At 71.5% G+C, this 54,952-nt stretch carries 59 protein-coding genes; 32 read left to right on the top strand and 27 right to left on the bottom strand.

The genetic code is table 11. The features are described from left to right. Nucleotides 1–79 precede the first annotated feature (79 nt). A complete protein-coding gene (locus ACFWGZ_RS05635) occupies nucleotides 80–466 on the top strand; it encodes a hypothetical protein (protein WP_382450273.1) in 387 nt (128 codons plus the stop codon). Between the two features lie 222 nt (nucleotides 467–688). On the opposite strand, the gene ACFWGZ_RS05630 is transcribed toward ACFWGZ_RS05635, so the two are convergent. From ACFWGZ_RS05630 to ACFWGZ_RS05620, 3 genes are all read right to left on the bottom strand, one after another. Further along, nucleotides 689–1,546, bottom strand: a complete 858-nt coding sequence (locus ACFWGZ_RS05630; protein WP_382450272.1) for a glycosyltransferase family 2 protein — start codon at nucleotides 1,544–1,546, stop codon at nucleotides 689–691. Between the two features lie 16 nt (nucleotides 1,547–1,562). Further along, nucleotides 1,563–2,690, bottom strand: a complete 1,128-nt coding sequence (locus ACFWGZ_RS05625) for a glycosyltransferase family 4 protein (RefSeq protein ID WP_382450282.1) — start codon at nucleotides 2,688–2,690, stop codon at nucleotides 1,563–1,565. A 68-nt stretch (nucleotides 2,691–2,758) separates the two neighbouring features. Further along, nucleotides 2,759–3,742 carry a glycosyltransferase family 4 protein gene (locus ACFWGZ_RS05620; protein WP_382450271.1) on the bottom strand — a complete coding sequence of 328 codons (984 nt, stop codon included), beginning with the start codon at nucleotides 3,740–3,742 and terminating at the stop codon, nucleotides 2,759–2,761. A 20-nt stretch (nucleotides 3,743–3,762) separates the two neighbouring features. Here ACFWGZ_RS05620 and ACFWGZ_RS05615 point away from each other — a divergent pair, with 20 nt between their 5' ends. From ACFWGZ_RS05615 to ACFWGZ_RS05600, 4 genes are read left to right on the top strand one after another with little or no spacing between them, the layout of a single operon-like run. Next, entirely contained in the window at nucleotides 3,763–4,665 is a 903-nt protein-coding gene (locus tag ACFWGZ_RS05615) for a glycosyltransferase family 2 protein (RefSeq protein WP_382450270.1), read from the top strand. 37 nt (nucleotides 4,666–4,702) lie between these two features. Beyond that, complete coding sequence (locus ACFWGZ_RS05610; RefSeq protein WP_382450269.1) at nucleotides 4,703–5,287, top strand: hypothetical protein; 585 nt, start codon at nucleotides 4,703–4,705, stop codon at nucleotides 5,285–5,287. Between the two features lie 3 nt (nucleotides 5,288–5,290). After that, nucleotides 5,291–7,786: a glycosyltransferase gene (locus ACFWGZ_RS05605; protein ID WP_382450268.1), complete on the top strand. Its 2,496-nt coding sequence runs from the start codon at nucleotides 5,291–5,293 to the stop codon at nucleotides 7,784–7,786. Next, nucleotides 7,787–8,878 carry a glycosyltransferase family 4 protein gene (locus ACFWGZ_RS05600; protein WP_382450267.1) on the top strand — a complete coding sequence of 364 codons (1,092 nt, stop codon included), beginning with the start codon at nucleotides 7,787–7,789 and terminating at the stop codon, nucleotides 8,876–8,878. A 239-nt stretch (nucleotides 8,879–9,117) separates the two neighbouring features. Here the strand turns inward: ACFWGZ_RS05600 and rfbD are convergent, their stop codons facing one another. Next, the gene (gene rfbD / locus ACFWGZ_RS05595) at nucleotides 9,118–9,966 is read right to left on the bottom strand and encodes a dTDP-4-dehydrorhamnose reductase (protein ID WP_382450266.1); all 849 of its coding nucleotides are present in this window, start codon (nucleotides 9,964–9,966) and stop codon (nucleotides 9,118–9,120) included. 3 nt (nucleotides 9,967–9,969) lie between these two features. Then, entirely contained in the window at nucleotides 9,970–10,956 is a 987-nt protein-coding gene (gene rfbB / locus ACFWGZ_RS05590) for a dTDP-glucose 4,6-dehydratase (protein ID WP_382450265.1), read from the bottom strand. Nucleotides 10,957–11,085: 129 nt separating this feature from the next. On the opposite strand from rfbB, the gene ACFWGZ_RS05585 reads away from it, so the two are divergent. From ACFWGZ_RS05585 to ACFWGZ_RS05575, 3 genes are all read left to right on the top strand, one after another. Beyond that, nucleotides 11,086–12,630 (top strand): LCP family protein, encoded by a 1,545-nt coding sequence (locus tag ACFWGZ_RS05585; RefSeq protein ID WP_382450264.1) that lies wholly within the window; start codon nucleotides 11,086–11,088, stop codon nucleotides 12,628–12,630. A gap of 67 nt (nucleotides 12,631–12,697) precedes the next feature. Further along, a complete protein-coding gene (locus ACFWGZ_RS05580) occupies nucleotides 12,698–13,900 on the top strand; it encodes an LCP family protein (protein WP_382450263.1) in 1,203 nt (400 codons plus the stop codon). A gap of 10 nt (nucleotides 13,901–13,910) precedes the next feature. Next, nucleotides 13,911–14,612, top strand: coding sequence for a TIGR03089 family protein (locus ACFWGZ_RS05575; protein WP_382450262.1), 702 nt, complete (start codon nucleotides 13,911–13,913; stop codon nucleotides 14,610–14,612). Here the strand turns inward: ACFWGZ_RS05575 and ACFWGZ_RS05570 are convergent. Further along, the gene (locus ACFWGZ_RS05570) at nucleotides 14,593–15,009 is read right to left on the bottom strand and encodes a DoxX family protein (RefSeq protein WP_382450261.1); all 417 of its coding nucleotides are present in this window, start codon (nucleotides 15,007–15,009) and stop codon (nucleotides 14,593–14,595) included. The genes ACFWGZ_RS05575 and ACFWGZ_RS05570 overlap by 20 nt on opposite strands. Before the next feature lie 134 nt (nucleotides 15,010–15,143). After that, complete coding sequence (locus ACFWGZ_RS05565; RefSeq protein ID WP_382450260.1) at nucleotides 15,144–15,902, bottom strand: META domain-containing protein; 759 nt, start codon at nucleotides 15,900–15,902, stop codon at nucleotides 15,144–15,146. 127 nt (nucleotides 15,903–16,029) lie between these two features. Between ACFWGZ_RS05565 and ACFWGZ_RS05560 the strand changes: the two genes are divergently transcribed. Further along, the gene (locus tag ACFWGZ_RS05560; protein ID WP_382450259.1) at nucleotides 16,030–16,356 is read left to right on the top strand and encodes an ArsR/SmtB family transcription factor; all 327 of its coding nucleotides are present in this window, start codon (nucleotides 16,030–16,032) and stop codon (nucleotides 16,354–16,356) included. Next, entirely contained in the window at nucleotides 16,353–16,832 is a 480-nt protein-coding gene (locus ACFWGZ_RS05555; protein WP_382450258.1) for an SRPBCC family protein, read from the top strand. The genes ACFWGZ_RS05560 and ACFWGZ_RS05555 overlap by 4 nt, the downstream gene beginning before the upstream one ends. 138 nt (nucleotides 16,833–16,970) lie before the next feature. Here the strand turns inward: ACFWGZ_RS05555 and ACFWGZ_RS05550 are convergent, their stop codons facing one another. The 8 genes from ACFWGZ_RS05550 to ACFWGZ_RS05515 all read right to left on the bottom strand — a co-directional run bounded on the left by ACFWGZ_RS05550 (nucleotide 16,971) and on the right by ACFWGZ_RS05515 (nucleotide 24,215). Next, the gene (locus ACFWGZ_RS05550; protein WP_382450257.1) at nucleotides 16,971–17,801 is read right to left on the bottom strand and encodes a hypothetical protein; all 831 of its coding nucleotides are present in this window, start codon (nucleotides 17,799–17,801) and stop codon (nucleotides 16,971–16,973) included. A 178-nt stretch (nucleotides 17,802–17,979) separates the two neighbouring features. Continuing rightward, nucleotides 17,980–19,143, bottom strand: coding sequence for an acyl-CoA dehydrogenase (locus ACFWGZ_RS05545; RefSeq protein ID WP_382450256.1), 1,164 nt, complete (start codon nucleotides 19,141–19,143; stop codon nucleotides 17,980–17,982). Nucleotides 19,144–19,221: 78 nt separating this feature from the next. Beyond that, complete coding sequence (gene purE / locus ACFWGZ_RS05540) at nucleotides 19,222–19,710, bottom strand: 5-(carboxyamino)imidazole ribonucleotide mutase (RefSeq protein ID WP_382450255.1); 489 nt, start codon at nucleotides 19,708–19,710, stop codon at nucleotides 19,222–19,224. Continuing rightward, nucleotides 19,707–20,897 carry a 5-(carboxyamino)imidazole ribonucleotide synthase gene (locus ACFWGZ_RS05535; protein WP_382450254.1) on the bottom strand — a complete coding sequence of 397 codons (1,191 nt, stop codon included), beginning with the start codon at nucleotides 20,895–20,897 and terminating at the stop codon, nucleotides 19,707–19,709. Before ACFWGZ_RS05535 ends, purE begins: the two co-directional genes overlap by 4 nt. 81 nt (nucleotides 20,898–20,978) lie before the next feature. Continuing rightward, the gene (locus ACFWGZ_RS05530) at nucleotides 20,979–22,163 is read right to left on the bottom strand and encodes a hypothetical protein (protein WP_382450253.1); all 1,185 of its coding nucleotides are present in this window, start codon (nucleotides 22,161–22,163) and stop codon (nucleotides 20,979–20,981) included. Continuing rightward, on the bottom strand, nucleotides 22,160–22,954 hold the full coding sequence (locus ACFWGZ_RS05525) for an ATP-binding cassette domain-containing protein (protein WP_382450252.1): 795 nt from the start codon (nucleotides 22,952–22,954) through the stop codon (nucleotides 22,160–22,162). Before ACFWGZ_RS05525 ends, ACFWGZ_RS05530 begins: the two co-directional genes overlap by 4 nt. After that, nucleotides 22,951–23,331: a GntR family transcriptional regulator gene (locus ACFWGZ_RS05520; protein WP_382450251.1), complete on the bottom strand. Its 381-nt coding sequence runs from the start codon at nucleotides 23,329–23,331 to the stop codon at nucleotides 22,951–22,953. The genes ACFWGZ_RS05525 and ACFWGZ_RS05520 overlap by 4 nt, the downstream gene beginning before the upstream one ends. A 113-nt stretch (nucleotides 23,332–23,444) precedes the next feature. Further along, complete coding sequence (locus tag ACFWGZ_RS05515; RefSeq protein ID WP_382450250.1) at nucleotides 23,445–24,215, bottom strand: GGDEF domain-containing protein; 771 nt, start codon at nucleotides 24,213–24,215, stop codon at nucleotides 23,445–23,447. 195 nt (nucleotides 24,216–24,410) lie between these two features. Here ACFWGZ_RS05515 and ACFWGZ_RS05510 point away from each other — a divergent pair, with 195 nt between their 5' ends. The 3 genes from ACFWGZ_RS05510 to ACFWGZ_RS05500 all read left to right on the top strand — a co-directional run bounded on the left by ACFWGZ_RS05510 (nucleotide 24,411) and on the right by ACFWGZ_RS05500 (nucleotide 27,855). Continuing rightward, on the top strand, nucleotides 24,411–26,678 hold the full coding sequence (locus tag ACFWGZ_RS05510; protein WP_382450249.1) for a sigma-70 family RNA polymerase sigma factor: 2,268 nt from the start codon (nucleotides 24,411–24,413) through the stop codon (nucleotides 26,676–26,678). 111 nt (nucleotides 26,679–26,789) lie between these two features. Then, nucleotides 26,790–27,389, top strand: coding sequence for a GtrA family protein (locus ACFWGZ_RS05505; RefSeq protein ID WP_382450281.1), 600 nt, complete (start codon nucleotides 26,790–26,792; stop codon nucleotides 27,387–27,389). Continuing rightward, nucleotides 27,319–27,855: a GtrA family protein gene (locus ACFWGZ_RS05500; RefSeq protein ID WP_382450248.1), complete on the top strand. Its 537-nt coding sequence runs from the start codon at nucleotides 27,319–27,321 to the stop codon at nucleotides 27,853–27,855. Before ACFWGZ_RS05505 ends, ACFWGZ_RS05500 begins: the two co-directional genes overlap by 71 nt. Here the strand turns inward: ACFWGZ_RS05500 and ACFWGZ_RS05495 are convergent. Next, the gene (locus ACFWGZ_RS05495; RefSeq protein WP_382450247.1) at nucleotides 27,852–29,126 is read right to left on the bottom strand and encodes an ATP-binding protein; all 1,275 of its coding nucleotides are present in this window, start codon (nucleotides 29,124–29,126) and stop codon (nucleotides 27,852–27,854) included. The genes ACFWGZ_RS05500 and ACFWGZ_RS05495 overlap by 4 nt on opposite strands. Further along, nucleotides 29,126–29,800, bottom strand: a complete 675-nt coding sequence (locus ACFWGZ_RS05490) for a response regulator transcription factor (RefSeq protein WP_382450246.1) — start codon at nucleotides 29,798–29,800, stop codon at nucleotides 29,126–29,128. The genes ACFWGZ_RS05495 and ACFWGZ_RS05490 overlap by 1 nt, the downstream gene beginning before the upstream one ends. On the opposite strand from ACFWGZ_RS05490, the gene hisN reads away from it, so the two are divergent. Then, the gene (hisN, locus tag ACFWGZ_RS05485; protein WP_382450245.1) at nucleotides 29,763–30,611 is read left to right on the top strand and encodes a histidinol-phosphatase; all 849 of its coding nucleotides are present in this window, start codon (nucleotides 29,763–29,765) and stop codon (nucleotides 30,609–30,611) included. The genes ACFWGZ_RS05490 and hisN overlap by 38 nt on opposite strands. Here hisN and ACFWGZ_RS05480 read toward each other — a convergent pair. From ACFWGZ_RS05480 to ACFWGZ_RS05465, 4 genes are read right to left on the bottom strand one after another with little or no spacing between them, the layout of a single operon-like run. Then, on the bottom strand, nucleotides 30,592–30,846 hold the full coding sequence (locus ACFWGZ_RS05480; RefSeq protein WP_382450244.1) for a hypothetical protein: 255 nt from the start codon (nucleotides 30,844–30,846) through the stop codon (nucleotides 30,592–30,594). The two genes, hisN and ACFWGZ_RS05480, sit on opposite strands and share 20 nt — an antisense overlap. Next, nucleotides 30,843–33,461, bottom strand: coding sequence for a TNT domain-containing protein (locus ACFWGZ_RS05475; RefSeq protein WP_382450243.1), 2,619 nt, complete (start codon nucleotides 33,459–33,461; stop codon nucleotides 30,843–30,845). The genes ACFWGZ_RS05480 and ACFWGZ_RS05475 overlap by 4 nt, the downstream gene beginning before the upstream one ends. Nucleotide 33,462: 1 nt before the next feature. Continuing rightward, nucleotides 33,463–33,777, bottom strand: a complete 315-nt coding sequence (locus ACFWGZ_RS05470) for a WXG100 family type VII secretion target (RefSeq protein WP_382450242.1) — start codon at nucleotides 33,775–33,777, stop codon at nucleotides 33,463–33,465. Further along, nucleotides 33,774–34,241 (bottom strand): YbaB/EbfC family nucleoid-associated protein, encoded by a 468-nt coding sequence (locus tag ACFWGZ_RS05465; protein WP_382450241.1) that lies wholly within the window; start codon nucleotides 34,239–34,241, stop codon nucleotides 33,774–33,776. Before ACFWGZ_RS05465 ends, ACFWGZ_RS05470 begins: the two co-directional genes overlap by 4 nt. A 96-nt stretch (nucleotides 34,242–34,337) precedes the next feature. On the opposite strand from ACFWGZ_RS05465, the gene ACFWGZ_RS05460 reads away from it, so the two are divergent. Further along, nucleotides 34,338–34,805: a MaoC family dehydratase gene (locus tag ACFWGZ_RS05460; protein ID WP_382450240.1), complete on the top strand. Its 468-nt coding sequence runs from the start codon at nucleotides 34,338–34,340 to the stop codon at nucleotides 34,803–34,805. Nucleotides 34,806–34,840: 35 nt separating this feature from the next. Here the strand turns inward: ACFWGZ_RS05460 and ACFWGZ_RS05455 are convergent, their stop codons facing one another. The 3 genes from ACFWGZ_RS05455 to ACFWGZ_RS05445 are packed head-to-tail and all read right to left on the bottom strand — an operon-like array spanning nucleotide 34,841 to nucleotide 37,102. Continuing rightward, nucleotides 34,841–35,770: a hydroxymethylglutaryl-CoA lyase gene (locus ACFWGZ_RS05455; protein ID WP_382450239.1), complete on the bottom strand. Its 930-nt coding sequence runs from the start codon at nucleotides 35,768–35,770 to the stop codon at nucleotides 34,841–34,843. Further along, entirely contained in the window at nucleotides 35,770–36,282 is a 513-nt protein-coding gene (locus tag ACFWGZ_RS05450) for a PH domain-containing protein (RefSeq protein ID WP_382450238.1), read from the bottom strand. The genes ACFWGZ_RS05455 and ACFWGZ_RS05450 overlap by 1 nt, the downstream gene beginning before the upstream one ends. 13 nt (nucleotides 36,283–36,295) lie before the next feature. Then, nucleotides 36,296–37,102, bottom strand: coding sequence for a biotin--[acetyl-CoA-carboxylase] ligase (locus ACFWGZ_RS05445; RefSeq protein WP_382450237.1), 807 nt, complete (start codon nucleotides 37,100–37,102; stop codon nucleotides 36,296–36,298). A gap of 117 nt (nucleotides 37,103–37,219) precedes the next feature. Here ACFWGZ_RS05445 and ACFWGZ_RS05440 point away from each other — a divergent pair, with 117 nt between their 5' ends. Further along, nucleotides 37,220–38,869 carry an acyl-CoA carboxylase subunit beta gene (locus tag ACFWGZ_RS05440; RefSeq protein ID WP_382450236.1) on the top strand — a complete coding sequence of 550 codons (1,650 nt, stop codon included), beginning with the start codon at nucleotides 37,220–37,222 and terminating at the stop codon, nucleotides 38,867–38,869. Beyond that, nucleotides 38,866–39,093 carry an acyl-CoA carboxylase subunit epsilon gene (locus ACFWGZ_RS05435; RefSeq protein WP_382450235.1) on the top strand — a complete coding sequence of 76 codons (228 nt, stop codon included), beginning with the start codon at nucleotides 38,866–38,868 and terminating at the stop codon, nucleotides 39,091–39,093. The genes ACFWGZ_RS05440 and ACFWGZ_RS05435 overlap by 4 nt, the downstream gene beginning before the upstream one ends. Here ACFWGZ_RS05435 and ACFWGZ_RS05430 read toward each other — a convergent pair. Then, a complete protein-coding gene (locus ACFWGZ_RS05430) occupies nucleotides 39,090–39,479 on the bottom strand; it encodes a hypothetical protein (RefSeq protein ID WP_382450234.1) in 390 nt (129 codons plus the stop codon). The two genes, ACFWGZ_RS05435 and ACFWGZ_RS05430, sit on opposite strands and share 4 nt — an antisense overlap. A gap of 77 nt (nucleotides 39,480–39,556) precedes the next feature. Here ACFWGZ_RS05430 and ACFWGZ_RS05425 point away from each other — a divergent pair, with 77 nt between their 5' ends. The 3 genes from ACFWGZ_RS05425 (at nucleotide 39,557) to ACFWGZ_RS05415 (ending at nucleotide 42,992) form a co-directional block, all read left to right on the top strand. Next, nucleotides 39,557–40,966 (top strand): DHA2 family efflux MFS transporter permease subunit, encoded by a 1,410-nt coding sequence (locus ACFWGZ_RS05425; protein ID WP_382450233.1) that lies wholly within the window; start codon nucleotides 39,557–39,559, stop codon nucleotides 40,964–40,966. After that, the gene (locus tag ACFWGZ_RS05420) at nucleotides 40,926–41,525 is read left to right on the top strand and encodes a Maf family protein (protein ID WP_382450232.1); all 600 of its coding nucleotides are present in this window, start codon (nucleotides 40,926–40,928) and stop codon (nucleotides 41,523–41,525) included. Before ACFWGZ_RS05425 ends, ACFWGZ_RS05420 begins: the two co-directional genes overlap by 41 nt. A gap of 180 nt (nucleotides 41,526–41,705) precedes the next feature. Further along, a complete protein-coding gene (locus ACFWGZ_RS05415; protein WP_382450231.1) occupies nucleotides 41,706–42,992 on the top strand; it encodes a dicarboxylate/amino acid:cation symporter in 1,287 nt (428 codons plus the stop codon). On the opposite strand, the gene ACFWGZ_RS05410 is transcribed toward ACFWGZ_RS05415, so the two are convergent. Next, the gene (locus tag ACFWGZ_RS05410) at nucleotides 42,993–43,619 is read right to left on the bottom strand and encodes a hypothetical protein (RefSeq protein ID WP_382450230.1); all 627 of its coding nucleotides are present in this window, start codon (nucleotides 43,617–43,619) and stop codon (nucleotides 42,993–42,995) included. It lies immediately after the preceding gene. Between the two features lie 159 nt (nucleotides 43,620–43,778). Between ACFWGZ_RS05410 and ACFWGZ_RS05405 the strand changes: the two genes are divergently transcribed. The 8 genes from ACFWGZ_RS05405 to ACFWGZ_RS05370 all read left to right on the top strand — a co-directional run bounded on the left by ACFWGZ_RS05405 (nucleotide 43,779) and on the right by ACFWGZ_RS05370 (nucleotide 50,851). Further along, complete coding sequence (locus ACFWGZ_RS05405; protein ID WP_382450229.1) at nucleotides 43,779–45,545, top strand: acetyl/propionyl/methylcrotonyl-CoA carboxylase subunit alpha; 1,767 nt, start codon at nucleotides 43,779–43,781, stop codon at nucleotides 45,543–45,545. A gap of 504 nt (nucleotides 45,546–46,049) precedes the next feature. Continuing rightward, nucleotides 46,050–46,436 carry a DUF1707 domain-containing protein gene (locus ACFWGZ_RS05400; RefSeq protein WP_382450228.1) on the top strand — a complete coding sequence of 129 codons (387 nt, stop codon included), beginning with the start codon at nucleotides 46,050–46,052 and terminating at the stop codon, nucleotides 46,434–46,436. After that, nucleotides 46,415–47,212: an HAD-IA family hydrolase gene (locus ACFWGZ_RS05395; RefSeq protein ID WP_382450227.1), complete on the top strand. Its 798-nt coding sequence runs from the start codon at nucleotides 46,415–46,417 to the stop codon at nucleotides 47,210–47,212. The genes ACFWGZ_RS05400 and ACFWGZ_RS05395 overlap by 22 nt, the downstream gene beginning before the upstream one ends. A gap of 10 nt (nucleotides 47,213–47,222) precedes the next feature. Continuing rightward, nucleotides 47,223–47,789 carry a GNAT family N-acetyltransferase gene (locus ACFWGZ_RS05390; RefSeq protein ID WP_382450226.1) on the top strand — a complete coding sequence of 189 codons (567 nt, stop codon included), beginning with the start codon at nucleotides 47,223–47,225 and terminating at the stop codon, nucleotides 47,787–47,789. 6 nt (nucleotides 47,790–47,795) lie between these two features. Then, nucleotides 47,796–48,380: a DUF3558 domain-containing protein gene (locus ACFWGZ_RS05385; RefSeq protein WP_382450225.1), complete on the top strand. Its 585-nt coding sequence runs from the start codon at nucleotides 47,796–47,798 to the stop codon at nucleotides 48,378–48,380. A gap of 157 nt (nucleotides 48,381–48,537) precedes the next feature. Then, a complete protein-coding gene (locus tag ACFWGZ_RS05380) occupies nucleotides 48,538–48,843 on the top strand; it encodes a transcriptional regulator (protein ID WP_382450224.1) in 306 nt (101 codons plus the stop codon). Nucleotides 48,844–48,845: 2 nt separating this feature from the next. Beyond that, the gene (locus tag ACFWGZ_RS05375; RefSeq protein ID WP_382450223.1) at nucleotides 48,846–50,045 is read left to right on the top strand and encodes a PPE domain-containing protein; all 1,200 of its coding nucleotides are present in this window, start codon (nucleotides 48,846–48,848) and stop codon (nucleotides 50,043–50,045) included. Then, on the top strand, nucleotides 50,045–50,851 hold the full coding sequence (locus ACFWGZ_RS05370) for an ESX secretion-associated protein EspG (RefSeq protein ID WP_382450222.1): 807 nt from the start codon (nucleotides 50,045–50,047) through the stop codon (nucleotides 50,849–50,851). The genes ACFWGZ_RS05375 and ACFWGZ_RS05370 overlap by 1 nt, the downstream gene beginning before the upstream one ends. Nucleotides 50,852–50,953: 102 nt before the next feature. On the opposite strand, the gene ACFWGZ_RS05365 is transcribed toward ACFWGZ_RS05370, so the two are convergent. Further along, entirely contained in the window at nucleotides 50,954–51,403 is a 450-nt protein-coding gene (locus ACFWGZ_RS05365) for a gamma-glutamylcyclotransferase family protein (RefSeq protein WP_045317832.1), read from the bottom strand. 109 nt (nucleotides 51,404–51,512) lie between these two features. On the opposite strand from ACFWGZ_RS05365, the gene ACFWGZ_RS05360 reads away from it, so the two are divergent. From ACFWGZ_RS05360 to ACFWGZ_RS05345, 4 genes are all read left to right on the top strand, one after another. Then, complete coding sequence (locus ACFWGZ_RS05360; protein WP_382450221.1) at nucleotides 51,513–52,916, top strand: NAD(P)H-quinone dehydrogenase; 1,404 nt, start codon at nucleotides 51,513–51,515, stop codon at nucleotides 52,914–52,916. Nucleotides 52,917–52,960: 44 nt separating this feature from the next. After that, nucleotides 52,961–53,533, top strand: a complete 573-nt coding sequence (locus ACFWGZ_RS05355; RefSeq protein ID WP_382450220.1) for a class F sortase — start codon at nucleotides 52,961–52,963, stop codon at nucleotides 53,531–53,533. Nucleotides 53,534–53,569: 36 nt separating this feature from the next. Next, nucleotides 53,570–54,235, top strand: a complete 666-nt coding sequence (locus ACFWGZ_RS05350) for a hypothetical protein (protein ID WP_382450219.1) — start codon at nucleotides 53,570–53,572, stop codon at nucleotides 54,233–54,235. 199 nt (nucleotides 54,236–54,434) lie between these two features. After that, entirely contained in the window at nucleotides 54,435–54,857 is a 423-nt protein-coding gene (locus ACFWGZ_RS05345; RefSeq protein ID WP_382450218.1) for a sortase domain-bontaining protein, read from the top strand. Nucleotides 54,858–54,952 lie beyond the last annotated feature (95 nt).

The raw sequence follows: 54,952 nt of genomic DNA, 5'->3' as shown, positions 1-54,952 counted from the left end.
GCAAGCCGTTCGACGGAATACTCTGACACGAAGCAGATCGTCATACGGGATCTGGTCCCGGCAAGGAGCAAAATCCGACATGGACCCCCGCGACCGGGCCGACGCCATGCTCGCCCGCGCCCGCGCACGTGGGCGGAACATCGTGACGCCGGACAACATGACGTCCCCGATGGACGCGTCAGACACCCAGCAGATCCCGAGAACGCTGGTCAACGCCATGGACCCGCGCCGCGACCCGGACTCGACCATGATCCTGTCGCAGGCCCAGATGGGCCGGCAGTCGAACCAGCGCCCACCCCAGCAGCGCCCCGGCCAGCCCGCGCCGACCACCCCGATGCCCGCACAGGCGGCCCCGGCGGACGACGCGGAGATCACCCAGGTCGTGCAGCCGGGCATGATCCCGACGGTCTCGAACCACAAGCCGACCAGGAACACGCTGTCGCAGCGCCTGAGCGGCGACATGTGACGATGGCCGCACCACGCTTTTCGGCGCAACGCCGCTAGTCCGAACGCGGGCGCGCGTCGGGTCGGGTTGGCCGGCCGGGCTGAGCTGGTGTGACGGGGTGCGAGCCCGGCGCGGGGCAGGCTCGCGCAGGGGTCCCCTCGGGTTCAGGCTCCCCCGCGGCCCAACGTACCGATGGGGTCTGACAGTTCTGCGGGGTGAACGGCGCCCTGGGCGAAACCCAGCTCAAGACCTGGTCAACAACCGGACCCGCAAGGACAACCCCAACTTCAACGCGGCCCGAAACGGAGCCCACAAAACCCCGGGATGCCGATCAGCCAGGTACCGATAAGCCGACAGGTGGTGCTCCCGGAGCATCCGGTCGGAAGACCGGGCGGTCGAATGCCCCCCGATGTGCACGACCTCGGCGTCGGGCACGTAGACGTTCAGATACCCGGCGCGCCCGACCCGTTCGCCCAGGTCGACGTCCTCGAAGTACATGAAGTACCGCTCGTCGAACCCGCCGACGGCGTCGAACACGGACCGGCGCATCAGGAAGCAGGACCCGGACAACCACTCGGCGGCGCGCTCGACCGGAGCCTGTTCCTGCCGATAGGCCCGCGTCCAGGGATTCGACTTCCACACCACGGCGAACAGCGCGTGACCGAGCCCGCGCCCCAGCGAGGGAAGCAACCGGGCGGACGGGTAGACCTCCCCGGAAGGCTCCCGGATCAACGGCCCGAACATCCCGCCGGAGGGCCACCGCTCGGCAGCGTCGATCAGGGTGTCGACCGACCCCGGCGAGAACTCGATGTCGGGGTTGGAGATCAGCACCCACCCGACGTCGGGGCCCAGGGCGGCGACCCCGCGGTTGGCCCCGCCGCCGTACCCGAGGTTCCCGCCGGTGGGCACGAACCGGACGCCCTCGCGGGAGGCCGCGACCTCCTCGGGCACCCCGTCCACAGACCCGTTGTCGGCGAGGATCACCTGCACCGGCCGGGTGGTCGCCTTCGCGAGGGTGTCCACGAACGGTGCCAGCGTCTCGCCCGGCGAGTACGTGACCGTCACGACACCAAGTCCGTCGCCGTAGTTCACGGCCGACACACTAGTGGTGTCCGTTTCACCGCCGGCGACGCACCAGAGACGCGCGCTCGTAGGCCAGGCGGTGGCGTTCGGCGCTCACGGCCCAGGAGAAGTCCTTCGCGCGTTGCTGGCCCGAGGCGGCCAGTGCCGCCCTGCGGGCCGGGTCGTCCAGGAGGTCGGCGATCGCGGCCGCGATGTCGCCCGCCCCCACGCCGCAGTACGCGACGGCCTCGCCGCCCACCTCGGGCAGCGACAGCCTGCGGGTCGTCAGGACGCAGGCGCCGCACGCCATCGCCTCCAGCACGGGCAGGCCGAAGCCCTCGCCCAGCGACGGGTAGGCGACCATCACCGCGCCGCCGAGGAAGCCCGCCAGCTGTTCGAACGGCAGGTAGCCCGCCCGGATCACGCGGATGCGGTGCGGCACGGAGTCGAGGGCGCGCTCCACCTGGCTGTCCCAGCCCGGCTGGCCCGCCAGCACCAGGGCCGGCGGGTCCTCCCTGCCGACCATCGCCTGGGCGAAGCCGCGGATCAGGGCCGGGACGTTCTTGCGCGGTTCCAGTGCGCCGAGGAACGCCACGTACTGCATGTCCGCCAACGACAACGTGCGCCGGACGGCCGTGGTCTCGTCGGGCGACGGCGGGTGGAAGCGCTCGGTGTCGACGCCGTGCTGCGCGATGTGCAGGACCCTGCGGTCGGCCCCCGCCACGCGGACCAGCTCGTCGGCGGTCGCCTGGGACGGCACCACGCAGAGCTCCGCGCGCTTGAGCGAGGCGCGGGTCCAGGTGCGGAAGAAGCGGGCCTTGACCGACGAGTGCAGCACCGGGTCCGTGAAGAACGTGGCGTCGTGCAGCGTCACGACCGAGGCGGCCTTGCTCGCGACCGGGAGCGTGTAGTGCGGCGAGTGGACCACGTCCACGTTCAGGTGCCGGATCAGCCTGGGCAGCGTCGTCTGCTCCCACGCCAGCCGCGCCGTCCTGGTCGCGACGGCCTCGGCGGCGCGCACCACGCGGGCGTTCGGCGCGATCTTCGTGAACAGGTCCTCGTCGCGGGGCTGGCACACGACGGAGAGCTTCGTCCCGTCGTCGTCCAAGGCGGCGACGAGCGAATCCACGTATCGGCCGACGCCACCCCGGTCCGCGGGCACGGCGGTGGCGTCGATCAGCACGCTGGGTTCGTCGGTCGACACGATCAGCTAGCGTAATGTCATCGGCCAAAGCTGTTGGAGGGAATGCGCTAATCCGGGCGTACAGCGTGGACGTCCCAGACACCGCGCGCGGTCTTTTCCCAGGTGAACTCACTCGCGCGGGTGATCCCGGCCTCGACGGTGTGATCTCGATCGGCCAGCACGGCCCTCAGACCTTCCGTCAACGACGCCAGGTCGCCCCGGCGCACGACGGTGCCCGCGCCGCCCGCGACCTCCACCAGGGCGGGGTCGTCGGAGTGCACCACGGGCACCCCCGCGGCCATCGCCTCCAGCACCGGCAGGCCGAACCCCTCGGCGAGGCTGGGCGCCGCGAGCAGGGTCGCGCCGGCCAGCACCGAGGCGAGCCGGGAGTCGGGCACCTTGCCCAGCAGCGTCACGTGCGGGGCGCTCAGCGAGATGCCGCCCCACCCCTGCGCGCCGACGACCACGAGCGGCACCCGAAGCCGTTCGGTCGCGCGCACCAGCTGCTCGAAGCCCTTGCGCGGCTCGATCGTGCCGATGGCGAGCACGTAACCGGGCGCGAGGTCCTCGGCGGGCGGGCCGACGAGCCGGGTCACGCCGTTCGGCACCACGTGCACGGGCACCTCGACGCGAACGCACTCCTGCAGCTGGGACGCGACGGCCTTCGTCGGCACGACCAGCGCGCGTGCCCGCAGCGCCGCCCGGGAGATCACCTTGCGGTGCCACGCGACACCGCGCGGGGTCAGCGTCTCCGGGTGCGTCCACGGCACCACGTCGTGCACCGTCACGACGGCGCCGGGCAGCGGGGCGAGCGGCGTCGGGGCGTGGACGTGCGGCCCGAGCCGGGGCGGGAGACCGCGCTCCCACAGCGCCACCAGCGCCCGCCGGGGCAGCTTGACCACGCGGTCGGCGTTCGCGGTGGCCGCGGAGGTCACCGTCCAGCCGGGCGGCGCGGTCGCGGCCAGCGCCGTGACCAGCTCGGCGGTGTAGCGGCCGGTACCACCGGGGACCGGCGCGTTGAGTTGCTCGGTCAGCACTACTAGCTCTGGCACGTCGCGTACCGTCTCACGCCGTGTCGGCACTCAGCACCGTGGTGGTCGTGACGTGGCGGGGACGTGAGCACATCACGGCGTGCCTGGACGCCCTGAAGGCCCAGAAGAGTCCACACAGGACGATCGTCGTCGACAACGCCTCCGACGACGGCACCGCCGAGCTGCTCGGCGGGCACGAGGTCGTCAGGCTGCCGCGCAACCGCGGGTACGCCGGTGGCCTCGCCGCCGTGCTGCACCTGGTCGACACCCCGTACGTCGCGTGGCTCAACGACGACGCGGTCCCGGAACCCGCCTGGCTGGCCGAGCTGGAGAGCGCTCTCGCGAAGGACGCCGGCGCGGCGGCCGCCACCTCCTCGATCCTGCTGGCGGACGGCTCGACGCAGTCCGTCGGCGTGGCGCTGACCGCCGACGGTCACGGGAAGGACCTCGTGCTCGCGGGGCGCGAGGTGTTCGGGTTCTGCGGCGGGGCCGCGCTGCTGCGGACCGACGTGCTGCGGGCGGTGGGCGGCGTCCCGGCGAGCTTCTTCTGCTACTACGAGGACACCGACACGGCCTGGCGGCTGCGGCTGGCGGGGCACCGGGTCGTCTCCGTCGGGCCGGCGCGCGTGCGGCACCGGCACGGCGCCAGCACCCGGCCCGGTTCCAGGCTCTTCCACCGCTGGAACGAGCGCAACCGGCTGCTCATGCTCCTGCGCTGCGCACCGGCGGGGGTCGCCGCCACCCAGCTCGCCCGGTTCCTCGCGATCACGGTGCTGCTGCCGTTGCGGCGGAACGCCCCGCGGGCCGCCAACTTCCGGTTCGGCCTGCGCGCCCAGGTGCTCGCGGAGGTGCTCCTGAGGCTCCCCGCCGTGCTCGTGCAGCGGTGCACGATCACGACGAGCACGAAGCGCGGCCGCGTCTGGCAGGACTGGGCGGGCCGCTGACCGCAACCTCCGGCCGGTCACGCGCGTCCCCGGTGCGATGACTCCCCCCGTTCCGGTCGCCCGGCCGCTCCGGAGGCGGCCGGCACCCCTCATCGCCCTGGGGCTCGCCGCGATCGCCGCCGCGGTCGTGCTGGGCGCCGTCGTGCCCGAGAACCACCAGCTCGCCGTGCTGGCGCCGTGCTGCCTGGGCTCCCTCGCGTTCGCGTGGGGCGTGGGCAAGCTCGGCCCCGCGTGGCTCGTGCTGCCCGCGCTCATGGTCGTGGTCCCCGGCACCGCCGTCCTCGTCAGCGACGGTCACCGCGCGTTGATGGACGTGCTCGCCACGCGGGAGACGTGCGTGATCCGCGGCGTCGACGACGTGCCGGGTCCGGACAACCCCGCGTTCGCCCACCGCATCACCTGCCGGGACGGCGCGGAGCTGCGGATCGTGGTGCCCGGCGAGCAGGAGAAGAAGATGCTGCCTGGTCCGGCGACCGTGCTGCGCCACCCGGTGATGCGCCCGCTGCTCGCCGAGCGCAACGACTGGTCGACCGAATGGGTCTTCGGGGTGCCCCTCGCGGTGCTCCTGCTGCTCGTCTGCGCAACCGCACTGCGGGCGCGCAGAGTGATGAGGCAGTCTTAGCGCGTGGAACGAGCATCCCTGCCCGCCGTCTCCGTCGTCGTCGTCAACTACCGCGGCGCCGAGGACACCATCACCTGCGTGCGCGGCCTGGCCGAGGTCGACTACCCGGCCGAGCTCCTCCAGGTGGTCGTCGTCGACAACGAGGCGCACGACACCGCACGGCTCAAGCAGGAGCTGGGCGGGCAGCCCGGTGTCAAGATCGTCACCGACGACCGGAACCTCGGCTTCGCCGGCGGCTGCAACCTCGGCGTCGAACACGCGACGGGCGACGTGCTCGCGTTCCTCAACAACGACGCGCGCGCGGACCGCGCCTGGATCAAAACCGCGATCAGGGTCTTCCACGCCGAACCGTCCGTCGGCGCCGTCGCGAGCAAGGTCCTCGACTGGGACGGCGAGAGGATCGACTTCGTCGACGGCGGCCTGACCTGGTTCGGCATGGGCTACAAGCGCCACGTCGGCACGGTCGACGACGGCAGCCACGACGCCCCGCGCGACGTGCTGTTCGGCACCGGCTCGGCGCTGTTCGTGCGCGCCGCCCTCTACCGCGAGCTCGGCGGGTTCGACGAGCGGTTCTTCATGTTCTACGAGGACGTCGACCTCGGCTGGCGGCTGAACCTGCGCGGCTGGCGGGTCCGCTACGAGCCGGCGTCGCTCACGTTCCACCGCCACCACGCGTCGATGAGCTCGATCGACCACAGCCGCGAGCTGTACCTGCTGGAGCGCAACGCGCTGGCGGCGCTCTACAAGAACTTCTCCGACGAGACCCTCGCGCGCGTGCTGCCCGCGGCGCTGGCCCTGGTGGTGCGCCGGGCGACCGCGCGCGGCGAGATCGACGCGAAGCAGCTCGAGATCACCCGCCGCCCGGCCGACCCGGCCGACGACCGCAGGCCCGCCGAGATCCCGCGCCAGTCGCTCGCGGGCTTCCTCGCCATCGACCAGTTCGTCGAGATGATGCCGGAACTGGCCGAGTCGCGCCGCGTCGAGCAGGCGTCGCGCCGGAGGTCCGACGTCGACCTGGTCCCGTTGATGCGCAAGGCCCTGGAGCCCGCCTACGACATCCCGCGCTACCTGGTGGCGCACGACATCCTGGTCGAGGCGCTCGGCGTCGACGAGGTGTTCGGCAAGCCGCGCAAGATCCTCGTCATCACCGGCGACGCGATCTCCGAGCGCATGGCGGGCCCGGCGATCCGCGCCTGGCACATGGCGGACGTGCTCTCCGGTGAGCACGAGGTCCGGCTGATCACGACTAACCCGTTGTGCGACCCGCCGGACGCCCCGTTCACCATCGAGGGCGTCAAGCTCAAGCAGCTGCCCGAGAACGTCCGGTGGGCGGACGTGATCGTGTTGCAGGGCCACGCGCTGGAAATGGCTTCGGAGCTCAAGCAGCCGGGTAGTACCAAGATCGTGGTCTGCGACATCTACGACCCGATGCACCTGGAACTCCTGGAGCAGGGCAAGGACGACAGCGACGAGAAGCGCGCCGCCGACCTGAAGAGCGTCACGCGCGTGCTGACGAACCAGCTGGAGCGCGGCGACTTCTTCCTGTGCGCGTCCGAACGCCAGCGGCACTTCTGGCTGGGCCACCTGGCCGCGCTGGGCCGGTTGACGCCGACGCTCTACGACAACGACCCGACGACCCAGTCGCTGCTGGGGATCGTCCCGTTCGGACTGTCGGGCAAGCCGCCGCAGCGCACGGGTCCCGCGATCAAGGGCGTGGTGCCGGGCGTCGAGGACTCCGACAAGGTCGTGATCTGGGCCGGCGGCGTCTACTCGTGGTTCGACCCGCTGTCGCTCATCAAGGCGATGGACCACCTGCGCAGGCGGCAGCCGTCCGCGAAGCTCTACTTCCTCGGGATGAAGCACCCGAACCCCGAGGTCCCGGACATGGACATCGCCGGCCAGACCCGCTCGCTCGCGGCGTCGCTGGGCCTGACCGGCGAGAACGTGTTCTTCAACGACGGGTGGGTGCCCTACACCGAGCGGCAGAACTGGCTGCTCGACGCGAACTGCGGCGTCACCACGCACTACGAGCACGTGGAGACCACGTTCGCGTTCCGCACGCGGGTGCTCGACTACCTGTGGGCGGGCCTGCCGATCGTCACCACGTCCGGCGACTCGTTCGCGGACCTGGTGGAACGCGAAGGACTGGGCGTCGTCGTGCCTCCGGAGGACCCGGAGGCGCTGGCGGACGCGCTGGAGAAGGTGCTCTACGACGAGGAGTTCGCGGCGTCGTGCCGCGAGCGCATCGCCGTCGTCCGTGAACGGTTCACCTGGGAGACGGCGCTCGCGCCGCTGGCGGAGTTCTGCCGCGACCCCAGGCCCGCGGCGGACCGTCTGTCGGGCTCGGCGCCCATGGTGCGCACGCCGGGGCTCAGCACGACGGACAAGGTGAAGCGGGACCTGCGGCTGGTGCGCGAGTACCTGGACGCGGGCGGCCCGACCGAGTTGGCCAAGCGGGCGTCGGGGCGCCTGCGCAAGATCGCGCGTGGTGGCAGGTAGATGGCGAGATCCCCGAAACCCCTCTCGGTGCTGCTCGACGGCACCCCACTGCTCGGTCACCGCACCGGGATCGGCCGCTACACGGCGGCACTGGCCGAAGAGCTGGCTTCCATGCCAGGCGAGGTCGACGTCCGGGCGGTGGCGTTCACGTTGCGCGGCTGGCGCGCGTTGCGGACGGTGCTGCCGCACGACGTGACGGCGCGCGGCCTGCCGGTCGCGGCACGGGCGCTGCGGGCGATGTGGCTGCGCGCCCCGTTCCCGCCCGTCGAGTTCCTGACGGGCTTCTCGAACGTCATGCACGGCACGAACTTCGTGCTGCCGCCGACGCTGCGGGCGGGCAAGGTCGTCACGATCCACGACCTGGCGTTCCTGGACGCGCCCGGCGACCTGCCGCCGTCCGACCGCAGGCTGCCGGAGCTGGTCCGGCTCTCCGCCCAGCGCGCGGACGTGATCTGCACGCCGACCGCGGCCGTGGCGAACGTCGTGGCGGACCGGTTCTCGGTGCCGCTGGAGAAGATCGTCGTGACGCCGCTCGGCGTCGACCCGGCGTGGTTCGCGTCCCGGCCGCCGTCGCCCACGTTGCGCGGCCGGCTGGGGCTGCCGTCGGAGTACCTGCTGTTCGTGGGGGCCAACGGTCCCCGCAAGGGCCTCGAGCACCTCATCAAGGCGCACGCGTCCGACCCCTCGCTGCCCCCGCTGGTGCTCGTGGGCCCCGGACAGTCCGGTGTGGACGGCCGGGTCCTGCGGACCGGCTACCTGTCGGACGTGCACCTGCGGTCGGTCGTCGCCGGGGCCACGGCCCTGGTGCTGCCGTCGCGCGACGAGGGCTTCGGGCTGCCGGTGCTGGAAGCGCTGGCCTGCAACATCCCCGTGGTCTGCTCCGACGTGCCCGCACTACGCGAGGTCGCCGGCGGGCACGCGCTGCACGTGCCGGTGGGCGACGTGGAGGCACTGGCCGACGGGCTGGCCAGGGCCGTCGCCGCCCCGGCCACGCCGGAGGCGCAGTCGGAACGGCGGGCGCACGCGGCCGGGTTCACCTGGCGGCGCTGCGCGGAGAAGACGGTCGAGGCGTACCGGAAGAGCCGGGCCTGAGGGCGCGTTCGGAGCCGGGCGTCAGGAGACCCCGACGCCCGTACACGTCACCGCGAGTGCGGCGTCGGCGAGTGCTTGTCCAGCTGGCTCATCGACACCTGCCGTGAGCCCGTGACAACGGCGACGCACCGGAGGAAGAGCTGCCGATCGGAATCCGTTGCCGCGGGTCGCGCAGGATCGCGCCCGGAGTCGACCATGCCGACCAGGCTCTCGTATCCGCAACGACCGTGCCAGACCGGTCACCCCAATGGCGCAGCACCCGCACGGGGAGCGACCACCCCTGCCCGGAAAGCCTCCGTCAGGGCGCCGCGCCAGTGCGGCAACGGGCGCAGTCCCGCTGCTGCCCACGCTTCGCCGGACAGCACGGAGTAGGCGGGCCGCGGGGCGGGACGCGGGAACTCGGCCGTCGTGCAGGGCCGCACGCGGTCCGGGTCGGCGCCCAGTTCCTCGAAGACCGCTCGTGCGAAGCCGAACCACGTCGTGTCGCCGCCGCCGGTCGCGTGCAGCAGCCGCTGCTCCGGCAGGACCGAGGCCAGTTCGAGCAGCCCCGCCGCCAGGTCGCGCGACCACGTCGGCGAGCCCGTCTGATCGTCCACAACGGACAGCGACGGTTTCGTGGATTCCAGCGCTGCCATGGTCTTCACGAAGTTGGAGCCGTGCACGCCGTAGACCCACGCGGTGCGCACGACCCAGCCGCCCGCCTCCAGCACACGGCGTTCGCCCTCGAGTTTCGTGCGGCCGTACGCGGTCTTCGGGCCGACTGCGTCGGACGGCTCGTACGGCCGCGTCGCGTCGCCGGAGAACACGTAGTCCGTCGAGACGTGGATCAGCGGAATACCGGCTGAGGCGCACGCCTCGGCCAGCAGACCGGGGCCGACGGCGTTGACCGCGAACGCGCGGTCCTCGTCGGTCTCGGCCGCGTCCACGGCGGTGTAGGCGGCGCAGTTGATCACCGCGGCGGCGCCGGCGAGGTCGGCGGCGGTCACCGCGGTGACGTCCAGCTCGGCCGAGGAGACCGCGCGGACGTCGGCGGACAGGGCGGCGAGGTCGTGGCCGAGCTGACCACGACCACCGGGAACGAGGATCAACGCTCAGCCCTTCGCCAGCCGGGCGCGCTCCTTGAGCGGCTCCCACCAGGCGCGGTTCTCGCGGTACCACTCGACGGTGTCCGCGAGCCCGACGGCGAAGTCGACCTGCGGCGCGTAGCCCAGCTCCGCGGAGATCTTGGAGATGTCGACCGAGTAGCGGCGGTCGTGGCCCTTCCGGTCCTGCACCGGCTCGACGGCCGACCAGTCACGGCCCGTGGCCGCGAGGAGGCGCTCGGTCAGCTCGCGGTTCGTGAGCTCGGTACCGCCGCCGATGTTGTAGATCTCGCCCGGCCTGCCGCCCTCGGCGACGAGCTGGATGCCCCGGCAGTGGTCGTCCACGTGCAGCCAGTCGCGCACGTTCAGGCCGTCGCCGTAGAGCGGCACCTTCCCGCCGTCGATCAGGTTCGTGACGAAGAGCGGGATCACCTTCTCCGGGAACTGGTACGGACCGTAGTTGTTCGAGCACCGCGTGATGCTGACGGGCAGCCCGTGCGTGCGGTGGAACGCCCGCGCGAGGAGGTCGGAGGAGGCCTTGGAGGCCGAGTACGGCGAGTTGGGCTCCAGGATGTGGTCCTCGGACCACGACCCGTCCTCGATCGAGCCGTAGACCTCGTCGGTGGAGACGTGGACGAACCGGCCCACGCCCTCGTCGAGCGCGCCCTGCAGCAGCGTCTGCGTGCCGAGGACGTTGGTCAGCACGAAGTCGGCGGACCCCGTGATGGAGCGGTCGACGTGCGACTCGGCGGCGAAGTGCACGACGACGTCGACGCCCTTCATCTGCTCCCTGACCACGACCGGGTCGCAGATGTCGCCGCGGACGAACTCGAACTTGCCCGCGACCGAGGCGAGGTTGGTCTCGCTGCCCGCGTAGGTGAGCTTGTCGAGCACCACCACTTCGGCACCGGCGAACGCCGGGTACGACCCGCTCACCAACTCCCGCACGTAGTGCGAGCCGATGAACCCGGCCCCACCCGTCACCAGTACGCGCATGCCATTTCCTCCCGTGGTGGTGATCCCCGCTCGCAGTCTGTCACGTACGTCATCGCTGCAACCCACAGCAATGTCACGTCGTTTGTCTTATAAACGACTAAACTCGGTGTGGTGGGGGAGGAAACGGCTGTGGAAGGCAGAAGTCTGCCGGTCAGGGTGGTCGGCGCCCGGCCGTCGGCGGCCTTCCGCGCGTTCCTGGTGACCGGGAAGGTCTTCATCTCGCTGGTCTCGGCCGCTGTGCTGCTCGTCACGTCGTACGGGTGGACCAAGCTGCGCGCCGCGGACGGCGGCATCGTGAAGACCGAGGTCATCTCGGAGGAGCTCACCAAGCAGGGCCCCAAGCCGCTCGACGGCGCCGTCGACATCCTCCTGGTCGGCATGGACAGCCGCACGGACGCGCAGGGCAACCCGCTGTCGCAGGAGGCCCTCGCGCTGCTCAACGGGGGCATCCCCGACGGCGAGCAGAACACCGACACGATGATCCTCGTGCACATCCCCGTCGACGGCACGCGCGCCGTCGCGATCTCGTTCCCCCGCGACGCCTACGTCGAGATGGCGGACGGGTTCGGCAAGCACAAGCTCAACTCGGCGTTCGCCCGCCAGCGCAACACGGTCGACCAGCAGTTGCGCTCACAGGGAGTGACCGACGAGCAGCAGATCCGCACCGAGTCGATGGCCGCGGGCCGCAAGACGTTGATCAAGACCATCGAGGGCCTGTCCGGCAACCAGGTGCGGATCGACCGCTACGCCGAGGTCAACCTGGCGAGCTTCTACGAGGTCACCAAGGCCATCGGCGGCGTCGAGGTGTGCGTGAAGGAGGCCACCTCCGACAGCGACTCCGGCGCGAACTTCGCGGCGGGCCCGCAGACGATCGAGGGCGCGCAGGCGCTGTCGTTCGTGCGCCAGCGCAAGAACCTGCCCGGCGGCGACCTCGACCGCATCGTGCGGCAGCAGGTGTTCATCGGGGCGCTCGCGAAGAAGGTGCTCTCGAGCGGCACGCTGACGGACTCGATGAAGCTCAACGGGCTCGTCGAGGCCGTGCAGAAGTCGGTGATCCTCAGCTCCGGCTGGGACATCACGACCTTCGCCGAGCAGATGCAGGGCCTGGTCGGCGGCAACTTCGAGTTCAAGACGATCCCCGTGGGCGAGCCGACGGACACCTACAGCGACGGCAACGTCCTGCCGGTGAACCCGGCCGAGGTGAAGAAGTTCCTCACCAGCCTCGCCGCGGAGAAGACGACGAAGAGCGGTTCCGCCGCACCGACGACGACCACCACGCTGCCCGCTCCCCCGGCCACGTCGATCACCGTGCAGGTGCTCAACGCGGCGAACGTGCAGGGCCTCGCCACCCAGGTGATGAACACGCTGTCCACCAAGGGCTTCCAGCGCGGCGCGGTGGGCTCGGCGCCGGTCAGCGACACCACGGTCGTGCGGTACGCCCCCGGCGAGGAGGGCTCGGCGCGCAAGGTCGCGGCGGAGCTCGGCCAGGACGTCACCGTCGAGGAGAGCGCGTCCGTCCAAAAGGGACAGGTGCAGGTGTTCGTCGGAACGGACTACCAGGCGCCGGACGACTCCGAGGACGTGGACCTGCAGAACGCGCCCGGCACCCCCTCCGCTCCGGTCACGAGCAGCACTCCGCCGATCACTGCCGGTGGACTCGTCTGCGTGAACTGAAATCCCGGCGTAACGGTCCTCCGATAGTTACGCTGAGAGAGCAAATTCAGCACCTGGAGGACCGACGTTGAGCGCCGCTGCACGCGCGAGGAAGACCGCACTGGTCGCCGGCCGGACGGCCGTCGCGCTCGTCGCCGTGACAACGCTGGCCTTCTCCGGCTACTTCTGGACCGCCCTGCGGCTGGTGAAGCAGAACACGAACACCACGCAGATCCTCGAGGTCCTGGAGGACATCCCGAACTCGCCGCCCGCCGAGGACGGCGCGATCGACATCCTGCTGGTGGGCAGCGACAGCCGCACGGACGCGCAGGGCAGACCGCTGCCCGCGGACGTGCTGCGCAAGCTGCGCACCGAGGGCACCGACACGGTGAACACGGACACGATCATCGTGATGCGCGTGCCGCGCAACGGCGGCAAGGCGAGCGCGATCTCGATCCCGCGCGACACGTACGTCCCGATCGCCGGCTACCGCGAGGACAAGATCAACTCGGCGTACGGCGCCGTGAAGTACCTCACGGCCGAACGGCTGCAGGCCGAGGGCGTGAGCGACCAGGCCGAGCGCGAGCGCAAGTCGGACGAGGCGGGCCGCAAGGCGCTGGTGCAGGCCGTGCAGGACCTCACGGGCATGCGCGTCGACCACTACGCGGAGATCAACCTCTACGGCTTCTACCTGCTGACCGAGGTGATCGGCGGCGTGCAGGTGTGCCTTCGGGCCGGCACGTCGGACCCCAACTCCGGCGCGAACTTCCGCGCGGGCCCGCAGACGATCTCGGGCGGCGACGCGCTGGCGTTCGTGCGGCAGCGGAACATGCCCGGCGGCGACCTCGGCCGCATCACGCGCCAGCAGGTGTTCATGTCGCAGGCGATGAAGCAGCTGCTGTCCGCGGGCACGTTCACCGACCCCGGCAAGATGAACGGGCTGCTGGACGCGGTGTCGAAGTCGGTGGTCGTGGACGAGAAGCTCGACCTCGCGACGCTGGCGGCGCAGGCGCAGGGCCTCGCGTCGGGCAACGTGGAGTTCGCCACGATCCCGGTGACGAACATCGACGCGCGCAACGACCGGGGCCAGAGCGTGGTCACGGTCGACCGCGAGGCCGTGAAGGCGTGGGTGGCGCAGTTGATCGGCGAGACGCCCCAGGCCGCCCCGTCCTCGACGACCGCCACGCCGACCCCCACGTCGCCCGCGCGGTTCGGCCCTGGGAAGCTGCTCGCACTGGACGGCTTCCCCGCCGTCGCGGCAGCCCGACAGGACGTGCCCTGCGTCGATTAGGAGACCGAGCGTGAGCGTGACCGAGATCCTCTTCACGCCCCTGCTGAAGGCCGACTCCGGCCGTCCGCTGATCACGCACTACGACGACGCGACGGGCTCGCGGGTCGAGCTGTCCCGCGCGACGGTGAAGAACTGGGCCGCCAAGACGGCGAACTGGCTGCGTGACGAGCACGACGTCGAGCCGGGCGACACGGTGGCGGTGCTGCTCCCGTCGCACTGGCAGACCGTCGGCGTGCTGCTGGGCGCGTGGTGGTGCGGTGCGCGCGTCGTCGTCGGTTCGGGTTCCGACGGCGCGAAGGTGGCCATCGTGCCGCCGGGTGGCGCGGCGGACGCGGACGTCGTGGCCGTGGCCTCGCTGCACCCGCTGGGACTCGGTTCCGGCGCCCCGGTCGACTACTCCGACGACGTGCGCGTGCACGGCGACGACTTCTCCCCGTGGGAGCCGGTCGCCGGTTCCGCGCCCGCTCTCGGCGACTTGACCGTGGACGAGGTCGTGGCGGCGGCGCGGGAGCTCGGCGCGGAGCTGGGGGCCGAGCCGCGCGTGCTGTCCACTGTGGAGTGGGACTCGGCTTCCACCGTGCTGGAGGGGTTCCTGGCCGTGCTCGCGGCCGGCGGGTCGCTCGTGCAGGTGAGCAATCCCGACGCGGGCCGGTCGGCCGCGCGCCGGGACGCCGAGAAGGTCACCCGGGAGATCACGCCGCAGCGGGGTTGAGCACCTTGTTGTTCTTGAACAGCACGCGGTCCAGCGCGTAGGCGCCGCCGTTGAAGCCCAGCGCGAGCGCGGCCGCGCCGAGTGCGATCACGAGCTCGGCACCGCCCTCGCCGGTGAGGCCGTTCGGCAGGTGCACGATGACCCAGGCGCCGACCATGTTGAACGCGAGCAGCACGCCGACGACGGGCAGCGCGACACCGGCGATCAGGGCGGCACCACCGACGAGCTCGACGGATGCCGCGAACCACGCGGACAGCGTCGGCAGCGGCACGCCCATCTTGTCGAACGACCCGGCCGTGCCCGCCATGCCGAACTCGGCGAACTTCTGCCAGCCGTGGGCGATGAAGATGACGCCGATGGCGATCCGGCCGATGAGTGCGGTCACGTCCTTGAGCATGGTCCTCGAATCCCCGATCCTGTCGTTGCACTGCTGGTCGTTCAACTCCGAACCAAAGCTAGTGCAGGTTCGAACGACCTCATGATTTCGACAGGATCCGCACAGCAAGTCCTTAGGTTCGCAGGTCAGCGCGGTCAGCTCTTCTTCAGCCGCACGCCCGTGCCGGAGGAACCGGTGAGCGCCAGCGCCTGACCGTCCACTTTGTACGTCACCTGACCTCGAAGTGCTTCCGTCACAGCCTTTTCCACCGCCATCTCGTCCGGACCACACGCCTTGTCGGTCAGGACCAGCTGCTCGAACGTGATCGACTGCCCCTCCGTCCGGTACCGCGCGGAGCCGCTGTTGCACCCGGCCAACACCCGGACCCCGCCGTCCTGGAACGCCAGCGTCGCAACGACTCCGCCGGGCACCGACGACGCGGTATCACCGGTGAGCAGTGTGTCGACCGTCCACTCGCCACCTTCCAGCGCCGCCGGAACCTCCTGCGCGAGAACGATTTCCGCGCTCGTGCCGGTGACGACGAGGTTCCCGCCGTCCATCCGCCACGACGGCGTGGCGCTCAGGAAGTTCGACAGCCACTCGTCCTGCTCGTGCAGGCCGGGGTTCGGGCACCCCATCGCGGTCGTGCTGAGCTCGGACACCTCGAGCCGGCCACCACCCAGCGAGACCGGCGCCTGCATCTGGTTGCAGCCGGCGCGGGCGATCAGCCTGCCGTCGTCGGTGAACTCCACTCGCACCCGCGTGCCCTCGACCAGGGCGCGCACCTTGCCCTGCTCGGTGACGGACGTGGAGTGGAAGACCTTGCCCACCACGTCACCTCCCCCTCCAGCGCCGCCCCCGCACGCGGCGGCCAGCAGGGCGACGGCGACGACGACGAGAACCCGGTAGCTCATGTGGTGAGGACGGAGCGCGAGGTCTCCGGGGTTGCCGGAGACCTCGCGTTCGGCCGGGGCTTGACAGCACGGCCACCCTGAGGCTTACTTAACCCAGAGGTTAGATAACCAAGTGGTTAGGTACGAGATGGACCAGCTGAGCGCCACCTTCGCCGCCCTGGCGGACCCGACCCGCCGGGCGATCCTCGCGCGGCTCACCGAGGGCCCGGCGACGGTGAAGGAGCTCTCCGAGCCGTTCGACATCAGCGGCCCGGCGATCTCCAAGCACCTGCGCGTGCTGGAGAAGGCAGGCCTGATCACCCGCGGCAGGGAGGCCCAGTGGCGCCCCTGCCGGCTCGACGCGACACCGCTGGAGGAAGTCGCCGTGTGGGCCGAGAACTACCGCCGCTTCTGGGATGCGAGCTACGCGCGCCTGGACGCGCTCTTGACGGAGATGAAGGAGACAGAGCAATGACCACCACCAAGTTCGGCACGACCGTGACGCTCCCGTCCGACACCGAGATCGCGATGACGCGCACGTTCGACGCGCCCGCGGCACTGGTGTGGAAGGCCTTCACGGAGCCGGCGCTGCTGAAGCGCTGGCTGCTCGGCCCCGACGGCTGGGAGATGCCGATCTGCGAGGTCGACCTGCGCGTGGGCGGCAAGTGGCGCTACGGCTGGGCGCAGCCGGACGGCTCGGGCGCTTTCGAGATGCACGGCGAGTACACCGAGGTCACGCCGCACTCGCGGATCGTGAACACCGAGCACTTCGGGGACAACCCGCCCGCGGTGACGACCGTGACGTTCGCCGAGGAGGACGGGCGGACGACGATGACCTCGACGATGACGTTGGTGTCGCAGGAGGTCCGGGACGCGGTGCTGGCGACCGGGATGGCGGACGGGGCAGGTCGTTCGTACGAGCGGCTGGGCGAGGTCCTCGGTTCGCTCTGACCGGTTCCCGGCGAGGCCGGCTCGTCACCTGGCCGCGTCTCGCGGCGATGGCAGGCCCACCGCAGCGCCCGACCGCGGGACCTGTTCTCCGGTCGGGCGTGTGCACAAGTGGTGCCGTTGAACCGTCGCCGGTGAAAGTCACGGACCCAGGCTCACGACGTGCCCGGAGTCGGCGACCAGCCTGATCGGCTGTCCTGCCCTGCCGTGCCGGCGCCGGTAGGTCGTGACGAGCGCACCGCCGTCCGCGGCGTCCAGGTGGTAGATCTTCGCGTCGAACCTGCCGTCCGGTTTGACCAGAACCTTCACAGAGGCACCCGTCCACACCTGCATCGCACCCCGATGTGCGTTGTCGCTGTGAGTCAACCTGCCGTGGTGGCGGATCCAGTGCATTCCCTCACTGCGCTGCGCTTTCCGGAAGGCGGTCATGGCCCTCGCCCGGAACGACGCGGTTGCGGCGAGGCTGGGGAACAGCAGGACCGAGTTCGTGGTGACGCCGATCGGTCTCCTGATGGACTTCACCCAGGCTTCGCGAACCGACGCCGCACCACCGGGCTGGACGACCACATGGGAGTCGCTGAACTTCGAGTCGAAACGCGCCCGGAGCGCGCTCAGCTGATCGCTTGCCTCACGTCGGCGCAAGACCGACTCCAGCACCGACAGACGCTTCGAGATGCCGGCCCGGCGGCTCCTGAACCTGTCCTCGCGGTACTTGGCGAGGATCGTCGTCCTGATCCTGTCGAGGCCGGCGACCGAATGATCGTCGGTGTCCACCGCGGAGTGAACCTCGGCGGAGAAACGGACCTTGACCCGTTGCAGGCTCGTGCCCGGGGCGAGGGCTCGGCACACCGCGGCGTTGCCCGCGGCACGTTGCAGGTCGAGCAGCAGGGGGTGCGGAGGGTGGCGCCGGGGCGCCGGGTCGGTGTGCAGTGGCACCGCCTCGCTGTGCGGACGAGTGGATCTGCGAGTCATGGTCCGACTGTCCACAGCCGCCCCCGCTGCCACAAGGCGTTCAGGGGCGGGAACGACTGCCCGTTCGTACAGGGGTGAACGCACCGGCGAGCCGGATCGGCTGCTCGGACGGGTACGGCCTGGAGGCCACCTGGTCGTGTGATCAGGAGCCTCCAGGCCGCGACCCGGAGTGGAAACCTCAGCCGTTCAGGACGGCGCGCGACATCACGACGCGCTGGATCTGGTTGGTGCCCTCGTAGATCTGCGTGATCTTGGCGTCCCGCATCATCCGCTCGACCGGGAAGTCCCGCGTGTACCCGGCGCCACCGAAGAGCTGCACGGCGTCGGTCGTGACCTCCATGGCCACGTCCGAGGCGAAGCACTTGGCGGCGGCGGTGATGAAGCCGATGTTCGGCTCCCCGCGCTCGGCCTTCGCGGCCGCGACGTAGACCATGTGCCGGGCGGCCTCGATCTTCATGGCCATGTCGGCGAGCATGAACTGCACGCCCTGGAAGTCCGAAATGGACTTTCCGAACTGCTTGCGGTCCTTGACGTACGCGACCGCGGCCTCGAGAGCGCCCTGCGCGATGCCGACGGCCTGGGCACCGATCGTGGGGCGCGTGTGGTCCAGGGTCCGCAGCGCCGTCTTCAGGCCGGTGCCGGGCTCGCCGATGATCCGGTTGGCCGGGATCGTGCAGTTCTCGAAGTAGATCTCGCGGGTCGGGGAGCCCTTGATGCCGAGCTTGCGCTCCTTCGGGCCGACCGAGAAGCCCGGGTCGTCCTTGTGCACCACGAACGCCGAGATGCCGGCGGACTTCTTGGCGGCGTTGGGGTCCGTCACCGCCATCACCGTGTACCAGGACGACTCGCCGGCGTTGGTGATCCAGCACTTCGTGCCGTTCAGCACCCAGTGGTCGCCGTCGAGCAGGGCGCGCGTGCGCATCGACGCGGTGTCCGAGCCGGCCTCGCGCTCGGACAGCGCGTAGGAGGCCATCGCCTCGCCCGAGGCGATGGACGGCATGACGAGCTGCTTCAGCTCCTCGGAGGCCGAGAGCAGGATCGGCATGGTGCCGAGCTTGTTCACGGCGGGGATCAGGGAGGACGACGCGCAGACGCGCGCCACCTCCTCGATCACGATGCAGGTGGCGACCGAGTCGGCGCCCTGGCCGTCGTAGGACTCGGGCACGTGGACGGCCGCGAAGCCCGCCTTGACCAGGGCGTCGTGTGCTTCTACCGGGAAGCGCTCGTTCTCGTCGACCTCGGCCGCGTACGGCTTGATCTCCTTCTCGGCGAGCGAGCGGACGGCCTCTCGCAGCGCCTCGTGCTCCTCGGCGAGCTGGTAGGTGCCGAAGCTCGGGTTCACCTTGTTACCTCCCGGTAGCGAGTACTCGGCACGATGTTAGCGCCCGTTCACGTGCGCCGCCGCTGTGCCGTTGAGCACTCAGAGGGACTTCTGCAGAGCCGCGTCCTTGTCTAGTACGAGCTGCTCGAGTTCGGCCTGGAAGCGCGCGATGCGCTCCTGCAGGGCCGGGTCGGACGCCGCCAGGATGCGGACGGCCATCAAGCCCGCGTTGCGGGCGCCGCCGATGGCCATGGTGGCAACCGGGATGCCCGCGGGCATCTGCACGATCGAGAGCAGCGAGTCCATGCCGTCCAGGTACTTCAGCGGCACCGGGACGCCGATGACCGGGAGCACCGTGGCGGAGGCGACCATGCCCGGCAGGTGGGCGGCGCCGCCGGCACCCGCGATGATCGCGCGCAGGCCCCGGGAGGCGGCCGAGTTCGCGTAGTCGATCATGCGCTGCACGGTGCGGTGCGCGGAGACGACGCTGACCTCGTACTCGACGCCGAACTCGGTGAGCGCCTCGGCGGCGGCCTTCATCACCGGCCAGTCCGAGTCGCTGCCCATGATCACGCCAACCTGAGTCACTCCGCACTCCCGTGAATGTCGTATCCGTCTGACCAGACGCCGGTGGACAGCCAGTCCGCGGCCAGCCGCGCGCGCTCGCGCACCGACGCCATGTCGTTGCCGAGGAACGTCACGTGGCCGACCTTGCGGCCCGGCCGTTCCTCCTTGCCGTACAGGTGCACGTGCGCGTCCGGGAACCGGGCGAACAGGTGGTGCACGCGCTCGTCGGGGCCCATCGCCGGGGTCTCGGCGGCGCCGAGCACGTTCGCCATCACCACGGCGGGCGCCATCAGGTCGGTGCGGCCCAGCGGGTAGTCGAGGACGGCGCGCAGGTGCTGCTCGAACTGCGACGTGCGGGCGCCCTCGATCGACCAGTGGCCCGAGTTGTGCGGGCGCATCGCGAGCTCGTTCACCACGACGTCGCCGGACGCCGTCTCGAACAGCTCCACGGCCAGCACGCCGACCACGCCCAGCGCCTCGGCGACCTTCAGCGCGAGCTCCTGGGCGGCGTCGCCGTCCAGCGCGGGCGCGGGGGCCAGCACCTCGACGCAGATGCCGTCGGACTGCACGGTCTCGACGACCGGCCACGCCGCGCCCTGCCCGAACGGCGAACGCGCCACGACGGCGGCCAGTTCGCGGCGCATCGCCACGCACTGCTCGACCATCAACGGCGTCCCGGCCTCGAGCAGCTCGGGCACGACCCGCTCGGCGCTCTGCGGGGTGTTCAGCATCCACACGCCGCGGCCGTCGTAGCCGCCGCGGATCGACTTCAGCACGCACGGCCAGCCGTGCTCGGCGCCGAACCTCAGCACGTCGGCGACGGCGTGCACCTCGGCGAACGGCGGCACCGGCAGGCCGAGCTCCGCGAGCTTCACGCGCATCTTCAGCTTGTCCTGCGCGTACTGCAGCGCGTCCGGGCCGGGGTGCACCTTCACGCCCTCGGCCACGAGCGTGCGCAGGTGCTCCTGCGGCACCTGCTCGTGGTCGAACGTGACGACCTCGCAGCCCTTGGCGAACGAGCGCAACGCGTCGACGTCGGTGTGCGTGCCGAGCACCACGTCGTGGGCGACCAGGGCGGCGGGGTCGTTCTCGGAGACGGCGAGCACGCGCAGCGACTGACCGAGGGGGATCGCGGCCTGGTGCGTCATGCGGGCGAGCTGCCCGCCGCCGATCATGCCGACGACTGGGAGACGGGTACGGGAGTCCACGGTTCAGGCAGCCTACCTGCAGCTTCTGCGGACCTCACCAGCAGAGCCAGTCGCACCCGCGGCGCGGCCGTCCAGCCGGTGCTACTCGTCGGCCTTGGTCGCGGGCTCGTCCGGCGCGCCTCCGGTGGCCTCCGCGCCGGGAGCGGGGCTCGCGACGGGAGCGGCGTCCGGCTCGGGCGCCGAGTCGGGCTCGGGCGCTGAGCCGGGCTCGGGCGCTGAGCCGGGCTCGGGCGCTGAGCCGGGCTCGGGCGCTGAGCCGGGCTCGGGCGCTGAGCCGGGCTCGGGAGCCGAGTCGGGCACGGCGTCCGGACCGGGCACCGGGTCCCGGTCGGGCACCTCCCCTGACACGAGACCGCCCACCGGTTCGGGACCGGAGCCGGACGTGATGCGCCGGTGGGAGCGCGACGGCTTCCACCCGCCGCTCCTGCGCAGGATCCGGAACGCCACCGCGAACAGCGCCAGCGCGAGCAGGACGAACAGGCCGGCCTCCATGAACTGGAAGATCCCGATCCGGCCCACCGGCTGGTAGTCGACGTACGTGCCGGCCGCGGTTCCCGAGGCCCGCATGCAGGTGTGCACGGTCAGCCGCGCGCACCGGTCCGTCACCGCCACCGGGTCGAGGCCGGCGTCGACGAAGCCGCCACCCAGCTCCAGCGACCCCGCGGGCACGAGCGGCGTGCCCTCCCAGCGGGCGATCGCGCGTTCCGAGGGCAGCAGGTGGTCGCGGACCACGAGCGAGGTCAGCAGGCGCACCGCCGTGTAGAACACCAGCGTCGCCGTCATCGCCGTGACCACGTGCCGGGTCAGCAGGCCGACCAGCACGCCCAGCGCGAGACCGAAGACCGCGTACCCCGCCTGCACGGCCGGGGACGCCTCGAACGCGTCCCACGACCGCTGCGAGTCGCCGGGGTACCCGTCGCCGATGCCGATGACCACACCGAGCACCGCGGCGAGCGCGCCCAGCACCACCACCCTGCCGCGCAACCACTCCACCGCCGTGACGTCCTGGCCCCACGCCACGAAGTACGTGCGTTCCTCCAGCTCGCGGGCGATCATCGGCGCGCCCCAGAACACGCCGATCACGCAACCGAACGCGAGCTGCACCACCGACGCGTAGAAGCCCGGCAGCATCAGCGAGCCCGCCGGCTGCCGGCCGTGCTCCGCGTCGAGCAGGGCGAGCGTGGCGACCAGGGCGAGGAGGGTGACCACGACGACCGGCCACCGGTGCTGGCGCCAGGTCAGCCACACGATCGAGGCCGCGCTCATGCCGCACGCTCCAGGTGCGCCAGGACCAGTTCCTCCAGCGTCACGAACCGCGCCGCCCACGGCTCGGCGATCGGGGCGCCACCCGAGCGCACGAGGTAGGACGACTGCGAGACGCCGTGCTTGGCCATCACCACACGCCCCTTCACCGGCGACTTGGACGCGTGCGGGCCCGTGTAGAGGACGTGCTGCTCCAGCAGGTCGTCGGTGTCGCCGTCGAGCAGCAGGCGCCCGCCGGAGAGCAGCAGCAACCGGTCGGCGACGCCGCCGATCTCCGCGACGACGTGCGTGGAGTAGACCAGCGTCGTGCCGTTGTCGCCCACGTCGGTGAGCAGGTCCTTCATCACCCTGCTGCGCGCCAGCGGGTCGAGCTCCGCCAGCGGTTCGTCGAGCATCAGCACGTCCGGGCGCGAGCCCAGGGCCAGCGCCAGCGTCACGTGCGTGCGCTGGCCTCCCGACAGGTCGCCGAACTGCAGCCGCCGCGGCACCTTGAACCGGGTGAGCCAGTCGTCGGCGCGCTGGTGGTCCCAGACCCTGTTCATGCGGCGGCCGAACGACAGCACGTCGTCGACCTTGAAGCCCCGGTACATCGGCTTGTGCTGCGGGACGTAGGCGACGCGGCCCGCCACCGCGCTGCGGCCCGAGTAGGGCGGCAGGTGTCCCGCCAGCACGTTCAGCAACGTCGTCTTCCCCGAGCCGTTCGCCCCCACCAGCGCCGTGACGCTGCCGGGCGGCAGCTCGAAGGAGACGTCGCGCACCGCCCACTTCGACACTTCGGCCGCAACCACGCTCATCGCGCTCCCCTGCTCAGCACCTCGCGCATCAGCGCGGTGATGTCCTCGTCCTCCAACCCGGCGGAGCGTGCCTCCGCGACCCACGCGGCGAGCTTGTCGCGCAACGGGTCGAGGTCCTCGGGGGCGGCGGACCCCAGGGACGCCTTGACGAAGGTGCCGGAGCCCTGGCGGGCCTCGACGAGACCGGCGAGCTCCAGCTCGCGGTAGGCCTTGAGCACGGTGTTCGCGTTCACGCCGCTCGTGGCGACGACGTCGCGGACCGTCGGCAGCCGATCGCCCGGCTGCAGCCAGCCGAGCCGCAAAGCCTCCCTGACCTGCTGCCCGAGCTGCAGGTACGCGGGAAAACCGCTGCCGCGGTCCACGTGGAACTCGACCACGCACACTCCCCAGATTGTTCTACTCAACTAAGACAATAGAACACTTCTGCGGGCAGGCGGAAGCCACCCCGGTGGGGACGCGGGAAGACCCGCGGGCGCGGGACAGGGGTGGATCAGCGCCCGAGAGCGGCCAGCAGCGCGCGAGCCTGGTCGTGCGTGTCCGGCAGCCGTTCGACCCAGACCTCCGCGGGCCCGGCCGGGCGGACGTTCGGGTCGTCGGCGAGCCGGTCGGCCGCCAGCACCCGGAGGTTCGAGACCCTCCGCGTGAGCAGCTCGTCGCGCTTGACGAGCACGGCCGCCACCGACGGCCCGAGGGTCGCCAGCGTCTCGCCGCGGTCGAAGACGGTGCGCAGCGCGTCCGAGACCAGGGTCATGGCGACGACCCGCGACCACCCGGACGCGCGGTGCACGTCGAGGCGCAGCAGCACGAGCGCGTAGTCGAGCGGCGCCACCGGCGTCTCCCGGTACACCTCGCCCAGCCGCGTCCGCAGGTAGGCCGGCGTCGCCAGCCCGGTCAGGGGGTCCTCCGCCGCGCAGTCACCGGCCCGCCTCGTCACCACGTCCGCCCAGCCCAACGCCGTCGAGCGCAGCATCCGGGAGGGGAGCGCGTCGACGTTCGGCGACACGATCTGCGACGAGGTCGAGGTCATCACCGCGTGCAGCGCGGCGAGGTCGAGCAACGTCTCGCCGAGCTCGGCGCCCGCCTCGGCTCTGGCGCGGCCGAGCCGCACCAGCGCGTCGCCGGGGTCCTCGTCCTCGAGCACCGCCGCGCACACGTCGTCGACCTCGGCCAGCGGCCAGTCCGCGGGGAACGCCCAGCCGGCGGCCATGGAGGCGGTCCGCCACCTCGACTTCAGCAGGCGTTCCGCTTGTGCGACACCCACCCGGTCTCCTTTCGCCGTCGATTCCAGCTGGGAGACGAGTTCGTCGCTGGATCGTGACGCAACCCGCGCGGGGGATTGAGATGACTCTTCCGCACGCCGTAAGTCAGACTGAGCCCGGCGAGGAGGGAAACGAAGACTGTGGCGACCGTTCCTGCAGATGTACAGGGGCCCAGCGACGCGGAACTCATCGAGTCCGTGCGCAAAGGGACCATCGACTCCTACGGCCAGCTGTACGAACGCCACGTCTCGGCGGCCTACAACCTCGCCCGCCAGTTGGCCCGCTCGCAGGCCGAGGCCGACGACCTCGTCTCCGAGGCCTTCGCGAAAGTTCTCGACACGCTGCGCGCCGGCCGCGGTCCCGACGCCGCCTTCCGCGCCTACCTCCTCACGGCGCTGCGCCACACCGCCTACGACAAGACCCGCCGCGACCGGAAGGTCGACCTCACCGAGGACATGACCGACGTCGCGCCGGCGGTCGCGTTCAGCGACACCGCCGTCGCCGGTCTCGAGCGCTCGTTCGCCGCCCGCGCTTTCGCCGCGCTGCCCGAGCGCTGGCAGATGGTGCTCTGGCACACCGAGATCGAGGGCCAATCGCCCGCCGAGGTCGCCCCGCTGCTCGGGCTGACGGCCAACGGCGTGTCCGCGCTCGCCTACCGCGCCCGCGAGGGCCTCAAGCAGCAGTACCTGCAGATGCACCTCGCCGAGACCGGCGGCGAGCGCTGCCGGGCCACCGTCGACCGGCTCGGCGCGTGGACGCGCGGCGGCCTGTCCAAGCGCGAGGCGACGCAGGTCGAGACGCACCTCGACGAGTGCGGCCGGTGCCGCGCGCTCGCGGCCGAGCTCGCCGACGTCAACGGCTCGCTGCGGCTCTTCGTCGCCCCGCTGGTCCTGGGCGTCGGCGCCACCACCTACCTCCTCGCGGCCGGCACGACCACGACCGTCGTCGGCGCCGGTGCGGCCGCCGGGGGCGCGGGCGCGATCGGCGCCTCGATCCCCCGCCAGCTCGTCACGGTCGGCGGTTCGGTCGCCGCCGTCGCCGCGGCCGTGGTGATCGCCCTCGCGGCCGGCAGCAGCGAGCAGCCGCCGCCGCAGGTGCAGGCCGACCCGCCGCCTCCCGCGGTGACGCAGGTGCAGCCGCCGAAGCCCTCCCCCCAGCCACCGGCCCCGCAGCCGCCCCCCCCCCCCCCCGCGCCGCCGCCCGCGCAGACCCCGGCACCCACGCCGGAACCGCCCGCACCGGCACCGGAGGCCCCGGCCCCGCAGCCCGAACCGGCTCCGCAGCCGACCCCGCCACCCTCGCCCGAGCCGACTCCCGAACCCGAGCCGGAACCGGAGCCCGCGCCACCGTCGCTCGTCCCGACCACGCCGACCGGCTACACGCTGACGCCGGGCGAGGAGGCCAAGGACTTCCCGATCGCCGTCCGCAACACCGGCGGCTCCGTCTCGCCGCCCGCGAGCATGCTGCTGACCCTGCCGCCGGGCGTGCTGTCGACCGGCGGGCCGTCGTCGTTCGCGGCGCGGGCGCTGCAGCTCGACGGCGCGGCGGACCAGACCGTGAACTGCCCCGCCGGCAGCGGCGTGATCACGTGCGTGACGCCGCAGGGCATCGCGCCCGGCGGGCAGGCGACGTTCCTGTTCCGGCTCAAGGCCACGCACGACGCGGTGCCCGGCCGCATCACCGGCACGATCAGCGCCGGCACGTCCATCTCGGTGAAGGTGGACGTCGAGGTCGACGTGCCGCCGGTCGACGACGACTTCGAGCTCTCCGTGTCGACGTGGCACCAGGTGTTCTGGGACCCGCGCGTCGACGTCCAGGTGCGCAACACCGGTCCGCGGGCCGGCACGCTGAAGCTGGACGTGTCGTCGTCCGAGCACATCGTGATCTTCACGCCGTACCGCCAGTGCTCCCGGACGGGCCGGGACTCGCTGCGCTGCATCGCCGACCTGGACAAGGGCGGCAAGTTCCGGATGTCCTTCTGGGCGTTCGGGCTGCCGCACCGGGGCGGGTCGGTCACCGTCAAGGCGACGCTCGGCAACGCGACGAAGTCCGTGACGGTGCCGGTGAAGGGCCACCCGGACCGGCCGCCGGTCGTCGAGGAACCGCCGGCGACGACCCCGCCGACGACGACCACGACCACTCCGCCCGTGGAGCCCAGGCCGACCACGCCCGCGAAGCCGGTCGAGCCGAAGAAGCCGGAGGTGCCGGCGCAACCGACCGCGCCTGACCTGCCGTCGGCGACGGTCCCGGAGGTGCCTCAGAACACCGCACCCCAGACCACAGCGCCCCAGGTCACGGCGCCCGAGACCCCAGCGCCGGAGACGACGGAGCCGTCCACCACGGCGCCGCCGTCCTCACCGGAGCCGGCCGCGCCGCGGTCGGACGAGCCGTGCGACCGCGGTGGCCTGCTGCCGTCGTTGCTGCCGGGCCTGTTCGGGACGCCCTGCCCGCCGCAGCGGAGTTGATCAGTAGTTGATCTTCCTTCGTCACGGAACGTGCAGGTCAAGCACCTCAGCGTTGCGGTAGGTAACACCCGGAGTCGGCATCGCCGTCTTGATCCGTAAGCTGGCGCGGTGCTGCCAGTCGTCCGCCGGGCCATGAGCCGGTTGCCAGAACCACTCCAGTTCCTGCTGCACAAGCACCGCGAGATGATCCGGTTCGCCGTGGTCGGCGGCACGACGTTCCTCATCGACAACGGGGTCTGGTACGCGCTGAAGCTCACCGTGCTGACCGACAAGGTCGTCACGGCGAAGGTCATCGGCGTCCTGGTGGCGATCATCGCCTCGTACGTGCTGTCCCGGGAGTGGTCGTTCCACACCCGCGGCGGTCGCGAGCGCCACCACGAGGCAGCACTGTTCTTCCTGGTCAGCGGCCTCGGCGTGGCCATCAACATCCTGCCGCTGTGGCTGTCGCGGCACCTGTTCGGCCTGCAGGCGCCGTTCGTCGCGACCCTGACCGAGGAGATCGCGGACTTCGTGTCCGGCTCGGTCGTCGGCATGCTGCTCGCGACGGGCTTCAAGTTCTGGGCGATGCGGCGCTGGGTGTTCCCGGACGCGGGCGCGCGACCTGACCGGCACGTTCACCCGATCTCCGTAGACTCATCCCGTGTCCCTAGGCGAAACAGTGATCTCGCGGTTCCCGGAGCCGATCCGGTCGATCGCGCTGAAGCATCGTGAACTAGTCAAGTTCGCCCTGGTCGGGGGCACCTGCTTCATCATCGACACCGCGCTGTTCTTCGGCATCAAGACGGTCGTCCTGCCGAACAACCCGGTGACGGCGAAGATCATCGCCACCCTCGTGGCCACGATCGTGTCGTACATCCTCAACAGGGAGTGGTCGTTCCGCACCCGCGGCGGCCGTGAGCGCCACCACGAGGCGCTGCTGTTCTTCCTCGTCAACGGCATCGGCATCGTGCTGAACTCGGCGCCGCTGTGGGTGTCGCGCTACCTGTTCCACCTGCAGGAGCCGCACGTGTCGCGGCTCACCGAGGAGGTCGCCGACTTCCTGAGCGCGCAGATCGTCGGCACGCTGATCGCGATGGCGTTCCGGTGGTACGGGTACAAGCACTGGGTGTTCCCCGAGGAGAACGCGCGCGGTGCCTCCCGGTCGCTCGAGGAGGAGAAGGAGCTCGGCCACTCCTAGCGCGGAGTGCTCGGCGTCTTCCACGGTATCCCGACCACGTCCTGCGCCTTCGGCACCGGCAGGAACACCGCGAACGTCGCCGGCCGGGCCGTCGACAGCTCCAGCCGCCCGCCGTCCGCGTCGACCAGGGCGCGGGCCAGGGCCAGGCCGACGCCCGTCGAGCCGCCGCCGGACACGCCGCGTTCGAAGATGTGCGCCGCCAGCTCGTCCGGCACGCCCGCGCCGCCGTCGCTGACCTCGACCACGACCGTGCCGTCCTCACCCCGTGCGGAGACGACGACGGAACCCTCGCCGTGGCGCAAAGCGTTGTCCAGCAACACCCCGATGGCCTCACGCAGCCGTGCGGGCGTCGCGCGCGCGAGCAAACCGTCCGGCACACGCACGCGCAACGCACGTCCCTGCGACTTGACCTGCTCGCGCCACTCCTCGGCGATGGCGTTCAACGCGGGACGCAGCTCCAGCGGTTCGGCGCCCACGGCACGGGCCGCGCGGGCCGCGGCCAGCAGTTCGTCCAGCACGGCTGCCAGGCGTTCGGCCTGCTCCAGAGCCGCGCGGGCCTCGGCGGCGGTGTCCGGCTCCGGGTGTTCGGCCAGGGCCTCCAGGCGCAGCTGCAACGCCGTGAGCCGGCTGCGGAGCTGGTGGGAGACGTCGCCGACCAGCTCGCGTTCGCGCTGGACCAGGCGGGCCAGTGCCGTGGCCGAGGTGTCGAGGGCCTCGGAGACGGCGTCCAGCTCCTCGATGTTGTAGCGCTGCTCGTCGGCGCGGAAGTCGCCGGCACCCAGGCGGGACGCGCGCGCCGCCACGTGGCCCAGCGGGCGGGCGAGCGTTTGTGCCGTCACCAGCGCCACGACGGTGCCGGTGCCGACGGACAGCGCGAGCAGGAGCAGCACCAGGCCCGCGACCTGGGCCTGCGAAGTGTGCATCGGGCCGGACGGGATCTCCAGGCGGACGGTGCCCTGCTGCGCTATCGGCAGCTCGGCGGTCAGCGGGTCGGTGCCCGGCGACGGGCCGACGACGCTCGTGTTCCCGCCCGACACGACGGTGAGGCGGCCGTCCGTGGGGATGGCGATCCGGACCGCGTCGATGTCGATCACGCGCCGGTTCGCCAGCTGGTCGTCGAGCGTCGTCGCGATCTGCTGGGCGCGTTCGGTGAGGGCGCCGCGGGCGGTGTCCTCGACCAGCTGCAGGGCCGTGTAGCCGAGCGGGATGCCGAGCACGAAACCCGTGACGGCGACGGCGAGCAGGATGGCCCGCAGGATCCGGCGGCGCATCAGTCGGCGTTGAAGCGGAAACCGCGGCCGCGGACGGTCGCGATGCGGCGCTCGGCCGAGTTGGGCGTGCCGTCGCCGAGCTTGCGGCGCAGCCACGACATGTGCATGTCGAGCGTCTTGCTGCCCTTCATGTCCGGGTCGTTCCACACCTCGGACAGGATCTCGTCGCGGCTCACGACCTGGCCCGCGCGCTGGATCAGCACCTTGAGCAGCTCGAACTCCTTGTTGGCGAGCTGGATCTCGCCGCCGTCGACCGTGACGCGGCGGGCGGCCAGGTCGACGCGCACGCCGTTGACCTCCAGCGTCCCCGGCGCGCGGCGGCGCAGCAGGGCCCGGATGCGGGCCATCAGCTCGGCCAGGCGGAACGGCTTGGCGACGTAGTCGTCCGCGCCGGCGTCGAGCCCGACGACGAAGTCGACCTCGTCGGCACGGGCCGTGAGCATCAGCACGGGGATGCCCCGGCCGCTCTGGCGGAGTCTGCGGCACACCTCCAGCCCGTCCATGCCCGGCAGGCCGAGGTCCAGCACCAGGAGGTCGATGCCCCCGGCGATGGCGGACTCGAAGGCGCTCGGCCCGTCGTTGACGACCTGCACCGAATAGCCCTCCCGCGTCAACGCGCGGGAGAGCGGTTCCGCGATGGCCGGGTCGTCCTCGGCCAGCAACACCACGCTCACGGGCCCAGCGTATTCGTGGAACGATCGCCGCGTGTCACGCCACGATGCTGATCTCGAACTCGCCCTCCGCCTCGCCGACGCCGCCGACGCGATCACCGCGACCCGGTTCCGCGCCCACGACCTCGCCGTCGAGCGCAAGCCGGACCGCACGCCCGTCACCGATGCCGACGTCGCGGTGGAGGACGCGATCCGCTCGGTGCTGTCCGCCGAACGCCCGGACGACGTCGTCATGGGCGAGGAGCGCGGCGGCACGCTGGACGCGTCGCGCGTCTGGGTGCTCGACCCGATCGACGGCACCAAGAACTTCCTGCGCGGCGTGCCGATCTGGGCGACGCTGATCGCCCTGGTCGTCGACGGCACGCCGGTCGTGGGCGTCGTGTCCTCGCCGGCGCTGGGCCGCCGCTGGTGGGCCGCCGCGGGCGGGGGCGCGTTCGCCTCCGACGCCGCCGGTGAACGCGCGATCTCCGTGTCCGGGGTGCGCTCTCTCGAGGACGCCTACGTGTCGACGACGGACATCAAGTCGTGGGTGAAGTACCACTCGCGCGAGGCGTACCTGCGGCTCGTGGACGCGACCTGGGAGAGCCGCGCGTTCGGCGACTTCTACCAGCACTGCCTGGTCGCCGAGGGCGCGATCGACCTGGCGCCGGAGTGCGTGGCGAACCCGTGGGACATCGCCCCGTTCCAGGTGCTGGTGACCGAGGCGGGTGGCCGTTTCACCTCGCTGGACGGCGAGGAGCGCTACGACGCCGGCAGCGTGCTGACGTCGAACGGCCACCTGCACGACGAAGCCCTCACGCTGTTGGCACGCTGAGGCTCCCGCGCGCGACCTGGGCCCAGGCGAGCCGGCCGAAGAGGTAGTGGCACGCCACGCTCTCGTCGTCGAACCGGGCCCAGTCGTAGCGGTTGCCCTGCTCCTGCCAGAACACCTCGTGCCCCGTCTCGTCGGTGAGCAGGCACCAGCGGCCCTCCGCCTCCTCACCGATGCTGACGACGTCGTCCGGCACACCGATCCTGCTCAGCCACTCGGGCAGCGACTCGACGTTCATGCGGTGATCTCCGTGAGGTAGCCGAGCGCCACGAGGTCGGCGACCGGGTAGGTGGTGCGGTAGCGGCTGCCGCCACCGGGCTGGCCGAACCAGGGCGCGCTGATCGTCCGGTGCACGGGCAGGTCCTTCTCGACCCGGTAGCGCCGGTAGCCCTCGGCGAGGACGTGCGGCGGCAGCGAGCGCTGGGCGAACGGCGTCCCGGCGGTGCTCAGGACGCGTCCCTCCGGCGTGCCGAACCGGTCGAGCTCGGCACCGGCCGCGAGCACCTCCGGCTGCGGGTCCTCGTAGCCGCCCTCGCGTTCGACGGGCCAGCGCGGCGTGCCGTCCTCGTGCTGGAAGAGGCCCTCCCAGTCGCGTTCGTGCATGCCCGCCAGCGAGTCGTAGCCCTCCAGCAGCTCCTGCACGACCGGGTGGTCCTCGCTCAGCCCGTCGACCTGCTCCACGGGCCGCGGGCCGGAGAGGTCGACCAGGTCGGCCCGCGGGTGGTCGTGCGGGCCGAACCGCGGCGTGACCTGCTCCTCCTCCTGCTTCGGCGGCGGGAGCTGGCGGGCGGGCTTCGGCGCGAGCCGGGGAGCCTGGCCGGCGGACAGGAAGATCGCCATGAACCAGCTGCCGGCCGCGATCGCGGTGTAGGTGTGGCGGATGACGTCCCCGGCGAGACCGGGGTCGACCAGCGCCAGGTTCTCGCGGTTCTCGAGGCGGTCGGTGAGCGAGCCCGAGATCGCGTGGCCGCCGAGGTCGGCGGTCGCGAGCGGCGCCGGGGTGGCGGCGTCGCCGACGGGCGCACCGCCGGGGGCCTGCGACGGCGTGCCGGCCTCGCCGAACTCGGCGTCGTCGAGCGAGCCGTCCTTCGCCACGTCCTTGGCGAGGGCGTCCTTGGTGACGCCCGGCTGCCCCTGGCCGGCCGGCTGGGCACCGCCGTGCTGACCGGGCGACTGGGTGCCGGAACCGGCCTGGCTCTGGACGGTGGCCTGGGTGCCGGGCTGCACTCCCGGAGCGTGGCCCGTGCCCGGGACCGCCGCCGGCGCACCGGACTTGCCGGCCACGGCCTGCGCACCGGACTTGACCTCACCGGGCTTGGACTCACCCGGCTTGGCGTCACCGGCCTTCGCCTCGCCCGCCTTGGCCTCGCCGGCCTTGATCTCCGCGGCCTTCGCGTCCGCGGCCTTGGCGGCCTGCTGACCGGCCTGCTGCCCCTGCTGGGCGGCCTGGGCCTGCTGGCCGGAAGCCTGCTGGGCGACAGCCGCACCGGCCTGGCCGCCGGCGGCCGGAGCCGCCGAGCCGACACCACCGACCGCGCCGCCCACGGCGCCGCCGACGGCACCGGCGGCGCCTCCGACCGGACCACCGACGGGCCCGCTGCCCACCGCCTGACCGGCGGGAGCGGCAGGCGCCGCGGGAGCGGCCTGGGCGGCGGGTGCGCCGTGCACGTCGCCACCGCGGACCAGCGGCTGGTCGAGCACCGCGGCCGCGGAGGCCTGGGTCGTGCCGTCGGCGATCGGGCCGATGTGCCCGTGCAGACCGGGGAGGGCGTCTGCGACCGGTGCCGCGACGGGCGCGACGACCTGGTTGACCACGCCCGGCAGCACCTGCGGGCCGCCCTGGCCGTGTCCCTGCCCTTGACCGGGGCCCTGGCCCTGTCCGGGACCCTGCCCTTGACCGGGTCCGTGGCCGGGACCGTCGCCGCGGCCGTGTCCGTCGCCGGGACCGTCGAACACGGGTCCGGCCACGTCACGGCCGCCGGGCACCGCGTCGACGACCGGCTGCACGACGGCGGCGGCGGGCGCCGTGACGGGCGCGGCGGCGTCCAGCACGGGTGCGGCGACGTCGGTCACGGCGCCGACGACGGGCGCGACCGGCGCGGTGACGGCGCCGACGACCGGCGCCACCGGAGCGGTGACCGCGCCGACGACGGGGGCGACGGTCTCGGTGACCGGCGCGACCACGGCGGCGACGGGTTCGACGACCGGCGCGACGACCTGGGCCACCGGGGCCACCACACCGGCGGCGACGTCGGTGACCGGCGACAGCAGCCCGCCCAGGCTCGGACCGCCGGAGCCGGGCCCGTGGGCGCCGGGCGCGGTGTTGACGGGCTGCGAGCCGTGCGTCATGTCCACGCCGCTGTCGAGGCGGATCGCCGAGGACAGCGTGTTCTGGAGGTTCGCGACGTTGGCCGCGGCACCCTTGGTGAGCGTGTCGAGGCCGAGCAGCGCCGCGGGGTTGCCGGCGTTCGCGGAGGTGTTCGCGGCATCGGTGTTCTTGGCGAGCGTCACCAGCTCGCGCACGATCTCGACCTTCGCGGCCCCGACCTGCTTGGCGGCGTGGTCGAGCCGGTCGGCGGCGGCGTGGCACCCGCGGGCGGCGCGCTGCAGCTCGCCGTCCGGCGCCACGACCTTCGCCCAGCGCCCGCGCGCCGCGTCACCCGTGGCGCCCTTGACGCCGTCGAGCGCGCGACCGGCGGCACCGTCGGACGAGGCGCCCAGGCCCTTGATCTTGTCGCCGGCCTCGCGCCAGGCGGCGGCGCTGGAGCGCATCGCGTCCTCGTCGGCCTTGGGCCACGTGACGCCTGCCTTGGCCGCGACGGCGGCGAGTTCGGCGGGGAGCTCGATGCCCATGTCAGCCTTCCAGCCTCTTCATCGCGGACGCGTTGCTCTGCTCCACGTGCCGGTACGTCTCGGCGGTGGCGGCGAGCTTGTCCCCGACGTCACCCAGCGTCGTGGCCAGCGCGGCCACCGCACCGGCAGCGTCGGCGGAGGGCTTCTCGTGCGAGGAGGCGAAGCTCATCCCGACCGCGTCGTCGCCCCAGCAGGCCCCGAACGAGGCGAGCGCCCGCTCGAGCGTCCCCTTGATCTCGGTGGCCTGCCCGGCGAAGCCCTTCAGGTCCCGCGCCCCGGCGTCCAGCCGCTCGAGGTCGGCCTCATACCCGGTCATCGCACCCTCCTGTCGATGAGCTCGGAGTCGAGCCAGCTCTCCCGCTGCTCGTTGTCCTCGTCGTCGTCCGCACGACGACGAGCAGGCTGCTGAGCCAGTTCCGCCCTGTACTCGGCGGGCTGCAGGTCGGCCGTCCCGGCCACCAGCGCCGCGGGGTCGGTGGCGCTGGGCAGCACCGAGCCGAGCGTCTGGTAGGTGCCCTCGGCAGCGGTGGCGGCCGCCTCACCGACGGTCCGCACGATCAACTCGGCCAGCTGCTCCGGCCGGTGCCGCCGGTAGGCGAGCTCGGACAGCTCGAGCTCCACCAGCTTCCCGCCGCTCCCGACCACGGCGGTGACCGTCCCGTCCGGACTGGAGGCCCTCCCGGAGACGGCCGCCAGCTCCCGCTGGACCGACGCCAGCTGCTCGCGGCTGCGCCGGTAGTCGGCGAGCAGCTCCTCGACCTGCGCACGGTGGTCGTCCACCGAGTCCCCCTCACACGCATAGCCCTGGGCTCGGGCTCTAGGACGCCGTCGCCCGTAAATCGGTTCCCGGCGGATTCAGTTACTACGATCGACGACGTGATCGCCTTCGAGGACCTGCCCGCGGGCAGAATCATCCCGCTCGGTGACCTGGTAGTCGACCGGGAGGACATGCTGGACTTCGCGAGACGCTTCGACCCCCAGCCCTTCCACCTGGACGACGAGGCGGCGAAGACCTCGATTTTCGGAGGTTTGTCCGCATCGGGCTGGTACACCGCCTCCCTGTGGATGCGCCGCTGGGTGGACGTGATCCTGGCGGATTCCACCTCGCAGGGCTCGCCGGGGGGCCGCGAGCTGTCCTGGCTGACCCCGGTGTACCCCGGCGACAGGCTGACCTTCGAAGCCGAGGTGCTGAGCGCGAGGCGCTCGAAGAAGCGCCCGGAGCTGGGCCTGGTGGAGTTCGAGGGCAGGGCGAGGAGGGACACCCGACTCGTCTACCGCTTCATCGCGACAGGCATGTTCACGGCACGAGACGCGATCCCCGGCAGGGACGAAGCCGAGCGGTAGGGCTCGGCCCGTGAGCGGAGCTTCCGGCGGTGGAACTACTTGGACAGGGCCCGGACGACCCGGGAGGGGCTGGGCCGTCCCAACTGCTCAGCCATCCACACCGAGGTGGCGACGAGCTTGTCCAGATCCACCCCGGTCCGGACCCCCAGCCCGTCCAGCATCCACACCAGGTCCTCGGTGGCGAGGTTGCCGGTGGCGGACTCCGCGTAGGGACACCCGCCGAGCCCGCCGGCGGAGGAGTCCACAGTGGTGACCCCGCACCGCAGGGCGGCCAGGGTGTTGGACAACGCCTGCCCATAGGTGTCGTGAAAGTGCACGGCGAGCGAGGAGACGTCCCGGAACCCCTCGATCAACGACTCGACCTGCCCGGGAGTGGCGACACCGATGGTGTCGCCGAGGGAGAGCTGCGAACACCCCATCTCGAGCAACCGCTCCCCCACGGCCACGACCTGGGACCGGGCGACGGGCCCCTCCCAGGGGTCCCCGAAGCACATCGACACGTACCCGCGAACGGACAACCCGGCTTCCAGAGCCCGAGCCACGGTGGGCGCGAACATCTCGAACTGCGAGTCCAGCGTCCGGTTCAGGTTCCGGGAAGCGAACGTCTCGGTGGCGGAGGCGAAGATCGCGATGTGCGACACCCCGGCCTCGAGCGCCCGGTCCAACCCGCGCTCGTTGGGCACCAGCACGGGGTAGACGACCCCGGGCCGGCGGTCCAGCCCGGCGAGCAGCTCGGCGGCGTCGGCCAGCTGCGGCACCCACGAGGGGTGCACGAAGGACGTGGCCTCCACAACGGACAGTCCGGCGTCCGCGAGCCGCGCCAGGAACTCGAGCTTCACCGCCACGGGCACCACGGCGGACTCGTTCTGCAACCCGTCCCGCGCCCCGACCTCCCAGATCGTCACCGCCGGCGGCAGCGATCCGGAGGGGACGACGTCCGGCAGCCCGACCTCGCGCGCCCCCATCAGGCGTCCAACGGGCGGAAGTCGTCAGAAGGGTTGTCGTTGACCTCTCGGTACAACATCGTGTGCACCTTCTCCACGGACGGGATGTCGTCGAACTCGAGCGGCTCGTCCGACGCCGACTCGATGACCAGCGTGCCGCAGCCCAGCACCCGGTCCACCAGAGAGTGCTCGAACCGGACGCTGTTGACACGGGCCAAAGGGATGTCGAGGCCTGTGCGCTTGAACACGCCCTCGCGGTACATCACGCGGTCCGACGTGATGATGAAGTGCGTGGTGCGCCACCGCAGCAGCGGCGCGACCGTCAGCCAGAGGACGAGCACGAGCCCGACCGCGGCCAGCACGATCTGCGCGATGAAGGCCCACGACTGGTCCGCGACGAGCCCGGCCAGGTAGATGCCGAGCGCGACCACCACCAGCAGCCAGAACACCGGGAAGATCAGCATCTTCCAGTGGGGGTGCTTGTGGATCACGACGTGCTCGCCTGAGCTCAGCAGGTCGTCGGGATAGGCCATGGGCCAACCCTAGCTACGCGGGGCGCAGATGCACTACGTCACCTGCGGACACGCCGTGCTCCAGGCCGTCGTCGCCGCGCACGGTCAGGGTGCCGTCCGGCTCGACGCGCTGAGCCGTTCCCTCGACCGCGGCGCCCCCGGAGAGTTCGACGCGCACCCGCGAGCCGACGGTCGCCGAGTGCTCCAGGTACTCCTCCAGGACGCCGGACTCGACCGCGTCGCCGCCGTTCTTGCGCCACACGCCCTCCAGCCCGGCCAGTTCGACCAGCAGCCGGAACGCCAGCTCCTCGCGGTCCAGCTCGGTGGCACCGGAGTCCTCCAGCGACGTCGGCGCGAGGCCACCGGGTGCGGGCTCGACGCCGGCGGGCAGCTTCGCGACGTTCAAGCCCATGCCCACCACGACCGCGCCGTCCGCGGTGATCTCGGACAGGATCCCGGCGCCCTTGCCGGCGGAGGAGCCCAGCAGCAGGTCGTTCGGCCACTTCAGCGACGCCTCGACGCCGGCCGACTGGGCGACGCGCACCAGCGCCAGCCCGGCGATCAGGTTGAGCCACGGCAGCTTCGCCGGGGACACCCCGGCGGGTCTGAACAGCACGCTCACGTAGAGGCCGCCGACCGGTGACGCCCAGCTGCGGCCACGCCGGCCCTGCCCCGCGGTCTGCTCCAGCGCGATCAGCACCGTGCGGTCGGCGGCGTCCGGAGCCGCGGCGAGGTCGGCGTTCGTGGACGGCGTGGACTCCACGACGTCCAGGGCGGCGTACGGGCCGTGGGGGGCGACGAGCTTCGCGCGCAGCGCATCGGCGTCGAGTGCGGTGGTCATCGCGCCAGGCTAGGGGAACGGAAGAGGGTACGTGTGATCGAACGCGACCAACAGGGTGCCGTGACCTGGACAACTGCACGGAGCAGTTCAGCAATGGTCTCGTTAGGCTGCGGGCTCATGAGCAGTGCGACCGAGCCGATCGGGCACGTCCCCGCCGACGCCTCCTCCGGCGCCCCGGACGTCCACACCACCGCGGGCAAGCTCGTTGACCTCTACCGGCGCAACGACGAGGCGGTCCACGCCGGCTCGGAGCGCGCGGTCGAGAAGCAGCACGCGAAGGGCAAGAAGACCGCCCGCGAGCGCATCGACCTGCTGCTCGACCCCGGCTCGTTCGTGGAGCTGGACGAACTGGCGCGGCACCGCTCGACGAACTTCGGCCAGGAGCGCAACCGCCCGTACGGCGACGGCGTGGTGACCGGGTACGGCACCGTCGACGGCCGTCCGGTGTGCGTGTTCTCCCAGGACGTCACGGTCTTCGGCGGCTCGCTCGGCGAGGTCTACGGCGAGAAGATCGTCAAGGTCATGGACCTGGCGATCAAGACCGGCCGCCCGATCATCGGCATCAACGAGGGCGGCGGCGCGCGCATCCAGGAGGGCGTCGTCTCGCTCGGCCTCTACGGCGAGATCTTCTCCCGCAACGTGAAGGCCTCCGGCGTGATCCCGCAGATCTCGCTGATCATGGGCTCGAACGCCGGCGGGCACGTCTACTCGCCCGCGCTCACCGACTTCGTGGTGATGGTCGACCAGACCTCGCACATGTTCATCACCGGCCCGGACGTGATCAAGACCGTCACCGGCGAGGACGTCACGTTCGAGGAGCTCGGCGGCGGTCGCACGCACAACACCAAGTCGGGCAACGCGCACTACCTCGGCTCCGACGAGGAGGACGCGATCGCCTACGTCAAGGAGCTGCTCAGCTACCTGCCGTCGAACAACCTGAGTGACGCGCCCGCGTTCGAGGGCACGCTGGCGGAGGGCTCGCTCGCCGACGCGGTCACGGACTCCGACCGCGAGCTCGACACGCTGATCCCGGACTCGGCGAACCAGCCGTACGACATGCACGAGGTCGTGCACCGCGTGCTCGACGACGGCGACTTCCTGGAGGTCCAGCCGCTGTTCGCGCCGAACATCCTCGTCGGCTTCGGCCGGGTGGACGGCCACAGCGTCGGCGTCGTCGCGAACCAGCCCACCCAGTTCGCCGGCTGCCTCGACATCGACGCCTCGGAGAAGGCCGCGCGGTTCGTGCGGACCTGCGACGCGTTCAACATCCCGGTGCTGACGTTCGTCGACGTGCCCGGCTTCCTGCCCGGCACCGGCCAGGAGTGGAACGGCATCATCCGCCGCGGCGCCAAGCTGATCTACGCCTACGCCGAGGCCACCGTCCCGCTCGTCACCGTCATCACGCGCAAGGCCTACGGCGGCGCGTACGACGTCATGGGCTCCAAGCACCTCGGCGCCGACATCAACCTCGCGTGGCCCACGGCGCAGATCGCCGTCATGGGCGCGTCGGGCGCGGCGAACATCGTGCACCGCAAGACGCTCGCGACCGCCGCCCAGAACGGCGAGGACGTCGACGCCCTGCGCGCGCAGTTGCAGCAGGAGTACGAGGACACGCTGTGCAACCCGTACGTGGCCGCCGAGCGCGGGTACGTCGACTCGGTGATCCCGCCGTCCTACACCCGCGGCTACGTGGCGCGGGCGCTGTCGATGCTGCGGGACAAGCGCGAGACGCTGCCGCCCAAGAAGCACGGGAACATCCCGCTGTGAGCGCGCCGGAGGAGAACAAGCCACTGCTGAGGGTCGTCAAGGGCGAGCCGGACGACTTCCAGCTGGCCGCGCTGACCGCGGTCGTCGCCGGGCTGGCCGCGGCCGCGCCCGTCGCGGACGACGAGCCGAAGCCGCGTCCGGAGTGGGCGAACCACGCCCGCCGCGTGCGCAGGCCGCTCCAGCACGGGCCCGGCGCGTGGCGCGCGTCCGGGTTCCCCGGCTAGGAGCACTCGACCCGGCGGCTGGACACGCTGAGACCGACGGCGACCTCGCGGCAGCGGGTCTCGCCGTCGACCTCCAGCTTCAGCGTCCAGAAGGCGCTGCCGTAGGCGGTCGTCCGCCGCAGCACCTGCACGTCCGTGTGGTTTATCGGCAGGTTGTCGCGCACAGCGGGCACGACGGACGTGAGCAACGCGTTCTCCGCGCGATCGGCGGTGTCGGCGAACGGCCAGATGGGCACTCCGTACCCGATCGGGTCACTCGCGAGCACGCTTCCAACGCCCCACGATCCAATGAGCCCGCCGAGCACGACGAGCAGTGCCGCGATCCGTCTGCGCTTGCCTTCGCGATCGGAACCGCGTTCGGTGAGGACAAGCACCCAGCGCTTCACTTGAACGAGAGTGCCGACAGAAGAGGTGATCGCGCATCAGCAGTACTACTCAAACGGACCGTGCGAACTGGCGGACCGTGTACGCGTTGTGCATCGGCTTCTTCATGACGCTGCTGGACACGACCATCGTGAACGTCGCGCTGCCGTCGATGATCACGGACCTGGGTGCCTCGCTGAACGACGTGATCTGGGTCGTCAGCGCCTACCTGCTCGCGTTCGCGGTGCCGTTGCTGCTGACCGGGCGCCTCGGTGACCGGTACGGGCCGAAGCGCCTCTACGGCATCGGGCTCGTGCTGTTCCTGCTGGCCTCGCTGGCCTGCGGGCTGTCGACCAGCGCCGAGGCGCTGATCGCCGCCCGCGTGTTCCAGGGCCTGGGCGCCGCGGCCATGACGCCGCAGACGATGGCGTTCATCACGCACCTGTTCCCGCCGGCCAAGCGCGGCGCGGCCCTGGGCATGTGGGGGTCGGTGGCCGGGCTCGCGACGGTCTCCGGGCCGCTGCTCGGCGGCGTGCTGGTCACGCACCTGGGCTGGGAGTGGATCTTCTTCGTGAACCTCCCGATCGGCGTGGCCGCGGTGGTGCTGCTGGTCCTGTGGGTCCCCGACCTGCGGCCGGACCGCGCACCGCGGTTCGACGTGCTCGGCGTCGTGCTCTGCTGCATCGGGCTCGGGCTGCTCGTGTTCGGCATCCAGAACGGCGAGCACTACCGGTGGGGCCGGGTGGCAGGGCCGATCACCGTCACCGAGGTCATCGCGGCCGGGGTGCTGTTCCTCGTGCTGTTCGTGCTCTGGCAGGCGTCCGCGCGCAACCCCGAGCCGTTGATGCCGCTGCGGATCTTCCGCAACCGCAACTTCTCGCTCGGCAACGTCGCGAACATCGCCATCGGCATCACCGTGACCGGTGTGTTCGTGCCGCTGACGCTGTTCCTGCAGACCGTGCCGAAGCTGTCGCCGCTGATGGCGGGCCTGGTCACCGCCCCGGCGTCGCTGATGTCCGGCGTGGTCGCGATCTTCGCGGGACGGCTGTCGAACCGGGCGGACGCCAAGTTCCTGCCGATCACCGGGTTCGTGCTGATGGGCGCGGGCATCGTCGCGATGACGTTCCTGCTGGGCGACGGCTCCCAGTGGGTGCTGCTGCCGTCGATGGTCGCGCTGGGCATCGGCATGGGGCTCGTGTTCTCGCCGCTGACGAACATCTCGACGCGGACCCTCGACCGGTCGCTGCTGGGCGCCGGGTCGGGCATCTACAACACGTCCCGGCAGTTCGGGAACGTGCTGGGCAGCGCGGCCACCGGCGCGGTGCTGCAGATCGTGCTGGCCTCGACCGGTGACTTCACCGCGGCCGTGCGGGCGTCGTTCTACCTGCTGCTCACGGTGCTCGTGGTCGGCGTCGCCGCCGCGTTCGCCTTCCGGCAGGTCGCGGCGCCGGGCGTGGCAGACTCCGCGCGTGCGTCTGATCCTGGCCTCCCAGTCTCCCGCCCGTCTTAGCGTCCTGCGCGCGGCGGGGATCGAGCCCGTCGTCCGCGTGTCCGGTGTGGACGAGGACGCGCTCGTCGCGTCGCTCGAGAACCCCACGCCCGAGGAGACCGTCGTCGCCCTGTCGGCGGCCAAGGCGGAGGCGGTCGAGCACGACGACGAGTGCGTCGTGGTCGGCTGCGACTCGATGCTGCTGTTCGAGGGCGAGCTGGTGGGCAAGCCCGGCACGGCCGAGGTCGCCCGCGAGCGGTGGCGCCGGATCGCGGGCAAGAGCGGCGTGCTGATCACCGGCCACACCGTGCTGAGGGTGTCCGGCGGGGCCGTCGTGGACCGCGCGTCGGGCGCCGAGTCGACCACAGTGCGGTTCGGCACGCCGTCGGACGAGGACCTGGAGGCCTACCTCGCGACCGGCGAGCCGCTGCACGTCGCGGGCGGTTTCACGATCGACGGGCTCGGCGGCTGGTTCATCGACGGCATCGAGGGCGACCACACGTCCGTCATCGGCATCAGCCTGCCGCTCACCCGCAGGCTGCTGGGCCAGGTGGGTGTCGTGGTGTCCACACTCTGGTAGACGCTGGTCACAGTTCACCTGATCGGGGAAGACTGCTCCCACCGCGAGCGTTGGGGGCGAGTGGTGAACGAGTACTTGACGCGTCGCAGGCACATCGACCTGGCACGCAGGACGAGCGCGGGCTGTCGGAGCTGACTGCTCCCCCAGCCCCTTTCCGCCACCCCTGTGCAGGAGATCCCTGTGTCCTTCGTCCAGACGTACCGCAAGCCGAAGGTCTTCGGCTTCACAGTCCTCGGCGCGCTCGTGCTCGGCGCCCTCGCCGGCTGGCTCGGCAAGGGCACGTGGCTCGCGCCCGTGCTCGCCAAGATCGGTTCCACCTTCACGGCGCTGCTCCAGCTCACCGTCATCCCGCTGGTGTTCACGGCGATCGTCGTGGGCATCGCGTCGCTGCGCAACCTCGGCGGCGGCCGCACCGCCGCCCGGCTCGGCGGCAAGACGTTCCTCTGGTTCGCCACCACGTCGTTCATCGCGGTGCTGATCGGCATCGCGGTCGCGTCGGTCTTCCGGCTCGGCCAGGGCGTGCAGATCGAGCCCGCCGCCGGCGCCGTCGACAAGCTCGCCAAGCGGGCGTCCGGCTCGTGGCAGGCGCTGCTCGACAACCTGGTGCCGACCAACATCTTCAGCGCCTTCACCGAGGGTGAAGTGCTGCAGGTCGTGTTCATCGCCGTGCTGGTCGGCTTCGCCGCCTACGCGCTCGGGGACAAGGCCGCGCCGTTCACGAACCTGGTCCGGTCGTTCTTCGACATCGTCCAGAAGGTCGTGGGCTGGATCGTCCTGCTCGCCCCGATCGGCATCTTCGGCCTCATCGGCAACGCGGTGGCGACCTACGGCAACTCGTTCGTGAAGCCGCTGTTCTCGTTGATCCTCGCCGTGTACCTCGGCTCCGCGCTGGTGCTGTTCGTCGTCTACCCGGTGCTGCTGAAGTTCGTCGGCAAGACCTCGCCGGTCGAGTTCTTCCGCAAGGCGGGCACCGCACTGCAGTTCGCGTTCGTGTCCCGCTCCTCGGGCGCCACGCTCCCGTTGTCCCGCAAGGCCGCCACCGACCTCGGCGTCCCGCAGGAGTACGCGAACTTCGCCGTGCCGCTCGCCACCACGACCAAGATGGACGGCTGCGCCGCGGTCTACCCGGCCGTCGCGACGATCTTCATCGCCAACCTGTTCGGCATCCAGCTCTCGGTCTGGCAGTACGTCGGCATCGTGCTCGTCGCCGTGTTCGGCGCCCTGGCCACCGCCGGGACGACCGGCTGGTACACGATGCTCACGCTGACCCTGAGCGTCGTCGGCCTGCCGCCGCAGGTGATCGCGACCGGTGTGGCCGTGGTCTACGCGATCGACCCGATCCTCGACATGATGCGCACCGCGACCAACGTGGCCGGCCAGATCACCGTGCCGGTGCTGGTCGCCCGCGGCGAGAACATCATCGAGGAGCCCGCGGTCCCCGCCGAGAAGGACCTCGTCAACGCCTGATCAGTCCGCGCAGGGGCGCAACTGCGACAACTTTGGTGCCGGTGCGGGCCAGCCGGGGAGCTGGTCCCGCGCCGGCGCCGCCGTCGTGCACCCGAGCTCCGGTCCCACCACGGAGAACACCTGCACGAACGCGTTCGCGCACTGCCCGTCGCAGGCCAGCTGGACGGCGACGACGTCGGCGGTGCCGTCCTCGTCGACGTCGTGCAGCCCGAGGAACCCCCCGGTCGCGAGGTAGGCCTGCGCGCGCGACCACGTGCCGTCCTTGCGGATCAGCACCTCGCCGAGCAGGTCGGTGCCGCGGGCGCCGTGCACGAGGCAGACGCCGACCGCCGCGTCCGCGCACTGCAACGACCTGTCGTTCACCGCCGCACCGGACTCGGCGATGGTCATCTCGAAGATGAACTGGCCGGACCCGCCGCTGATCCGGATGCGGCCGCCGCCCGTTCCGCCGAGCAGCTCGACGAGGTCCTCCCCGACCGATTTGCCGATGACGACCTGGCAGACGGTGGTGCCGCAGCGCATTCCGGTGTCCGAACCGTATTGTGCTGAATCGATGTTGCCGGGGCGCTGGAAATAGGCGAACACGAGCCCCGCGACGACGACCACGGCGGCGACGACAGCGGTCACCTGCACGGACCTGGTTCCACCCACATCGCAGATTGTGGCCGATGTGCTCACGATCGTGGCGGAGTGAGCCGTCTCTCCCTCTCGGACTTCCCCGATTTCCGTAGACTGCGGCACCAGTCAGAGCCGTAAATCACCGGTCCCAGCAGGAGGTACGACGCCGTGTCGCTGCGCAAGGTCCTCATCGCCAACCGCGGTGAGATCGCCGTCCGGGTCATCCGCGCCTGCCGTGACGCCGGCCTGACGAGCGTCGCCGTCTACGCCGACCCCGACCGGGACGCCCCGTTCGTCCGGCTCGCCGACGAGGCGTTCGCGCTCGGCGGGAACACCCCCGGCGAGAGCTACCTGTCGATCGAGAAGGTGCTGGCCGCGGCCGCGCAGTCCGGCGCCGACTCCGTGCACCCCGGTTACGGCTTCCTGTCCGAGAACGCGGAGTTCGCCCAGGCCGTGCTCGACGCGGGTCTGGTGTGGATCGGCCCGACCCCGCAGGCCATCCGCGACCTCGGCGACAAGGTGACCGCGCGGCACATCGCGACGCGCGCGGGCGCGCCGCTGGTGCCCGGCACCAATGACCCGGTCGACGGCCCCGACGAGATCATCGCGTTCGCCTCCGAGCACGGCCTGCCGATCGCGATCAAAGCGGCGTTCGGCGGCGGCGGCCGCGGCCTGAAGGTCGCGCGCACGATGGAGGAGATCCCGGAGCTGTTCGACTCGGCGGTCCGCGAGGCCGTCACGGCGTTCGGCCGCGGCGAGTGCTTCGTCGAGCGCTACCTGGACAAGCCGCGCCACGTCGAGGCGCAGGTCCTCGCCGACACCCACGGCAACGTGATCGTCGTCGGCACCCGCGACTGCTCGCTGCAGCGCCGCCACCAGAAGCTGGTCGAGGAGGCCCCCGCGCCGTTCCTGACCGACGAGCAGCGCGCCACGATCCACTCCTCCGCCAAGGCGATCTGCCTGGAAGCGGGCTACCACGGCGCCGGCACCGTCGAGTACCTCGTGGCCCTCGACGGCACGATCTCGTTCCTGGAGGTCAACACCCGCCTGCAGGTCGAACACCCGGTGTCGGAGGAGACGACGGGCCTCGACCTGGTGCGCGAGCAGTTCCGCATCGCCGCGGGCGAGAAGCTGCGGTACACCGAGGACCCGGCCCCGCGCGCGCACTCGATCGAGTTCCGCATCAACGGCGAGGACGCGGGCCGCGGCTTCCTGCCCGCCCCCGGCACCGTGACCACCTTCGTGGCGCCGTCGGGTCCGGGCGTGCGCGTGGACGCCGGCGTCGAGAGCGGCTCCGTGATCGGCGGCCAGTTCGACTCGCTGCTCGCCAAGCTGATCGTGACCGGCGAGACCCGCGAGGACGCCCTGGCCCGCGCCCGCCGCGCGCTCGACGAGATGGTCGTCGAGGGCATGGCGACCGTGCTGCCGTTCCACCGCGTGATCGTGCGCGACGCGGCCTTCACGGCCGAGAAGCCCGAGGGCTTCACCGTGCACACGCGGTGGATCGAGACGGAGTTCGACAACCAGATCGAGCCGTTCACCGGCGGCGCCGACGCCTCGGAGGACTCGCCGCGGCAGACCGTGGTGGTCGAGGTGGGCGGACGCCGCCTGGAGGTGTCGCTGCCGGGCGACCTCGCGGCAGGCGCCGCACGACCGGCCGGTGCCGCGCCGAAGAAGGCCAAGGCGAAGCGCGGTGGCGGCGGGTCGGCGGCGGTGTCCGGGGACGCCGTGGCCGCGCCGATGCAGGGCACGATCGTGAAGGTGGCCGTGGAGGACGGGCAGACCGTCGCCGCCGGCGACCTGATCGTGGTGCTGGAGGCCATGAAGATGGAGAACCCGGTCACCGCGCACAAGGCGGGCACCGTGACGGGGCTGGCCGCCTCGGCCGGTGACCCGATCACGCAGGGCACCGTGATCTGCGAGCTGAAGGACTGAGCCGGGGCGGTTCCGGGCTGATCCGGGCACCGGGTGGACTTGGGTGCCGGGCTGACCTGGGTGCCGGGCCGACCTGGGCACCGGGCTGGTCCACGCGCCAGGCCGACCTGGGCACCGAGCTGACCTGGGTACCGGGCTGATCCGGGCACCAAGCCGATCCGCGCGCCAGGGCGACGTGAGCACCGGGCGGACCTGGGCACCGGGCCAACCCGCGCACCGGGCCGACCTGGGTGCCGGGCTGGTCCACGCGCCAGGCCGTTCCGCGCGCCAGGCCGATCCCGGCACCGGGCCGATCCGCGCACCAAGCTGACCCGGCACCAGGCAGGAACCTGCCAGCCGGGAACGTACCGGGCGCAAAGCAAGCTGACGCGGGGGTCCCCTTCGGTTCGGGGTCCCCCGCGACCCAACCTACGCGCGGGGTCTGACACTTCTGCGCGCGTCGCCGCGAGGCGTTCTCCCGCCAACGCCGAAGCCCACCCCCGCCGCTCACCTACGATTGGCGGCGTGAGCGACCCGTCCAGGGACATCCGCGTCGGTGACACCGAACGCCAGCAGGCGTTGCAGGTGCTCGGCGAGCACATGAGCGCGGGCCGCATCGACGTCGACGAGTACGGCGAGCGGTCCGCGAAGATCACCACCGCCAAGACCCGCGGCGAGCTGATGGCGCTGTTCCACGACCTGCCCGACCCGCGGCCGCAGTTCGTCACGCCCGTGGCGATGTTCGCCGAGCCGTCGCGTCCGCCCGCGAAGCGGTGGGAGGGCGCGGTCATCCCCGTCGTGGGCGTGGCCGTGGTGATCGCGTTCTTCGTGCTCGTCAAGAACCCGTTGATCTTCCTGCTCATCCCCGCCGTGGCGGTCCTGTGGGGGCAGTGGAACGGACGACGACGCTGAAACCGTTGCTGCTGCTGGACCTCGACGGCGTTTTGCGCGCCTACGAGCCGACTCCGCCGAAGATCGCCGAGGTCGCCTTCGCACCGTCGCTGTTGCACCGCGCCGTCACCGGGCAGATCACCGATGAGCAGTGGCACGACGAGATCGCCCGCACGGTGCCGCGGCACGAGGTCGACTCGTGGGCGGTCGTCGGTTCGGTGATGCCCGAGGCGTTGGCGTTGGTGCGTGCGGCGCGACGGCAGTGCTTCGTCGCGTTGCTGTCCAACGCGACCACGCGGCTCGAGAGCGACCTCGAACTGCTCGGGCTGGACGTCGAGTTCGACGCCGTCTTCAACTCGGCGCGGCTCGGGGTCGCGAAGCCCGATCCCGCGATCTACCGGCGCGTGCTCGACGAGCTGGGCTGCGAGACCGGCGTGTTCTGCGACGACTCCGCGGAGAACGCGGCCGCGGCGTGTGAGGCCGGGCTGGACGGCGTGCACGTGCCGGACACGGCGGCGTTGCGGACGGCGCTGGCGGTGCGCGGGCTGATCCCCGCCACGGTGCTGCTGATCCTTCCCGACCGCGACGAGGCCGAGGGGCTCGCGGAGGAGTTGCTGGCCGGCGGCTGGGGGCCGTGCGCCGTGCACCGCGACATGCTGGCGGGCGAGGACGACGCCGAGGACGTCGACTGGGTGGTCGAGCTGACCACCGCTCCCGACGGCACGCCGGCCTCGGCGCACCGCGGCGAGCTCGACGATCTGGCGGAACGGCACGACGGGTTCACCGGCGAGGGCTAGCCTCTGCCGCGTGGAGCCAGTAGAGATCAACGCGGGTGAGCACTACCTGCGCGCCTTCCGCCACGACGACCGCGTCAGCGACGTGCCCGCGCTCGTCGAGATCTACGCGGACCCGGCGACGAAGCGGTACATGACCAGCCAGAACATCATCGACGCGGCGTCGGCGGAGATGTTCGTCCTGCTGATGAGCAACGGCTGGGAGAAGGACTACCGCTGGTCGTGGGCCGTGTGCGACGCGGTCAGCGGAGACCTGGTGGCGGGCATCGTGCTCCACAACGTCAACCGCCGGCTCGGCTCGGCCGAGGTGACCTGCTGGACGCACCCCGCCCACCGCGGCAAGGGCGTGCTGCCCAGAGCGCTCAACGCCGCGCTCGGCTGGGCGTTCGGCGCCAAGGACATGCACCGGATCGTCTACAAGCACGCGGTGGCCAACACCTCGTCCCAGCGGGTCGCGCAGAAGTGCGGCTTCACCCTGGAGGGCCGCCTTCGCGACGAAGAGATCATCGACGACCAGCGCGTCGACCAGTTGTCGTGGTCACGGTTGTCGACGGACCCGGTGCCCGAGCAGCTACCGTGACCGGCCATGCGGACCCCGGCGTTCCTGATCGTCGCGGTGGCGCTGGCCGGTTGCACGGCAGTGCCGCGGCAGAGCTCGCTGACCACTCCTCCGCCGCCACCCCCTCCGCCGACGACGTCGGTCTCGCGGATGGACTTCCCGCAGCGGCCGCGTGAGGTGCCGCTCGACTCGGTGGAGCCGTGCGCGGTGCTCTCACCCGACCAGCTGATGTCGCTGAGCCTCGACAACCCGCCCAGCGCGTACGTCGAGACGAGCTTCGGCGGTGCCAAGGCGTGCACGATCCGGAGCACCACGAGCGGAAATGTGGCGAGGATCGCACTCGTGCTCGCCTCGGGCGCCGACGTGTGGCTGTCGGAGAACGCACAGGCCGACTACAAGGTCACCACGATCGAGGGATTCGCGGCGATCACTGTCCGCACACCCGACGTGCACGACGTCTGCAATGTGGAAATAGACGTCGCCAATGGGCAGTTCGTCGACGTCATGTTCCGCGACGGGGGCAATTCGGCTGCGGTACAACAAGATCATCTTTGCCTCGGGGCCATGCGCGTGGCCGAGGCCGTGATGGCCAGTTTGCTGCAGAAGCGCTGACCCACACGGGCGGATGTCACTGATCGCACTCCACAGCGTTACCTCGGGTGGATAGAGTGACCGGGCGCCAAGTACGCACGATCGCCGGAGGTTCGCGATGCCGCCAGGAGGACGCAGCGGGGCTGACTCCTCGCCACCCGTCCAGCATCAGCTGAACGTGGAACCGGAGGCCATCCCGGCGTTGCGCACCACGTTCTCGGCCGCGCTGACCAAGCTCGACAAGCAGATCGAGATGGCCATCACCGAGTTCCGCGTCCGCCCGTGGGCGGGTGACCCGGTGAGCGCGGAGGCCGCGGAGAAGTTCAACGACCGCTCGATCGCGGACGGCGACTCGGCGCTGCAGGCCCTGCTGAACTACCAGCGGCAGCTCAAGACCGCGATGGACAACCTCAACCAGATCGAGCGGCAGTACGCCGCCGTCGAGGGCGACAACACCGGCATGCTGAACAAGAGCGGGTGCTGACCATGGCCGACCACCGCTGGCAGGGTTACAGCCACAAGGAGCTGTACGAGCGCATCCACTCAGGTCCGGGCGCCGCGGCGTCGTTCGCGTCGATGGAGCGCTGGCAGGGCGTGTCGGCAGCGCTGACCGAGATCAACGACGACCTGCACAGCGGCATCACCCTGTCCGGGGCCAAGTGGTCCGGCAAGGCGGCCGACATGGCGCAGGCGGGCCTGAACCCGATCGCCGCGTGGGCCGACAGCGCCCGCACCGGCTCGGACGTCATGCGCTACTCGGCCGAACTGCAGGCCGGCTACGTCTCGAAGGCCCGCGCGGACATGCCCGCCCCGGTCGCCGTGACCGCGGAGCAGCCGAACGCACTGGTCAGCGGCCTCACCCACCTCTTCGGCGGCCAGACCGACCACGAGAAGCAGGAGGCGGCCCAGGACGCCGCCGAGCGCCGCGCCCGTGAGGTCATGACCACCTACGCGTCGTCCACGACGGCGAACACCTCGACGCTGGGCCAGTTCAGCCAGCCCCCGCAGCTGCAGATCAGCGGCACCGGCATCACGCACGGCGGCGGCGCGAACATCGGCACGGCCGCGGTCTGGGGCGTCGGCCCGCACGGCACGGGCGGGTCCGCCACCCGCGGCCGCACCGGTTCGGGCACGCGCGGCGCGACCACGACGCCGCCGCGCGGCGGCTCGTCCTCGACGCCGGGTTCCACGACCCGCACGTCGAGCACCTCCGTGCCCACGACGCCGACCAAGCACCTCTCGACCACGATCCCGACCAGCACGGGCCCCGGCGGCACCGGCACGGCGGGCGTCGGCCTGCCCGGCCAGCGCTCCGGGTCCAGGTCGGGCTCGCAGAACAACGGCGGCGCGGACCAGCCGAAGTTCATGGAGGACGGCGCCACCATGTCGTCCGGTGCCGCGATGGGCACCGTCATGAACCAGGGCCACGCGGCGGGCGTCGCGAACGCGTCGGGCTCGGCCATGGGCCCGATGGGCACGGTCGGTGCGCAGAACAACGACCAGGTGCACCGCAGGGTCGTGCCGATGCCGCAGTCGTTCGACCCCTTCGGCGGGATGGGCCCGCGCAAGGGCGAGGACGAGGACGACCTGGAGCACAAGGCCGCCGACTACCTGCGCGAACGCGACGACATCTACGGCGTGGGCACCTACTCGCTGCCGGTGATCGGGGAGAGCTCGACCGACTGATGACCCTGTTCGGCTTGGACGTCGGGACGAGCGACACGCGCGACCCGGTGATCATCTCGACGCTGGAGTTCGACGTCCTCTGGGAGCACCTGGGCCTGGAGACGATGCCGCTCGTGCTGAAGGTCCCCTCGCCGGGCAAGACCCGCGAGGAACGCCGGGGCATCGAGGACCAGGTCTGGCGTCAGCTGGGAGCGCGCGGCCTGGGCGGCCCGCGTTCCCTGGACCCGACCCTCGAGGACCTCCTGCACGTGCTGAACCGCCCGCAGCAGGAGATCGACGCCCGCCTGTGGCTGCACGAACGCAGCGTCCGGATCCTGGCCGCCGGCAAGGGCCAGGCAGGCGTCCTCGCGGTGCTGGACCACGGCCAGCTGGTCCTGCGCCCGGCGGAGGCCGACGGACTGCCGCGCGAAGCCCTGACCGCCCTCCCCCCGGCTCCCGCGGGCGAGGGCCACTCGATCACCCTGCCCTCCGCCGACCTGGACGCGGCCGCGGCCTCGGCCGACACCCCGGAGGAGCTGGCCGAGGCCCTGCGCGGCCGGGTGCGTGAGGACGACGCCGTGACGCTGGCCGAGATGGTCCGCGACGCGTCGAACCGCGGCCAGTTCGGCGCCGCGGCCCGCGACAAGTGGGGCAAGCGGGTGCGCCCGGACCGGGTGGTGGCGTTCTACGACACGCCCAAGGGCCGCTACCTGCAGATGAGGCGCGGCTCGGCAGGGCAGGAGCCGTGGTCGACGATCACGCCCGTGGACTACCGCCGCCTGCACCACCACCTGGTGGAGCTGCTGGCGGAGGCGGCGGGTTCCTGAGCCCCGGCGAGCACGCGCGCCGGGGAACCCGACGCGCCCGCTGCGGACCGCTCTCCGCTGGAACCCGCCCACCGGGGAGCCACTACGGCACCGGGGGCGGGGTCAGGGCCCGATCCCCTGGCAGGGCCGGGTCCGCAGGTCGTTGACGTAGTCGTCGGGCGCCCCGGCGGCCTCGGCGGCGTCGGCGACCACCCCGATGTACCGGGCGGACGGCAGCCCGCCCTCGTACGCGTCCAGCACGTACAGCCAGGCCACCACGGACCCCTCCAGGGTCTGCACGCGCAGCCTGATCTTCTTGTAGAGCCCGAGCGCGCCCTCCCAGCGGTCCAGCCGCGACTCGTCGCGGGGTGAGACGTCGTAGAGCACGCAGAACGTCTGCTGGTCGGGCTCCTCGACGATCGTCGCGAGGGCGCCTTCCCAGCCGAGGTCCTCGCCACCGAACGTCAGACGCCAACCGACGAGCCAGCCGGTCCCCGCGAGCGGGGAGTACGGGGCTCGCTCCATCATCTGGTTCGGATCCATGTTCGACCCGTACGCGGCATAGAGCGGCACGTCCGACAGCGTAGCGACCCATCGATCAGCTTTAGGTACTGACGACACGCGCGATTCGGGCAACGCGTACGGTTGTGCCGGCCAGCAAGCGCGCAGAAGGGAACTGATCGTGACCCGCATCGTCATCATGGGCGGCGGACCCGCAGGTTACGAGGCAGCCCTGGTCGCGGCGCAGCACGGCGCCGACGTGACCGTGGTGGAGAACGACGGGGCCGGTGGCGCGTGCGTGTTGTACGACTGCGTGCCGTCCAAGACCTTCATCGCCTCGGCCGGTGCCCGCAGCGCCTTCCGCAACGCCGGTGAGCTGGGCATTCAGACCAACAACGAGCACGCGGCCGTCGACCTGCCGGTCGTACACGGTCGGGTGAAGGGCCTCGCCCTGGCGCAGTCCGCGGACGTGCGGGCGCGGCTGCAGCGCGAGGGCGTCCGGCTGGTCAACGGGCGGGCGAAGTTCGCCGACGACTCGCGCGGGCTCGCCCAGCACCGGGTCGTCACCATCGCCGCGGACGGCTCCGAGGAGGTCCTCGACGCCGATGTGGTGCTCATCGCAACGGGCGCGACCCCGCGCGTGTTGCAGGGTGCCGAGCCCGACGGCAAGCGGATCCTCACCTGGCGGCAGATCTACGACCTGCCCGAACTGCCCGAGCACCTCGCGGTGATCGGTTCCGGCGTCACCGGTGTCGAGTTCGCCAGCGCCTACACCGAGATGGGCGTGAAGGTGACGATGGTCTCCAGCCGGGACCGGGTGCTGCCCCACGAGGACGCCGACGCGGCCGCGGTGCTCGAGGACGTGTTCGCCGAGCGCGGCACGGCCGTCGTCAAGCACGCCCGCGCCGACAAGGTCGAGAACACCGGCGACGGCGTCCTGATCCACCTGGAAGACGGTCGCACGATCGAGGCGTCGCACGCCCTGATGACCGTCGGCTCGGTGCCCAACACGACCGACATCGGCCTCGACAAGATCGGCATCGACCTCGGGCGCGGCGGGTACATCCCCGTCGACCGGGTGAGCCGGACGAACGTCAGCGGCGTCTACGCGGCCGGCGACTGCACCGGTGTGCTGCTGCTCGCCTCGGTCGCGGCCATGCAGGGCCGCATCGCGATGTGGCACGCGCTGGGCGAGGGCGTCAGCCCGATCAAGCTCAAGACCGTCGCCGCGAACGTCTTCACCAACCCGGAGATCGCGAGCGTCGGCATCAGCCAGCAGGCGATCGACTCGGGCGAGGTCCCGGCCCGCACGATCATGCTGCCGCTCGCCACGAACCCCCGCGCCAAGATGGAGGGTCTGCGCCGCGGCTTCGTGAAGCTCTTCTGCCGCCCGGCCACCGGCGTGGTCATCGGCGGTGTGGTCGTCGCGCCGAACGCGAGCGAGCTCATCCTGCCGATCGCGATGGCCGTGCAGAACCAGCTCACCGTCGAGCACCTCGCTACGACGTTCTCGGTCTACCCGTCGCTCACGGGCTCCATCACGGAGGCCGGCCGCCAGCTGATGCGGCACGACGACCTCGACTAGGCAACTCGAGGCAACCATGCCCCGGACACGAGCGTGTCCGGGGCATGCGTTCGTTCTGGGGACTTCTCGTCGCACTGGCCCTGCTGGCCGGGTGCGCGCAGGCACCTGACGTCGCGCTGCCGACCTCACCACCGGCGACGGAACCGTCCGAAGTGGACAGGGGGATGCCTCCGTCGGAACCGACCGAGGTGCGCATCCCCGAGATCGGCGTGCGGTCGTCGCTGGTCCCGCTCAGGCTCAACCCCGACGGGACGGTCGAGGTGCCGCCGGTCGAGCAGCCGATGCAGGCCGGGTGGTACGAGCACGCCCGCACACCGGGAGAACCAGGCCCAGCGGTGCTGCTCGGCCACGTCGACGGCAACGCGCAGCCGGGGATCTTCTTCCGGCTGCGGGAACTCGTCGAGGGCGACGAGGTCGAGGTGTCCAGGAAGGACGGGACGACGGCCCGGTTCCGCGTGCGCAGGACCGAGCAGGTCGCCAAGGACGACTTCCCCTCCGAAGCCGTCTACGGCGACACCCGAGAACCCGAGCTGCGGCTCATCACCTGCGGGGGCACGTTCGACGCGCAGGCCCGCGGCTACCGGGACAACGTCATCGTCTACGCGACGTTGATCTGAGAATCCGTTTCACCACACCATTTTTTGGGGGAAGACATGAAGGCAAACACGGCTCTCGCCGCACTCGCGGCGGTGGCAGCGGTCGTCGTGACCGGTCCGGGAGCGACCGCGCAGGAGGAGGTCACGCCCGTGTTCGAGATCGCACCGAACGTCCTGCAGATGGAGCAGCACTTCGAGGTGCAGCCCGTGGGTGGCACCTGCCCCGGCGGCAGCGAGTCCACCACCTCGCCCGGTTTCGCCGCGCCCGTTCCGGCGGGTGGCCTGCACGGGATCGCCGCCTCGACGCCGGGCAAGTTCACCGCGACGCTCAAGTGCAAGGGCAGCAGCAAGACCGGCACGGCGGAGTTCGAGGTCGTCGACCGGCGGGCGACGCCGCGCTTCACGATCGTCCCGTCCACGCTCCAGCAGGGCCAGCCCTTCGAGGTCCGGATCGAGAAGGGCGACTGCCCGAACGGCGGCGAGATCCGCTCGGCGGGGTTCCGGGAGTGGCTCCGGCCCGGACAGCTGCACGGCATCGCGGGGTACGGGCTCGGCACGCAGTACGCCGAACTCTACTGCGAGGACCACGCCTACCGCGGCACCGCGGAGTTCGAGGTCGTCGCCAAGCCGCAGACCCCGTCCGCGCCGCACATGCCGAAGGCCAAGACCCCGGTCGTGGTGCCGAAGGGCGCTCCGCAGACCGGTGGCGGCGGCACGGCCTGATCCACGGGCAGGACCGGTACCGGTACCGGTTCTTGATCAAAGGTGGTCCGGTGCGCGGCGAACCCACCGGGTGTGCGTCAATGGGGTCGTGCGGACTCGTGTCTTGATCGCGGTGTTGAGTGTGGCACTGGCCACCGCCTGTACGAAGGGCCCGGCTCCGAAGCCGTCGGCGGCGACGAGCGAAGCAGCTCCGCCGCCGGTGGTGTCGCCGCTGGGCACCTCCGACCCGATGGAGCTGCGGATCGAACGAATCGGCGTGCGGTCGTCGTTGGTGGCACTGGGGCTCGACCCGCGCGGGGTCGTCGAGATGCCGCCCGTGAGCGAGGGCATGCAGGCGGGCTGGCACCAGACGCGGCCCCAGCAGTGGATCGTCGTCGGGCGGATCGAGAGCAACAAGGCCAGAGGCGTCTTCTACCGGCTGAACGACCTGCAGCAGGGAGACGTCGTCGAAGTGTCCAAGAAGGACGGTTCGGTGGCGCGCTTCACCGTGGCGCGCACGGAGAGGATCATCCGCGACGACTTCTTCGCGGAGGCCGTCGCGCGCGACGCCGAGGAGGAGGGGCTGCGGCTGATCACGTGTGGCACGCGCGACAACGTGATCGTGCACGCCGCCCCCGTCTAGCGACGACGAGGTGATCCGCGCTCAGCCGGACACCTCGCGGCGGGGCGCCGCACGGTGGCGGGGTGGCACAGGCGTACCCCCCAACACCCCCCAGA

The organism is Lentzea sp. NPDC060358, from assembly GCF_042725365.1.
Lineage (GTDB): Bacteria > Actinomycetota > Actinomycetes > Mycobacteriales > Pseudonocardiaceae > Lentzea.
Note: the sequence above shows the minus strand (reverse complement) of the source record. Positions and strands in the feature narration are given on the sequence as shown.

What these genes read in the sequence shown, in the direction of transcription:
- ACFWGZ_RS05635 (WP_382450273.1), top strand. Translation starts at nt 80, where the DNA reads ATGGACCCCCGCGACCGGGCCGACGCCATGCTCGCCCGCGCCCGCGCA.
- ACFWGZ_RS05610 (WP_382450269.1), top strand. Translation starts at nt 4,703, where the DNA reads ATGACTCCCCCCGTTCCGGTCGCCCGGCCGCTCCGGAGGCGGCCGGCA.
- ACFWGZ_RS05600 (WP_382450267.1), top strand. Translation starts at nt 7,787, where the DNA reads ATGGCGAGATCCCCGAAACCCCTCTCGGTGCTGCTCGACGGCACCCCA.
- rfbB (WP_382450265.1), bottom strand. Translation starts at nt 10,956, where the DNA reads ATGCGCGTACTGGTGACGGGTGGGGCCGGGTTCATCGGCTCGCACTAC.
- ACFWGZ_RS05570 (WP_382450261.1), bottom strand. Translation starts at nt 15,009, where the DNA reads ATGCTCAAGGACGTGACCGCACTCATCGGCCGGATCGCCATCGGCGTC.
- ACFWGZ_RS05565 (WP_382450260.1), bottom strand. Translation starts at nt 15,902, where the DNA reads ATGAGCTACCGGGTTCTCGTCGTCGTCGCCGTCGCCCTGCTGGCCGCC.
- ACFWGZ_RS05560 (WP_382450259.1), top strand. Translation starts at nt 16,030, where the DNA reads ATGGACCAGCTGAGCGCCACCTTCGCCGCCCTGGCGGACCCGACCCGC.
- ACFWGZ_RS05555 (WP_382450258.1), top strand. Translation starts at nt 16,353, where the DNA reads ATGACCACCACCAAGTTCGGCACGACCGTGACGCTCCCGTCCGACACC.
- ACFWGZ_RS05550 (WP_382450257.1), bottom strand. Translation starts at nt 17,801, where the DNA reads ATGACTCGCAGATCCACTCGTCCGCACAGCGAGGCGGTGCCACTGCAC.
- ACFWGZ_RS05530 (WP_382450253.1), bottom strand. Translation starts at nt 22,163, where the DNA reads ATGAGCGCGGCCTCGATCGTGTGGCTGACCTGGCGCCAGCACCGGTGG.
- ACFWGZ_RS05525 (WP_382450252.1), bottom strand. Translation starts at nt 22,954, where the DNA reads ATGAGCGTGGTTGCGGCCGAAGTGTCGAAGTGGGCGGTGCGCGACGTC.
- ACFWGZ_RS05495 (WP_382450247.1), bottom strand. Translation starts at nt 29,126, where the DNA reads ATGCGCCGCCGGATCCTGCGGGCCATCCTGCTCGCCGTCGCCGTCACG.
- hisN (WP_382450245.1), top strand. Translation starts at nt 29,763, where the DNA reads ATGGCCGGGTCGTCCTCGGCCAGCAACACCACGCTCACGGGCCCAGCG.
- ACFWGZ_RS05480 (WP_382450244.1), bottom strand. Translation starts at nt 30,846, where the DNA reads ATGAACGTCGAGTCGCTGCCCGAGTGGCTGAGCAGGATCGGTGTGCCG.
- ACFWGZ_RS05475 (WP_382450243.1), bottom strand. Translation starts at nt 33,461, where the DNA reads ATGGGCATCGAGCTCCCCGCCGAACTCGCCGCCGTCGCGGCCAAGGCA.
- ACFWGZ_RS05470 (WP_382450242.1), bottom strand. Translation starts at nt 33,777, where the DNA reads ATGACCGGGTATGAGGCCGACCTCGAGCGGCTGGACGCCGGGGCGCGG.
- ACFWGZ_RS05455 (WP_382450239.1), bottom strand. Translation starts at nt 35,770, where the DNA reads ATGGGGGCGCGCGAGGTCGGGCTGCCGGACGTCGTCCCCTCCGGATCG.
- ACFWGZ_RS05450 (WP_382450238.1), bottom strand. Translation starts at nt 36,282, where the DNA reads ATGGCCTATCCCGACGACCTGCTGAGCTCAGGCGAGCACGTCGTGATC.
- ACFWGZ_RS05445 (WP_382450237.1), bottom strand. Translation starts at nt 37,102, where the DNA reads ATGACCACCGCACTCGACGCCGATGCGCTGCGCGCGAAGCTCGTCGCC.
- ACFWGZ_RS05440 (WP_382450236.1), top strand. Translation starts at nt 37,220, where the DNA reads ATGAGCAGTGCGACCGAGCCGATCGGGCACGTCCCCGCCGACGCCTCC.
- ACFWGZ_RS05385 (WP_382450225.1), top strand. Translation starts at nt 47,796, where the DNA reads ATGCGGACCCCGGCGTTCCTGATCGTCGCGGTGGCGCTGGCCGGTTGC.
- ACFWGZ_RS05375 (WP_382450223.1), top strand. Translation starts at nt 48,846, where the DNA reads ATGGCCGACCACCGCTGGCAGGGTTACAGCCACAAGGAGCTGTACGAG.
- ACFWGZ_RS05370 (WP_382450222.1), top strand. Translation starts at nt 50,045, where the DNA reads ATGACCCTGTTCGGCTTGGACGTCGGGACGAGCGACACGCGCGACCCG.
- ACFWGZ_RS05355 (WP_382450220.1), top strand. Translation starts at nt 52,961, where the DNA reads ATGCGTTCGTTCTGGGGACTTCTCGTCGCACTGGCCCTGCTGGCCGGG.
- ACFWGZ_RS05350 (WP_382450219.1), top strand. Translation starts at nt 53,570, where the DNA reads ATGAAGGCAAACACGGCTCTCGCCGCACTCGCGGCGGTGGCAGCGGTC.